Raw genomic sequence first — 56,602 nt, 5'->3', positions numbered from 1 at the left:
GGTGCGCAGGCTCTGGATCAAGCCTTTCTTCTCATAGAAATGCAGCGCCGAGACCGCCATGCCGCTGCGCTTTGCCACGTCGCCGACCGCCAGTTCCTGCATCGCTTGACCTCAACCCCGCTTGAGGTCGCATGCTGCCGTCCCCGCCGATGCCGCGCAAGCCGCGAATCGACCGGTAACTCTTTTCAATGTGGTCCCGCATGAACACCTCGAACACCAACGCCCTACCCCGCGACGATGCGTCCGCTGCGCCTGAGTCGATCCTTGGCCCGCGCTATCGCGCCACCACCATCGGCATGGTCGCGCTGGTGTCGCTGACCGCGTTCGAAGCGCTGGCCGTGGCGGCCGCGATGCCGACGGTGGCCGCCGCGCTCGATGGCTTGTCGCTGTATGCGCTGGCCTTCGGCGGCACCCTGGCCACCAGTGTGGTCGGCATGACGGTGGCCGGGCGCTGGAGCGACCGCCGCGGCCCGGCTGGCGCGCTGTGGAGAGGCCTGGCCTGCTTCGTTGCCGGCCTGTTGCTGGCTGGACTGGCCAAGACGATGCCGATGCTGATTGTGGGCCGCCTGGTCCAGGGCCTGGGCGCCGGCGCGCTGTCGGTGGCGCTGTACGTGCTGGTCGGACGGCAGTATCCGGAGGCTTTGCGACCGCGCATCTTCGCCGCGTTCTCGGCCGGCTGGGTGGTGCCGTCGCTGGTCGGCCCGGCCTTGAGCGGCCTGGTGGTCGAACACCTGGGTTGGCGCTGGGTGTTCCTGGCCGTGCCCGTCTTGGCGGCGCCGGCGGCGTGGTTGCTGCGACCTGCACTGGCCTCGCTGACTCTGCCGCCGGCACCGAACAAGCCGGGCCAGTCCGCGCATTGGGCGATCGGCGCAGCGGTGGGTGTATGCGCGCTGTACCTGGGCGCGCACCAGCAAGGCCCCGGCGCGGCGCTGACCGTGCTGCCGGCACTGGCGTTGCTGCTGGCCAGCACCTGGCGCCTGCTGCCGCGCGGCACGCTGCGCGGTGTGCGTGGCTTGCCCAGCGTGATCGGTCTGCGCGGCATGGCCGCGGCTGCGTTCTTCGGCAGCGAAGCGTTCCTGCCGCTGGTGCTCTCGCGCGAACACGGCCTGTCGCCCAGTTGGGCCGGCGCGGCGCTGAGCGTGGGCGCGCTGGGCTGGTTCTTCGGCTCCTGGTACCAAGGCCATCGGCCGGCCGGCGCAGACCGGCAGGCCATCGTGCGTCGCGGTTGCGCCTTGCTGGGGCTGGGCGTGGCGGCGACCGCCACGGTGATGTGGCCGGCGATGCCCGTGGCTGTGCCGGTGATCGGCTGGGCCTGCACCGGGCTGGGCATGGGCCTGCTCTACGCCAGCCTGTCGCTGCTGACGCTCTCGCTGTCGCCGCCGGCCGAACAGGGCCGCAACAGCGCCGCCCTGCAGCTGTGCGAAGCGGTCGCGGTGGCCACGGCGCTGGCGGTCGGCGGCTCGCTGTTCGCGCTGCTGCTGACGCGGGCGGCGCTGTTGGCCTACGCGGCGCCGTTTGCGATCTCGCTGCTGTGTGCGTCGGTGGCGGCGTGGCTGGCGCGGCGCACCGCCAGCGCATGAAACGCCTTCAGCGCTGGCGCGCACTCCAGCCCTGGATGATCGCAGCGATGGCCTGCAGGCCATCGGTCAACGCGGCGGGACCCGGCTGCAGGATCAGCGGCGATTTGATCTCGTGCAGCTCGCCATCGCGCACCGCCGGGATCGCGTCCCAACCCGGTCGCGCCGCGACCTGTTCGGGGCGGAAGCGCTTGCCGCACCACGAACCCAGGATGATATCCGGCGCTCGCGCGATCACCGGTGCGCCATCGGCCAGGATGCGGCCCTTGGCCAGCGGCTCGCACGACAGCTCGGGGAAGATGTCATCGCCACCAGCAATGCCAATCAGCTCGGCCACCCACTGGATGCCGGTGATGATCGGCGTGTCCCACTCTTCGAAGTAGACCTTCGGCCGGTGCGGCAATCGTGCTGCTGCGCTGCGCACGGCGTCGAGGCTGCGTTCGAGTGCATCGGCATACGCCTCGGCCTGCGCCGCGCAACCGACCAGCGCGCCCAGACGCCGCACGTACTCGAGGATGCCGGCAACGCTGCGATGGTTGGCGATCCACACTTCCACGCCGGCCTTGACCAGCGCGGCGGCGATGTCGGCTTGGATGTCGGAGAAGCCGATCGCCAGGTCCGGCTTGAGCGCCAGGATCTGGTCGATCTTCGCGCTGGTGAACGCGGCAACTTTGGGTTTCTCGCGGCGCGCCTGCGGCGGACGCACGGTGAAGCCGCTGATGCCGACGATGCGGTCCTGCTGGCCCAGCGCGTAGAGCGTCTCGCAAGGTTCTTCCGTCAGGCAGACGATGCGCCGCGGGCTCATCGCCTCAGAGCGCCATGCGGAAGTACACGACCCGCTCGGTTTCCTCGAACCCGCATGCGGCATGCACGCGCTGCGCGTCCAGGTTGTCCAGCGTCGCGTCCGAAGCCAACTCGGTGCAGCCCTGCGCGCGGGTCCAGTCGCGCACCGCGGCCAGCAACGCGCGGCCGATGCCACGCCCGCGCCAGGCCTCGCTCACATACCAGCCTTCCAGGAACCCCACCGGCGAGGAATCGGTGCCGTTGACGTAGTCCTGGCGCAGCGTGGCTTCGGCGAAACCCACCGCCGCGCCGTCGGCGAAGGCGATGAAGTTGCCCGCGTCCGAACGCTGCAGCGCCTCGGCCACGTTGCCCACGGCATCGGTTTCATCGGGCCACAGCGCGCGGCGCAGCTGCACCCACGCGCGCAGGTCGCCGGCGCTGGCGGCGCGGATCGAGAAGGCGTCGTTCAAGGCAGTGGGAACAACGATTCGTCGACGAACACCGCCGGCACTTCCCACGGATGGGCCGCGTTGATCGCCTGCAGCACGCGCTGCAGTCGCGCCGCATCGCGGCTGATGCTGCATTCCAGGCGCACGGTCGGGTCGGCGGTCAGCGCACCGGCGCTGCCGACGGTTGGCGTGGCCTGCGGGCCGGGACGGAACTGCTCGATGCCCGGCGCCGAGGTCCACATCACTTCGCGGTAGTGGCCGATGGCCAGGTCATCGACCGCGACGATCGCGGCCTTGACCGCCTCCACGTCGGCCGGCGGCACGAACACGGTGATGCGGTAGACCGGCAGCAGCTGCAGCGCCGCACTCACGGAAACAGCATCCGCTTGGACCAGCTGCCGTCGACCGCACGCTCGTAGCGCCAGCGCGCATGCAGGCGGAACTTGGCGCCATACCAGAACTCGAAACTTTCCGGCACCACGCGAAAGCCGGTCCAGCCATCCGGGCGCGGCACGTCACCACCTTCGAACTCGGTCTCGACCTGGCGCAGGCGATCGTTGAAATCCGCCTCGCTTTCCAGCGTATGCGACTGGGCCGAGGCCCAGGCACCGAGCTGGCTTTCGCGCGCACGCGTGGCGAAGTACGCATCAGCCTCTTCATCGGCGACCAGCTGCACCGCGCCTTCGATGCGCACCTGGATGCCGGCCTCGCGCAGGGTGCGCCACAACAGCAGCAACGCCGCGCGCGGGTTGGCCTGCAGCTCGCGCCCCTTCTGGCTGTCCAGGTGGCTGTAGAAGACGAAGCCGCGCGCGTCGTGTGCCTTGAGCAGCACCGTGCGCACCGACGGATGGCCGTCCAGGGTCGCGGTGGCCACGCTCATCGCGTTGTATTCGGGCTCGTCCTTGCTCTGGCGGGCCTCCTGGTAGAGGTCGGTGAAGGTGGACAGCGCTTCGGCGTAAAGGTCGACGTCGGTGGTCATCTTGAAAGCACGGGCGGCCCGGAGGCGGTGCGCTATTGTCGCCCGATGGGCACACCCACGCACGATTCCCCGCACGGCTTCCCGCAAGCGCTGGTCGACGAGGCGCTGGCCAGCATCCGCGCCCTGCCGCAGGCGATCCCGGTCTGGGGCCTGTCGGCGCTGCAGGGCACCGGCAAATCCACCTTCGCCGGTCAGCTGGCCAAAACCGCCGAAGCCGCCGGGCTGCGCACCGCGGTGCTGTCGCTGGACGATTTCTACCTGACCCGCGCCGAGCGGCAGACGCTGGCGCGCGAGCTGCACCCGCTGCTGGCAACCCGCGGCCCGCCCGGCACCCACGACCTGCCGCTGGCCCTGCACACGCTGCAGGCGCTGCGCGAGGGCCGCCCGGTGAAGCTGCCGCGCTTCGACAAGCTGGCCGACGACCGCGCGCCGGAGTCGCAGTGGCCCACGCTGGACGCGCCGGCGCAACTGGTGATCTTCGAAGGCTGGTGCCTGGGCACGCCGGCGCAGGAACTGGCCGCGCTGGTGGCGCCGATCAACGCGCTGGAGCGCGACGAGGACCGAGAAGGGCTGTGGCGCAGCACCTGTAACGCCGCGCTGGCGCGCGATTACCCGGCGCTGTGGAACACCTGCGACACGCTGTGGTTCCTGCAGCCGCCGGGTTTCGACAACGTGGTGGACTGGCGCTGGCAGGCCGAGGAACAGCTCAAGTCCGCTCATCCCGACCAGCGCGGCATGAGCCGGCCGCAGCTGGAGCGCTTCGTCCAGCACTACGAGCGGGTCAGCCGGCAGGCGCTGCGCACGCTGCCGCAACGGGCCGACCGGGTGATCGCTGTGGATGCGCAGCGGCGCGTGCTGGGCGGCTGACACGGTTTCGACTGCAACTGCCTTGGCGGCGCATCGGCGTGCGCCGCTATCATTCGTGGCGATGAATCCCGCCCCCAATCTCGTGATGGTCGGCCCCATGGGCGCCGGCAAGACCTCCATCGGCCGCCGCATCGCCGAGCGCTTCAGCCTGGTCTTCGCCGACGTGGACCACGCGGTGGTCGAGGCCTGCGGGACCAGCATTCCCAGCATCTTCGAGCAGGTCGGCGAAACCGGTTTTCGCGCCCATGAAAGCGCCGCCCTGGCCACCCTCCTCGCCGGCGAAGGCCAGGTGGTGGCCAGCGGCGGCGGCGCGGTGCTGCGCGAGGAAAACCGCGCCCTGATGCGCGAACGCGGCTTCGTCGTCTACCTGCGCGTGGACGTGGAAACCCAGCTCAAGCGCGTGGCCCGCGACCGCAACCGTCCCCTGCTCAACACCGGCGATCGCCGTGAGGTCTTGACCGAATTGATCCGTCTCCGTGAACCGCTGTACCTGGAAGTGGCCGACCTGGTCCTGGAAGCCGACCGCCTGACCCCGGGCGAAGCCACGGCCGCGCTGGTCGGCCGGCTGGCGCGCGAATGGCAGCGCAACGGAGCCAACGCCGCATGAGCCAGGCAATGCAGACCGTCCACGTCGGCGGCGATGTCCCTTACGAAATCCGCATCGGCGCCGGCCTGATCGGCGATGGCGCAGCGCTGGCCGCGCACGTGCGCGGCCGCCATGTGCTGCTGGTCAGCGATTCGCATGTGGCACCGCTCTACGCCGATGCGCTGGAAAAGGCGCTGACCGAGGCAAAGCCGGGGTTGAAGCTCGCGCGCTTCGTGCTGCCGGCCGGCGAGGAATCCAAGACGCTGGAACACTTCAGCGGCGCGATCGATGCGCTGGCCGCGCTGGGCGCCACGCGCGATGCCTGCGTGTTCGCGCTGGGCGGCGGCGTGGTCGGCGACCTGGCCGGGTTTGCCGCCGCCTGCTGGATGCGCGGCGTGGACGTGGTGCAGGTGCCGACCACACTGCTGTCAATGGTCGATTCATCGGTGGGCGGCAAGACCGCGGTGGACATCCCGCAGGGCAAGAACCTGGTCGGCGCGTTCCATCCGCCGCGCGCGGTGTTCGCCGATACCGCCGCGCTCACCACCCTGCCGCCGCGCGAAATCCGCGCTGGCCTGGCAGAGGTGATCAAGTACGGCGCGCTGGGCGACCCGCTGTTCTTCGAGTGGCTCGAGACCCAGCAGCAGCCCTTGCTGGCCGGCGATGCGCACGCATTGACCACGGCGATCGCGCGCAGCTGCGAGGCCAAGGCCGCGATCGTGGCGCGCGACCCGCTGGAAAAGGGCGAGCGCGCCCTGCTCAACCTGGGCCACACCTTCGGCCATGCCATCGAGACCGAACAGGGCTACGGCGGCGTGGCCAACGACAATCTCAATCATGGCGAAGCGGTGTCCGTGGGCATGGTCCTGGCGGCGCGCCTGTCCGCGCGCCTGGGCCTGAGCGCGGCCGAAGACACCGAGCGCCTGATCGCGCTGCTGGCTGGCTACGGCTTGCCCACGCAGATTCCCGCCGGCTTGTCGCCCGATGCGCTGCTGGGCCGCATGCGTCTGGACAAGAAGAACATCGCCGGCCGCCTGCGCCTGGTGCTGTGGCGAGGCATCGGCCAGGCCGAAGTGGTGCCCGACGTGGATGAAGCGCAGGTGCTGCCGGTCCTGGCCGGAATGCCCTGAGCCCAACGCCTGCACGCGGCTGGCGCATCGGGCTGGGATAAACTCGCGCCCATGCGCCTTTTCCTCCAGCAGCATCCGACCGCGGGCGAATCCGCCCGTTACCTGCAGTTGACCCTGCAGCCCGACCTGTTCGGCGGCTGGGAGCTGCTGCGCGAAAGCGGCCAGATCGGCGGCCGCGGCCAGCTGCGCCGCGAGCAGTACCTGGCCCAGCCCGAGGCAACCGCTGCGTTCGAAAAGCTGCGCGATGCCCACCTCAAGCGCGGCTTCCAGGTGATGTTCGTGCACGGCGCCGACGCCCCGCGATGAAGGCTGCGCGCTTTCCCTTTTCCTTTCGTTGACTTCGCCATGACCCCGCTCAAGAACGACCGCCTGCTGCGCGCCCTGCGCCGCCAGCCCACCGACCGTACGCCCGTGTGGCTGATGCGCCAGGCCGGCCGCTACCTGCCGGAATACCGCGCCACGCGCGCCAAGGCCGGCAGCTTTCTGGGCATGGCCAAGAATCCCGAGATCGCCTGCGAGGTGACGCTGCAACCGCTGGCGCGCTTCCCGCTGGACGCGGCCATCCTGTTCTCCGACATCCTGACCATCCCCGACGCGATGGGCCTGGAGCTGTACTTCGTCGAAGGCGAAGGCCCCAAGTTCCGCCACACCGTGCGCAGCGCCGCCGACGCGGCCAAGCTGGGCGTGCCGGACATGGAAACCGAGCTGCGCTACGTGATGGACGCGGTGCGCGTGATCCGCCGCGAGCTGGACGGCAGCGTGCCGCTGATCGGCTTCTCCGGCAGCCCGTGGACGCTGGCCTGCTACATGGTGGAAGGCGGTGGCAGCAAGGATTTCGCCCGCATCAAGGCGATGGCGCTCAACGACCCGGCCACGCTGCACGCGCTGCTCAAGGTCAACACCGATGCAGTGATCGCCTACCTTTCGGCCCAGCGCGCAGCCGGTGCACAGGCGCTACAGGTGTTCGATACGTGGGGCGGCGTGCTGAGCCCGGCGATGTACCGCGAGTTCTCGCTGCCTTACCTGCAGCGCATCGCTGCCGAGCTGGATCGCGGCCAGGGCGAGGAACGCGCGCCGCTGATCCTGTTCGGAAAGGGCAACGCCGCACACCTGGAAGCGCTGGCCGCCACCGGCACCGACGCGGTCGGCGTGGACTGGCTGGTTGAGCTGTCCGATGCCGCGTGCCGCACCGGCGGCAAGGTCGCGCTGCAGGGCAACCTCGACCCGGCCGTGCTGTACGGCGCACCCGAAGCGATCGATGCGCAGGTCAAGAACGTGCTGGACAGCTACGCCTGCGGCAACGGCGGCAGCCGCGACGGCCACATCTTCAACCTCGGCCACGGCATGTCACCGGACATGAATCCCGAGCACGTCGCCGCGCTGGTCGAATCGGTGCATCGCCACAGCGCGCGATGAAAAGCGGGCGGCGCAGACGCGCCGCCACATCGGCGTGAACTAGCGCGCCTGCGACGCTTGGCGCTCCTGCTGCGCTGTTTCCTGCTGGGCCGGCATCGCTAGCAGCTGCGCGCTGGTCTCGCGCGCCGGCGGCGCCGGCTGGGCCAGGTCCACACTCGTGCGCTGGCCGGGCTGGTTGCCTGCCAGCCACAAGGTCTGATCCTGCACGACCACATGCTGCAGGCGGGCCGCGGTGATGCCTTCGTGGCGTGCCAGGAGCGTGGCCTGATGAAGATGGTCATCGCCGACCTGGCTTGGCGCACGGTCGCGGATGGCCGCATATAACGCGTGATCCGGATGGCCCTGCTCGTCCAACGCCAGCGGCGACGGCACGTAGCCGGCACGGTCGGTGGCCGCGCGCAGCGCCGCGTTGGTCTGCGGATCTCGTCCGGTCTCCACCTGCCCCGGCAGCGGCGACAGCGTCAGCGGGCGATCGCGCGCTTCCTCGCCCGACCGCAGCGCCACGGTGTGCAACGTGATGGGCAGGCTGGCGAGCGTGGTGGGATTGCGGATCAAGTCGGTGGCGAAGGCTTCGGGCGTGCGGCCAGCGGGTTCGGACAGCAGACGGATCACGTCGTTGCTGCCGGTGCGCGCGATGTTCTGGTTGGCACGCGCAGTCTGCGCCTGCAGCTGCGTCATCTCCTGCTCGCTGAAACGCAGCGTGGCCGGTTCGCCCGCCTTGAATGGCGCGCTGCCATCGCGACCGTACAAGGCGTTGAGCGTTTGCGCATCGCTGGCGTCGGGCGTCAGCGTGTAGCGATAGGTACGCTCACCCGGCGTGCCGTCGGCGGCGATGGCCTGGTCGACCTTCAGGCTAACGTCGTGCTCGCGATACCGCAGCGTGCGCGAAATCTCGGCGCTGCCGTCGCCATGCACCGTGCGCACCGCTTGGCCGCTGTTGGCGCCTGTAGACAGCGTCGTGCTGTGCGATCCCAAGCCCAGTTCGACCTGGCCCTCGGAGCGCATGTCCAGCGTGGTGACGGTCGAGACCTGCGACAGGCCCGGCGCGTCGCGCTCAGGCATGGTGCCGGTGCGCATGAAGTCATCGTAGGCCTGGCGGCCATGCGGATTGGACAGGTCGAATTCGGCCGTGTGCAGCGTGCCGCCCTTGAGCTGGTCCTCGCGGCCCAGCATGGCGCTGGCCGGGCCCGCCTTCAGCCCGATGCCGTGGTACGCGTCGACCGCTTCGCGTGGACCTGCGGTCACGCGCACGCGCTGTTGGTCCAGCGCCTCGATCGCCACTTCCACACCCTGCTCCTGACTGACGCGGTCGCGCGTGGACAGCTGGCGCAGTTGCGTCGTCATCTCGACGCTGCCGGTATGCGCGGCGTCCATCGTGATGCGGGTGCCGACCGGCATCGTGGCGGGCTCGAACGGATTGATCGCACGCAGCTCGGTCGCGTTGGCCGCGCTTTCAGGCACCGCCACTTCAAACCGCGCGGTACCGCCCTGCTCGACGCGCACGCCGCCGCCGAAGCCACGCACCGCAGCGTTGGCTTCGACGAAGCCGGCCGCGCTGCCTTCCAGCGTGTAATGCACCTGGCCATCGGCGCGGGTGACGGCGCCTTCGATCTTGGCGTCGAGACCCGCCTTGAGGTGTTCGCCCCCGACACTCACATTGGCTTCGGCCCGCGCACCGTGTTCGGTCAGCCCGCCATCGAGCTTGCCGCTGAGCGGTGAGGAAGGCGTATCGGCACGCTCGCCGGACGCGCGCGGCGTGGAGGAATCATCCATGACGAAAAACTCTGCGGGGGATCAGGGTCCCGATGCTAACAAGCGCCGCGATAACCTCTTGTCGACACGCGCCCGAACTGTGGTGGGTTGCTCATCCGCCCACGCTCATTGACGCGCCGCGCGTGCAGCCGCCATCGCCTCGGCCAGCAGCTCACCGGTCACCGGCTTGCGCAGGAAGCCGTCGAAGCCGGCCGCACGCGCCAGCGGCTCGGCCTGCGCATCGGCACGCGCGGTCACTGCCAGCAGCGGCAAGGTCAGGCCTTGGTTGCGCAGCTGCGTGGCCAGCGCCAGGCCATCCATGCCGGGCAGGTCCAGATCCAGTAGCGCGATATCGAACGGCTGCAACGCGGCCTCCGTCAGCGCCGCCAGGCCATGCGGCACGGCGTGCACGCGGTGCCCGCGCGCCTGCAGCAGGCCGGTCACGACCTCGGCGATGGTGCTGTCGTCTTCCACCAGCAGCACCGACAGCGGCGCGACCTCGCCGGCCGGGGTCATCACGGCCGCAGGTGCCACGCGCCCGCTGACCGCGGGCAACGGCAGCGAGACCAGGAAGCGCGTGCCCTGCCCCGGCGTGCTTTCCACCGTGATCGTGCCGTCCATCGCCACCGCCAGCTCCTGGCAGATCGCCAGCCCCAGGCCGCTGCCGCCGTAGCGCGCCGCGGTGCGTGCGCCTTCGGCCTGTTCGAAGCGCTGGAACAACCGCGCCTGCTGCTCGGCATTCATGCCCGGGCCGGTGTCGCTGACGATCAGGGTCACGCCCTCGCCGGCCATCGGCAGCACCCGCAGGCGCACGGCGCCGTGCTCGGTGAACTTGACCGCGTTGCCCAGCAGGTTGAGCAGGATCTGGCGCACGCGCTGCGGATCGCCGCGCAGGGTCTGCGGCACGGCGTCGGCGACTGTGCAGGAGAACGCCAGGCCGCGCTGCTCGGCATTCGGGGCGACCAACGCGACCACACCGTCGAGCAGCTCGCGCAGGTCGAAATCCTGCGCATCCAGTTCCAGCCGACCGGCCTCGATGCGGGCCAGGTCCAGCGCGTCGTTGACCAGCCGCAGCAGGTGGGTACCCGCCTTCTGGATCGAGCTGGTGTAGCCGCGCTGGCGTTCGTCCAGCACGGTGCCCAGCAGCAGTTCGCTCATGCCCAGCACGCCGGTCATCGGCGTGCGCACCTCATGGCCGAGCGTGGCCAGGAAATGGGTCTTGGCCAGCGAGGCCTGCTCGGCCAGCTCGCGCTTGTGCTGGGCCAGGTTCCACGCACTGCGTCGACGCAGGCGTTCGCGATACGCCCATGCGCACAGCAGCACCAGCAGCACGCCCGCCAGCAGCAGTGCCGCCATGCCCCAGGCGCTGCGCCACCATGGCGGCGCCACGCTGAAAGCCACCGTATGCACCCGCGATGCATTGCCGCCCGCATCGAACCCCTGCAGCGCCAGCGTGTACTTGCCCGGCGGCAGCGCCGACAGCACGCGATCGCCGCTGGCGCCCTGCGCCACCCAATCCGGATCGAGTCCCGACAACCGCGAGCGATAGCGGTTGCCGGCAGGATCGTCGAATGACAGCAGCCGCATGCCGACGCGCAGTTCGCGATCCTTCGCCTGCAGGCGCACCGCATCGATCGGCAACGGCACGACCGCGCCGTCACGCACGACCGTTGGCGGCTGCAGCAGGAGCGCCGGCGTGTTCGGCGCACGATCAGGCAGCTGGGCATCGACCAGCACCAGCGCGCCATCGCTCGTAGTCGCCGCCAGCACGCCATCGCCCAGCGCGTACAGGCACTTCTCCAGGAATTCCTGGCTGCTCAGGCCATCGCGCATGCCGAAGTTGCGCACCAGGCCGGTGTCTGGCTCCACGCGCAGCAGGCCGCGCTGCGTGGCCAGCCACAGCCGACCCTGCGCATCGCGCTGCAGGCCATTAGTGGGGATGCCGGGCAAGCCGGCGCTGATGGACTGTCGCCGCTGCCACGCGCCTTCGCGCAGGTCCCAGCGCTCCAACAGGCCAACGCGATACAGCCACAGCTGGCGGTCGCCGACCGGCACGAACCCGGACACGTCATCGCCGTCGAACACCGGCTGCGGCACCAGCGCGCGCGCCTTGGGATCCCAGCGCAACAGGCCGCCGCCACTGGCCACCCAAGGCTCGCCATCGGGGCCCAGGCGCAGCTGCTGGAAGGCAAGATCATCGCCCGTTACCGGATTGCGCTGGATCTCGTCCAGCACCGCGCCGGTGGCGCCATCGCGACGCTGGACCATGCCGCTTACGCCGACCCACACATCGCGGCGCGCGTCTTCGAGCAGGGCTTCGGGCGCCATGCCCTGGCCCTTGATGCGCTCGATCTTCCAACGCTGGTGCGCGCCGGTGGCCATGTCGAAACGCACCAGATGCCCGGGAACGTGACCCAGCCAGACCTGGCCGCGGCTATCCTGCAGGCCGCTCGTGGCGGTCAGACCTTTCAGTTCCGGGTCGCGCAGCGTGGTGACGCTGAGGTCACCGGTGCGGCTGTCGAACTGCTCCAGCGTGCCGGAGGCATCGATCTGCCACAGCTTGCGTTGCGCTCCGGGAGCCACGTTGCAGTACGCGCTGACCGACATCGACTTGGTCGGTGGCACCACCGCCAGGCGCCGCCAATCCGGTCGTAGATAGGCCAGGCCCTGGCCCATCACCGAGACCCACAGGCCATCGCCCGGCACCTGCTGGAAGCCGAGCAAATAGCGATTGGCGAACAGGCCGTCACGGTCCTGCACCGGCTGCGGCACACCCGTGCGCTGGGTCAGCCAGAGCCCGGTCGGCGTGCCGAGCCAGTATTCGCCCTGCCCGGCCGGTGCGACGGCGGTCAACTGATTGGCGCCCTCGAACATCGCGCGCCACGGCGGCGTGCGCCATTGGCCGTTCGCGCCGAGCACGCGCGGACCGTCGCCGCCGCCGAGCCACAGCTCATTGCCCACGCGCGCCAGCAGCAGCACGCCCTCGGCATAGCGCGCGTCGGCCGTTGGCTGGTGGACCCGGCCGTTCTCAACGTACGCCAGTCCCTCGCTGGTGCCCACCCACAACCGCCCCTGCGCATCGCTGGCCAGGGTCTGCACCGCATCGGAGGGCAGCGCGCCGGCCGTGCTCTCGCGATCGAAGCGGGTCAGCGTGCCGTCGACCGCGATGCGATACAGGCCGCCGCCATTGGTGCCGAACCACACCTCATCGCCAATGCCGCCGATCGCGTAGACGTCCTCGCTAAGCATCTGCGGATGCTCGGCCTGCCTGTAATGCGTGAAGCGCTTGCGCTGCGCATCAAGCATGCTCAAGCCCGAGCTCGCCACCCAGATCCGATCCTGCGCATCGATATACATGGCTTGCAGCAAGTTGCCGCCAAGCGAAGCCGCATCGTGCGGATCGTGCTGCCAGACGGTGAACTCGGTGCCGTCATAGCGTGCCAGGCCATCGAAGGTCGCAGCCCACAGATACCCCTGGCGATCAGTGGCCAAGGCGGTGACCGTCGCCGATGGCAAGCCATCGACCACCGTGCTCAATCGGAACACCGGCCGCTGCGGTATCTGCGCCTGCACGGCCGCGCCGCACAGGGCCAACACCAGCAAGCCGGCACGCATCGCTGCACGCCACCCATCCATGCGTCGTCTTTCGTCCTTGTGGTTCCCCATGGACATCCTCGCAACGCTGGCCGACCCGCGCAAGCTGCGCGCCTGTGATCAAACAACGTGCAGCCGCTGCGACGTAGGCCGCAGCGGCGCTCTATCAGCTCAGACTTCGATCCGCTGCCTGGCCATCGCGCGCGCCGCCGCGATGGCCTCCACCAGCATGTCGCCGGTGACAGGTTTGCGCAGGAAGCCATCGAAGCCCGCCGCGCGCGCCTGCGCCTCGGCATCGGCATCGGCGCGCGCGGTCACCGCCAGCAGCGCCGGCGAGAACCCCTGATTGCGCAGCTGCCGAGCGAGCGCCAGGCCGTCCATGCCCGGCAGATCCAGATCCAGCAAGGCGATGTCGAAACCGCCGACGGCCACTTCGGTCAGCGCCGCCAGGCCATGGCCGACCGCCTGCACGCGATGCCCGCGCGCGCGCAGCAGGCCGGTAATGACTTCGGCGATGGTGGGATCGTCCTCGACCAGCAACACCGACAGCGGCTGGCTTTCGTGCTTCGCCGCGACCGCCAGCGGCGCACCGGCTTCGGCCGCGGGCAGCGGCAGTTCCACTAGGAAACGCGTGCCCTTGCCCGGCGTGCTCTCCACGCTGATACGGCCGCCCATCGCGCCGGCCAGCTCCTGGCTGATCGCCAGGCCCAGCCCGCTGCCGCCGTAGCGCGCGGACGTACGCACACCATCGGCCTGCTCGAAGCGCTGGAAGAGCCGCTTCATCTGCTCGGCGCCGATGCCTGGACCGCTGTCGCTGACGATGAGGCGGATGCCGCCGCTTTCCAGTGGCAAGGCCTGCAGGCGCACCCAGCCCTGCTCGGTGAACTTGACCGCGTTGTTCAACAGGTTGAGCAGGATCTGGCGGACGCGCACCGGATCGCCACGCAGCGCCACCGGCAGGCCCGGCGCGACGTTGCTGCTGAAGATCAGGCCGCGCTTTTCCGCCATCGGCGCAACCAGCGCGGACACGCCATCGAGCAGTTCGCGCAGATCGAAATCCTGCTGATCCAGTTCAAGTCGGCCCGCCTCGATGCGCGCCAGGTCCAGCGCGTCGTTGACCAGCCGCAGCAGGTGCGTGCCGGCGTTCTGGATCGAGCGCGTATAGCCGTGCTGGCGCGCGTCCAGATTCGTGGAAAGCAACAGTTCGCTCATGCCCAGCACACCGGTCATCGGCGTGCGCACCTCATGGCCGAGCGTGGCCAGGAAGTGGGTCTTGGCCTGCGATGCCTGTTCGGCGACTTCGCGCTTGTGCTGGGCCAGCTGCCAGGCGCTGCGACGACGCACGCGCTGGCGATAGAGGTACAGCGCCCAGCTGATCAGCAGCAGCGACAGGCCGATCAACAGCGCCATGCCCCATGCACTTCGCCACCACGGCGGCAGCACACGAAACTTCAGCGTGCGCACCGGCGACCACACGCTGTCGCTGCTGCGTCCCTGGATTTCCAGTGTGTAACGCCCCGCCGGCAGGCGCGAGAAGATGCGCTCACCCTGCAGCCCCACTTCCACCCAGTCCGGGTCGTAGCCACTAAGCCGGAACCGATAGCCGTTGTCATCGGCGCCGGAAAACGACAACAGCCGCGCAACGATATGCAGATCGCGATCCTCGCTGCCGATCACCGGCTCGGCCACATGGGTCAGGTCCAGGCCTTCATCGCCGCGACGTACGCCGACGAATTCGATTTGCAGGGCAGGCTTACTGGTCGAAGGTTTGAACTCGCGGGGATCAAAGAGCACCAGCCCGTCTGGCGTGGCTGCCGAGACCTGGCCGGTGGTGGCCTGGACGAGAGAAAGACCTTTGATCTCAGGATTCGGCAAGCCATCACGCGTGCCGTATTGACGGATATGCCCGGTAGCCGGATCCACCCGAATCAAACCACGTGCAGAGGTGGACCAGATTACGCCGCCATCATCCACAACCATCCCAGTGGGAGTGATCGAAGGAAAATCCTGCGCCTCGCCAATCTTGCTCAACGCCTTGAGCTGCGTTCCGTCCCATCGGTATTTTTCCAAACCGCCAACGCTTCCAGTCCAGAGACTTTCTCGATCAGCGAAGTCCATCGCATACATCGGAAGTCTCGGGCTGCCCCGCAATGGTTTCACCGTGTGCGCGACGTCATCCCACACCAATAGGCCGTCGTCTGACGTCATCCACAAGCGATTATCAGGACCGCATTGCATGTCGTGAACGAAAGTGATGTTTGGAACAGCAATATCGGAAGCGCTCAACGACTCCACAACACGCCCATCAAGGTGCCTCGCCTGCAACCCGGACACGCGCGAGTAGACCCAAAGTGTCTTGTCGCAAACCCTGAGGATGTCCAGATTCCCCCGCATTGATGCGTCGGCCTCGTCCTTAGAGGTCCATTTGCGCACTTGGTGCCTGGCCGGATCGTACCGCTGCAACTGATCTGCCAGACCGATCCAGACAGCACCATCAGGAGCCTCCACCAAAGCACCGGGCCATGCGACCGAGTCAATCACGCGAAGATGATGCTCGATGCGCCCTGTCGCAGGATCGAGCCAATCCAGCGCACCGCGCGTGCCTGCCAACCAGAGCCCACCGTTTTTCGCCTGCGCAGTTGCCAGGACGTAAGGGTTGTACATCGTCGCCGGGTTTTCACTGTCGTTGGTCAAGACAGAGAACTGCCGCCAGTTCGCGGGCAAGTGCCAGACACCGGCATTGATACTCGCGAACCAAAGCCCGCCGTCCCGGTCTTCGTAACCCAGCGCCCAGCTGGGCTTAACGATACCGCGCGCAGAGACGCTGTAGAGCGGCACATTCTGAATACCCGCTTTGTCGTGGTATCCCATGCCGGATGCGGTATCGAGCCAGTAGGTCCCTTCTCGGTCATGCAGCAAGGTCTGCAACACCGGCACATCGGAAATCTTGCCCCAGGGATTGCGGGTGATCTTGCCGTCAGGCGTGCGCAGGGCGACGCCGCGGTTAGCGGCAATCCAGAGGCTCCCATCAGGCTCGGGCTTCAGCCGGTTGATGAAACCAGAGGGAAGCGCATGATCGGGAACTCGTTCGAAATCCTGGCCGGTCCAGCGCGCGAGCCCCATTTCCGTCCCGACCCAGAGGCTTCCGTCGGTTGTAACCGCCATGTGGATTACGCCACCTTCGGGGAGGCTGCGTGAGTTTTTCGGCTTGTGGACGTATTGCCGGAAGCTGCCATCGGGCAGACGCCTCGTGAGTCCTCCGCCGGAAGTTCCGAACCACAAACTCCCGTCCGGAGTTGCCGTGATGCACCAGACGGTATTGCTGCCCAGCTCGGGGGTATTAGCGCGGTCATAGAAAGTGAATTGACGCCTGTCAGGGTCGAGGACACCGATGCCCGCATATTCAGTGCCGATCCAAAGACGATTGTCTTTATCGAAATAAAGTGCCCAGACAAGGTTGTCGCGCAACCCATCCTCCATACGCCAGATACGGAAGCCACGACCGTCATATCGCGCCAAGCCATCCTGGCTGGCCATCCACAGATAGCCGAGCTTGTCTTCCGCGAAATCGTTGACCCGTCCACTGGGCAACCCATCGGCCACGCCCATCTGGCGGGGTTGCGGGGTCAGGGGCACTGCGGCGAAGGCGCATCCGGCCCAGGCCAGCAGGCCGCACAGAAACAGTCGTCTTGCCCACATCCGCTGGTGCCCTCGTGGCGTTGCGCGTATCCCGCTGCGGTCCGGGCGGGGCGAGCCGCCGGTGCGCAGCGGACATCGTGCAAGCAAGCAGCGGGCGATGGCAACCGTTGCGGGACTGGAACAAACCGACAAGTTCCCTTTGCGTCATTCCATCGACTGCAATGGATTGTTCTCGCCAGCCACAACGCCGCGCAACGGGCAGCTGTCTAGAATCGTCGCCATGAGCCAGCCACCCGCCCGATTCCGCCACGTCTTCCGCGCCTGCCTGCTGGCCGCGGCCCTGCTGGCCGGCCCCGCGTCGGCCGCCTCGGCGACCTACCAGCTCGACCCGGTGCATACCCGCGTGCTGTTCGCCATTTCCCATGCCGGCTTTTCGCAGGCGATGGGCACGGTCTCGGGCAGCACCGGCCTGCTGCAGTTCGACCCGGACGACTGGAGCCAGTCGCGGGTCGAGGTCACGGTGCCGCTGGACCGCGCCGACCTGGGCGATCCGGCCTGGAACAAGGCCGTGGCCGCCGGCAACCTGCTCGACAGCAAGGACCATAGCCAAGCCACGTTCGTGTCCACGCGCGTGGTCGGGATCGATGCGACCCACGCGCACGTGATCGGCAACCTGACCCTGCACGGCGTCACCCGCGAGGTCACGCTGGAGGTGACCTTCAACCAGCTCAAGCGCCATCCGCTACCGCCGTTCCGGCGCACGGCAGGGTTTTCGGCCACGACCACCATCAGCCGCGCCGACTTCGGCATCACCGCGTGGAAGTCGGTGATCGGCGACGCGGTGCAGCTGACCATCCAGGCCGAAGCCACGCGCTCGGGCCAGGACTTCGACGCGCCCAACACACCCGTGCAAGACGGCGCCGCGCCCGCAAGCGACCCTGCGCCCTCCCTGCCCGCCAACCCGCCACAGGACACCACGCCATGACCCAACCCAACGCCGAGCGCTGGGGCGCCGTCAGCCAGTCGCTGCACTGGATCATCGTGCTGCTGATCTTCGCGCTGGCCGTGGTCGGCCTGACCATGGGCGACCTGCCCAAGACGCCGAAGTATTTCTGGGTCTACACCGCGCACAAGTCGGTCGGCATCACGGTGCTGGCGCTGGTGATCGTGCGCCTGGCCTGGCGCCTGTACGCCGGCGCGCCCCGGCCAGTGCCGAACACGCCGGGCTGGCAGCATGCGATCGCCTCGTTCACCCACGTGCTGCTGTACGGGCTGATGTTCGCCATGCCACTGTCAGGCTGGCTGTACGACTCGGCCAGCGGGCTGCGCCCGTTCAAGTTCTTCGGGCTGTTCAACATGCCCAAGCTGGTGGCGCCCGATGAAGGCCTGCGCCACCTGGCCCACACCGCGCATGAGTGGGGCCTGTACGTGCTGATCGTGCTGGTGGCGATGCACGCTGGCGCCGCGTTCTACCACCATCTGTTCCAGGGCGATGCCACCCTCGCCCGCATGCTGCCGCGCGGCTGGCTGCGCGTGCCCGCTCCTGCTTCGCAACCCAAGGATTCCTGATCATGCCCAGCAAGTTCCTTTCGCCCGTCCTCACTGCTGCCGCGCTGGTGGCCATGTTCTCGACGACGGCTTCGGCGGCGACGGCCACCAACTTCGTGCAGGCGCCGGGCTCGACCCTGGTGTTCGCCACCAGCTACGACGGCGAAACCTTCACCGGCAAGTTCGGCAAGTTCGACACCAAGGTCAGCTTCGACCCGATGCGTCCGGACCTGAGCACGATCGACGTCACCATCGGTCTGGCGGGCACCGCGACAGGCAATGGCGACCGCGATTCGACCCTGGCGGGCGAGGACTTCTTCAACGTCGGCAAGTTCGCCCAAGCCACCTACAAGGCCAAGGGCTTCAAGCCGCTGGGCGGCAACCGCTACAGCACCGATGGCACGCTGACCCTGCGCGGGGTGTCCAAGCCGGTGACGCTGACCTTTCAGTGGACGCCCGGCGCGCAGCCGACGCTGACCGGCAAGGCCACGCTCAAGCGCCTGGATTTCGGCGTGGGCGGCGGCGACTGGAAGGACACCAGCACCATCCCCGATGCCGTCGCGGTCAGCACCAAGGTCGTGCTCAAGCCGGCCAATTGAGCCCGCACGTCGCGCCACCGAAAACGCCAGGCTTTTGCCTGGCGTTTTTTGTTTGGATGATCCGCCCAGCGTCGTGCGCGTCGCTCGCCGGTCAGCGCGCAAGTTCAGCCGGCCATGAACGCCTGCACGCGCGCCAGGTCGAACGGCCAGTCCAGCTCGCGCCCATCGCGCGCGTCATGCAGCACCGGCACGCGAATGCCGTAGCGCGCCTCCAGCGCGTCGTCGGCATCGATGTAGACGCTGTCGAAATCGGGGAAACGGGCCGCGGCCAGGATCGCCAGCGCGGTATCGCACAGCCAGCAGTCGTCGCGTTGGTAGAGCAGATAGGCGGGCATCGCAGGCGGCGCGCTCAGGCAGGAGACGGGCAACGTGGTACCCCAAGCCGGGCCGGCGCGTCGAGCCCTGCCGCGTACGTTCACAGCCTTGGCGATCAAGTCATATGCTGAAAATCGAAATTAAAGCGCAGATCCGGCGCCTACAATGGCGCCAAGTCGCCCCAGCGCAGAATAATTTCGATTTTATGGACATCGCCGTCGCCGGCACCCTCGCCAGCCGGATCCACCAACAGCTGCGGCACGACATCGTGCGCGGGCGGCTGCGCGCGGCGTCCAAGCTCAAGCTGTCCGAGCTGCAGCAGCGCTACCAGATCGGGTTGGCGCCGTTGCGCGAGGCGCTGGCGCGGCTGTGCGGCGAGCAGCTGGTGGTCAGCGCCGACCAGCGCGGCTTCTGGGTCGCGCCGCTGTCGCTACAGGAGCTGGACGACATCGCCAAGGTGCGCGTGCTGGTGGTCAACGAGGCGATGAACGATTCCATCGTCCACGGCGACGCTGTGTGGGAAGCGCAGGTGACCCAGTCGCTCGATGCGCTGGCGGCGATCGAACGCGACCTCTCCGGCAGCAGCACCCAACCGCCGGGCGACGTGCTGGATGAACTGGAAGCGCGCAATTTCGCCTTTCATCGTGCGCTGCTCGGCGCATGCCGCTCGCCGTGGCTGCTGCGCCTGCAGGACATGTTCTATCACCAGGCCGAGCGCTATCGGTACGCCGCGTTGCCGCGCTCGCGCGACAAGCGCTTTTCGCTGGACGAACACCTGGCGATTGCCGATGCGGCGCTCCAGCGCAACGTGATCAAGGCCTGCCGCCTGCACGACGAACACATGGCGCGCACCCACGACAGCGTGCGCGCCGCGCTGGCGCAGCACCTGCAGACCGACGCTGTCGCCCCCAGTACACGCACGCGGCGCTGAGCCAGCGCGCGCATTTCCATCTCAACGCAGTTCTCTCGGATTTCCCAACGTGGCCGTCAGCACCTTCGACCTCTTCAAGATCGGCATCGGGCCGAGTTCCTCCCATACCGTCGGGCCGATGCGCGCGGCCGAGCGCTTCGTGCATCGCTGGCTGCTGGATCCGGGCCAGCTGGCCAACACCGTGCGCCTGCGCGCGGAGGTGTTCGGCTCGCTCGCCCTGACCGGGCGCGGCCACGGCACCGACAAAGCCGTGCTATTGGGCCTGGAAGGTCATCGCCCCAACCTGATCGACCCGGACATCATCCCGGCCACGCTGGCGCGCATCCGCGGCGACAAGCAGATCCTGCTGATGGGCACGCACGCCATCGCCTTCGACGAGAAACGCGACCTGGTGATGAACAAGCGCCAGAAGCTGCCCTTCCACACCAACGGCATGCGCTTCACCGCGTTCGATGCGGCCGACAATGTGATCGCCACGCGCGATTACTACTCGGTCGGCGGCGGCTTCGTGGTCAATGCCGATGAGGCAGCGGAAGACCGCATCGTCGCCGATGAGACGCCGTTGCCCTACCCGTTCAACAGCGGCGATGAGCTGATCGCGCGCAGCAACGAGAGCGGCCTGAGCATCGCCCAGCTGATGTTCGAAAACGAAAAATCCTGGCGCAGCGAGGACGACATCCGCGACGGCCTGCGCGAGATCTGGAGCGCGATGCAGGCCTGCGTAGCGCGCGGCATCCGCGAGGAAGGCACCCTACCCGGTGGCCTGCACGTGGGCCGGCGCGCGCCGGCGCTGTATCGCGAGCTGTCGTCCAAGCCCGAAGCGGCGATGCGCGATCCGTTGACCACGCTGGACTGGGTCAACCTGTACGCGCTGGCGGTCAATGAGGAAAACGCTGCTGGCGGCCGCGTGGTCACCGCGCCCACCAACGGCGCGGCCGGGATCATGCCCTCGGTGCTGCACTACTTCGACCGGTTCTGCCCGGGCGCCAACGAGCAGCGCATCTTCGACTTCCTGCTGACCGCAGCGGCGGTGGGCATCCTCTACAAGGAAAACGCCAGCATCTCCGGCGCCGAAGTCGGCTGCCAGGGTGAGGTGGGCGTGGCCTGCTCGATGGCGGCCGCCGGCCTGACCGCCGCGCTGGGCGGCAACACCAGCCAGATCGAGAACGCCGCCGAGATCGGCATGGAGCACAACCTGGGCCTGACCTGCGATCCGATCGGCGGGCTGGTGCAGATTCCCTGCATCGAGCGCAACGCGATGGGTTCTGTGAAGGCCATCAACGCCAGTCGCATGGCGATGCGCGGCGACGGCAAGCACAAGGTCTCCCTGGACAAGGTGATCCGCACGATGCGTGACACCGGCCGCGATATGCGCGACAAATACAAGGAAACCAGCCGGGGAGGGCTGGCGGTCAACGTCATCGAATGCTGAGCGCGCTTTAGCCCAGCCATCGGCGGCCGTTAACCGGATCAGGGGAAAACGGCGGCGGCGATGGCACTTCACGCTTCACCAGCACACAGGCAGGTCCGCGGCAGCCACTGGCTGCTGCGGGCGCTGCTGTGGACGGCCGCCGCGCTGAGCCTGCCGGCGCAGGCGCTGGAGCCGGACAAGCGATTCCAGGATTACGTCACCACCAACTGGTCGCTGGAACAGGGCCTGCCGCAGCTCAGCGTCACCGCGCTCGCCCAGGACGCCACCGGTTACGTGTGGATGGGCACGCAGGCCGGACTGGCACGCTTCGACGGTACCCAGTTCACCACCTTCGATGGTCACGCCTGGCCGGGCCTGAACAGCGGCGACATCCGCGCCCTGCTGCCCGAGCCCGATGGCCGGCTGTGGATCGGCACCGGGCTGGGCCTGGCCGTGCGCGAGCACGCCACCTTCCGCCAGCTCGATCCACTGCCCGCGCCGGATGGCCCGTTCGAAGTCACTGGCCTGACCCACGACGCCAAGGGCCGGGTACTGGTCGCCTCCAGCCAGGGCGTGTACGTCGTGGATGGCGATCACCTGACCCGCCTGCCGCAGCTGGAGAAACCCGCCACCGCGCTGCTCAACGAGGCGTCATCGCTGTGGGTCGGCGGCATCGGCCGCGTCCAGGAGCTGGCCGCCGACGGCAAGATCCGCGAGCTGCCCCTGCCCGACCCGGCCACCACCGCCACCGTGCACGTGCTGTTGCGCGCGCAGGAGCATCTGTGGGCCGGCACCAGCGTTGGCCTGTACGTGCTGCGCGACGGCCGCTGGCAGCTCTACAGCGGCGATCCGCTGCTGGCGCGCGCGCCGGTGGAAGCGATGCTGCTGGATCGCGACGACAACCTCTGGATCGCCGCTGCCGATCACCTGCTGCGCCTGCGCGACGGCCAGGTCACCGAGCGCGTCACCGGCGATCCGAAGCTGGCCACGCGCAGCCTGATGGAAGACCGCGAGGGCGACCTGTGGCTGGGCACGGTGGTGTCAGGCGCGACCCGCGTGTGGAACGGCGGCACGCGCCGCTACTCGACCAGCGACGGCCTGGCCGATCCGCTGCTGTGGGCCGTAGGCCAGGGCAACCGCGGCCAGATCTGGGTCGCCAGCAACGACGGCGTGGCGCTGTTCGACCATGGCCGCTTCAGCACACTGATCCCCGGCCGGCAGCTGCCGCATCCGGCGGCGTATTCGCTGCTGATTGAACAGGAACAGGCCTGGATCGGCACCCGCGCCGGCGTGGCGGTCATGCACATGGGCAAGGTCGAGCGGCCGGCGGTGCTGGCGCCGATGGACGGCAGCCAGATCAACGGCATCGTGCGCGATCCCAAGGGCCCGCTCTGGTTCGCCACCACCAACGGGCTGTTCCGCCTGCAGGGCGAGGTGCTCACCCGCTACGGAATCGATGAGGGCCTGGCCGATCCGCGCGTGCGGGTGCTGGCCATCACCCACACGGGCCGGCTGCTGGTGGGCACCTATACCGGCCTGTACGAATGGCGCAACGAACGCCTGATGCCGCTCGGCCGCGACCGCGGCTTCCCGGCCGACACCCACGTCACCGCCATCCATGAACTGGCCGATGGCCAGTTGCTGGTCGGCAACCTGTCGCGCGAGACTTTGCTGCTGTTCGACGGCCAGCGCTGGACCGAGCTGGGCCAGGATCGCGGCCTGCCGGCCAACCCGGTGTTCGTGATGGCGGCCGATGCGCACGGCCAGCTGTGGGTCGGCGGGCTCCGCGGCATCTACCGCTTTCCGCTGACCGATATCTCCAAGGTCGAAGGCTCGGCCACGGCGCAACTCAGCGTGCAGCAGCTGCTCAACGAACGCGGCGACCGCCACGGTGGGCAGAAGGGCGACTGCTGCAACGGCGCCGGCAACGCGCGCGGCTTCCTGCAGGACGGCGCGTTCTGGCTGCCGACCCGCGATGGCCTGGTGGCGATGGACACCGAGCGCGACCACGGCAACCCCCTGCCGCCGACGCCGCTGGTCGAACGCGTGCAGGTGCAGGGCCAGTGGCGCGACGTGGAAGCCGGCGGCGACTGGACCCTGCCCGCGCAGGCACGCGACCTGCGCTTCGAGTTCACCGCACTGACTTTCCAGGCGCCCGAACACACCGACATCCGCTACCGCCTGCGCGGCTACGACGCCAACTGGCTGACGCTGGAGAACATCAACCAGCGCAGCGTCAACTACACCAACCTGCCCGCCGGCAAATACACCTTCGAAGTGATCGGCGTGAACAACAGCGGCGTGCAGAGCGCCAAGCCGGCGCAGCTGGCGTTCGAGATCCATCCGTTCTTCTACGAGCAGTGGTGGTTCCGCCTCGCCGCCGGGCTGGCCGTGCTGCTCCTGATCGCGCTGGGCTACGGCTGGCTCTCGCGCCGCTATGCGCGCCAGCGTGCGGAGCTGGAAGCGCTGGTGCAGCAGCGCACGCGCGACCTGCGCGACGCCAACGAGCGGCTCGAAGCGCTCACCGTCACCGACCCGCTGACCGGCCTGCACAACCGCCGCTACCTGGGCCGGCAGATCCCGCTGGACCTGGCCTTCTACGACCGCGACATCGGCGTGGACATGCAACGCGACGCGCTGATGTTCGGCCTGCTGGACCTGGATCACTTCAAGCGCATCAATGACACCTTCGGCCATGACGCCGGCGACCGCGTGTTGCAGCAGGTGGCGCAGTGCCTGCGCGAGCTCACCCGCAAGGGCGACTACGTGGTGCGTTGGGGCGGCGAGGAATTCCTGCTGGTGTTCCGGCCGATGCCGCGCGCGCAGCTGCATGCACTGGGCGACCGCGTGTGCCGGACCATCGCGCAGAAGCCCTTCGACCTGGGCAACGGCCAGGCGATGCAGGTCACCGTGTCACTGGGCCTGATGGAATACCCGCCCTTCCCCGATGCGCCACAGCTATTGGGCTGGGAGCAGATGGTGGCGTTGGCCGACCGCGCGCTCTACCACGTCAAGGCCAACGGCCGGAACGGCTGGGCCGCGTACCGGCGCGCGCCCGGGGCCACCCTGGCTCAAGTGCAGGCCACCGATGGCCAGCCCGCGCAGCTCATCGAGGCCGGGCTGCTGGTGATGGTCGGCTCCGAGGCGCACGTGCCGGCGATGCCGGCGCCGTTGTAGCGCTTACTGCGACAGCACGAATACCCCGCGCTGCTGGCGTTTGGCCTGGCGCTTGGCGCTGGCCGCCAGTGATGCGATTTCCTCGGCGCTGGTGAACTGACCCGGCAGCGGGTGCACCACGCCGATGGCCAGCGTGGTCAGCGCGAACGTCGCGTAGCGGCCGCTGCGGTCTTCGCCTTCCAGCACCCCGCGCGCGACGTCCTCCGGATCGAACAGGGCCATTGCCGCGGCGTTGAACTCGGCCACGACGCGCTCGCAGCGCGCCTGCCAGTCTTCGCTCTGCAGCAGCACCACGAAATCATCGCCGCCAACATGGCCGACGAAATCCCAACGCGGGTCCGCATGCCGCGCCAGCGTGGTGGCCACCAGCTGGATCATGCGGTCGCCGCGGAAGTAACCGTACTGGTCGTTGAACGGCTTGAAGCTGTTGAGGTCGCAGTACGCGGCGGCGAATTCCTGCTTGCCTTCCAGCAGCCGGCCGATGTGCTCGGTAATCGGGATGTTGCCCGGCAACAGCGTCAGCGGGTTGGCGTAGCGCGCCGCCTCGATGCGCAGTTCGGTGACCCGGCGCACCAGGGCTTCGGACGCGCCCACGCCGCGATAGCGACCGCCCTCGACGATGATGAAACCGTCGGACAGATAGCGCTGGTCTTCGCCCAGCAGGATCTCGGACATCGCATCGATGCTCTGGCCGACATCGCACACCACCGGCGCGGTATGCATGTGCAGCGTGCACGGCTTGCGCCCGCTCAGCTCACGGGCGAACGGCATCGCCATGCGCTCGTTGAACACGCGCCGGTTGAGCAGGCCCAACGGCACGCCGTGGCCATCGACCACCGGTAGCGCGGGCAGCTGCGGATTGTTGCGGAACAGCTGCTCGGCATCGGTGTTGGAGGCGTCGTCGCGCAGGCACGGCGCCTCGATCATCAGGTGCTCGGCAGTGATCCGGCGGAAGCTGTTGGGCCGTGCGCTGCGCGGCATCACCGGCAGCTTGCCGCCTTCGGTGCGGAAGGCCTCGCTGCTGGCCTGCAGTGCGATCTGCGCGTTCGGGCGGCCCAGCAGATAACCCTGCGCATAAGGAATGCCGAGGTCCTGCACGATGCGCAGGTCCTGGCCGTCCTCCACGCCTTCGGCCACCAGCTCGGTGCCCAGGCTCTCGGCCACCTGCACCAGCGCCTTGACGATGCTCAGGCGCCCGCCGCTTTCGGCGATGCGATGGACCAGGTAGCGATCGAGCTTGACGAACTCCGGCGCCAGCTCGTGCCACAGCTCGAAGTTGGAATGCCCGTTGCCGAAATCATCCAACGCGATGCGCACGCCCGCCGCACGCAGGAAGCCCAGCGCATGCGCCAGCCGGCCCGAGTCCTCGACGATGTCGCGCTCGGTGATCTCGATGACGAAGCGGCGCAGGTCGTGGCCGGAGGACTGCAGGCTTTCCAGCACCTGCTGCGGCCGGCGCGGGTTCTGCAGCACCGCGTGCACGCTCAGGTTGACGAACAGCAGCCCGCCGCTGGCGAAGTCGAAGCTCGAGGTCGCGCTGCGCACCGCCAGCGTTTCCAGTTCGCCCAGGCGGCCCAGGTCGCGTGCCGCGTCCAGCAGCGCCAGCGGCGACTGGCCATCGTGCGGGCGCATCAAGGCTTCGTGCGCGACCACGCGCTGGGTATCCAGGCGCACGATCGGCTGGAACACCATGCCGAAGTCGGTACCGGCCAGTTCGTATGGACCGGCGCCCATGGCCATCGACGTGTCCCTCATGGCGACACCGGCAGCTGGACAGCGCGGCAGGAAAATCGAGCAAAGCCGCGCGCAGGCAGGCGCGGCGACAGCGTAGGCACGTACATCAAGGATCCCGTCAGGTGGAGTCACGCGCCGACCTGGCCGGGGGATGTTTCAGGCCTGGGGGCATCCCGCCCCCCGCAATGCAATCCTTTGCGATGGCGCCATTGGACGTGACGAACATGACGCCACCAAGACAGCCTGACCGACGCGTCACCCCGCCTTGCCGGCGTGGTCGATAGGCTGGCGGCCTTGCCCCACAGGAACCGCCCGTGCGCCCCCTCTTCACCGCCCTCCTGTTGGCCCTGAGCCTGCCCGTCGCCGCTGCCGAACAACCGGCCTACGGCCCGCGCCTGGAAGGCTTCGACTATCCGCATCCGGTGAAGACCTACGCCTTCCAGTCGCAGCAGCAGGCGCTGGAGATGGCCTACATGGATATCGCGCCGACCGGCAAGGCCAATGGCCAGACCGCGGTGCTACTGCACGGCAAGAACTTCTGCGGCGCCACCTGGGAAGCCACCATCGTGGCGCTGGCCAAGGCCGGCTATCGCGTGATCGCGCCGGACCAGGTGGGCTTCTGCAAATCGTCCAAGCCGCAGCACTACCAGTTCTCGCTGGCCGGGCTGGCCGACAACACCCATGCGCTGCTGGAAAGCCTGGGCATCGACAAGGCGGTGATCGTCGGCCACTCGATGGGTGGCATGCTGGCGATCCGCTACGCGCTGATGTTCCCGCAGGACGTGCAACACCTGGCGCTGGTCGACCCGATCGGCCTGGAAGACTGGAAAGCCGTGGGCGTGCCCTACCAGACCGTCGACCAGTGGCATGCGGGCGAGCTGAAAACCAGCTTCGACAGCATCAAGCAGTACCAGATGGACGTGTACTACGCCGGCACCTGGAAGCCGGAATTCGAACGCTGGGCACGTATGCAGGCGGGCCTGTATGCCGGCGCCGGCAAGGACATCAACGCCTGGGACCAGGCGCTGACCTACGACATGGTCTACAACCAGCCGGTGGTCTACGAACTGCCCAAGCTGGCCGTACCGACGACGCTGTTCATCGGCCTCAAGGACCGCACCGCGATCGGCAAGGGCAAGGCGCCGCCGGCGGTCCGCGCCACGCTGGGCAACTATCCGGTGCTGGGCAAGCAGGCCGCCAAGGCCATCCCCAACGCGACGCTGGTGGAATTCGCCGAGCTGGGCCATTCGCCGCAGGTGCAGGACCCGGCGCGCTTCAACGCCGCGCTGCTCAAGGCCTTGGCCACGCCCTGAGTTGACCCGCAGCGCAAGGACATCGGACGTGTTGCCACGCGCCGATGTCACCCAACATCACGTTTTTCAGGCGACGTCACACTTTCCCCTGCGTTCTTGGCACGCACCCTGCGCAACGGTATGGCGGGCTTCCGCGACGCCAGGGGGAACACCAGCCATGTATTCGGATTCACTGACCGCCGCATGCTTCTGCTGCGACCAGACGCTGCACTTCGCACCCGATGCCGACCAAGGTCAGGTCATCGAGCGCTATGGCATCGTCGTGTGCACGCCCTGTTTCCAGTCCAGCGCCGCGGGCTGGAAGCCCAAGCACGAACCCAAGTTGCTGCTGCAGCTGCAGCAGAGCCGCATCGCACCGCCGGTGCGTAACCCGCAGGGGCTGTTGCCGCGAGACTGAACAGGGAACTTGCGAATTCCCTACATCCTCAGAATCATTGCGTAACGGTCGCTGCCTTATTTTCCTGCACTGGATCACATCGGAGAGCTGCGCGAATGCTTCCCCTCGCCCGCCTATATGGCCAGCTTGCAGGGCTGCCGATCGAGATCCTGCATGCCGCCCTGGCCGAATATTCCTGCCAGGACCTGCAGACCCTGGTGTACGCCACCCACGCGCCCGAAGCGGCGGTGGAAGCGGCCGACATCATCCTGGCCTTCCGCATGAGCAACCTGCCGCAGGCCGCGCAGCTGGTGCACCGCGAGGACATCGTCGATGCGTTGGGCGTGGACATGCTGATGTCCATCCTCAAGCGCCAGGCTGACGTGACGCTGCACGCGTTTTCCTCGCTCAATGGCGACCTTGAGCCCGTCGGTGCCCTGGCCCGTGAACTGCTGCAGACCCGCGTCTCGCTGTCGCTGGAGCTGACCCAGCAAGCCCACCAGATGCTGGACGGCCAGCGGCCGGAATAAGCCCAGCGCGTCACTTCATGCGTCAAGCGGGCAGCCGCTCGCTGAGAGGCGCGTGGCCTTCAACGCTGGATCGCATCGAAGGCCACGCTGCCTTGAGGCCGCGCGCACGACATCCGACGTTTGCGCCCCGGCTTAGGCAGCGTGCGCTGCCGTGCCCAGTGCCACCGCGAGCACATCGTCCAGCAGCGCCGCGGCGGTGACTTCCGCACCTGCGCCCGGGCCCTGGACCAGCAGCGGCTGGTCGGGATAGCGGTCGCAGTGGATCGCCACGCGGTTGTCGGTGCCGGCGCCGCCGCACAGGGCGTGGTCGGCCGGCAGCGCGCGCAGGCCCACGCTCGCGCCAGCGGCGTCGAAGCGCCCGACCAGGCGCAGCTGCGCGCCGTCGCGACGCGCGGCCTCCAGCTGCTCCTGCAGCGGCGCGTCGAGCACGCTGAGCAGATCGTCGATCTGTGCATCGCTCGCATTGGCCAGCACCTGCGGCACCAGCGATTCCACGCGCACGTCATAGCTCTGCAGCGGCAGCCCGGCGGCGCGCGCCATGATCAGCAGCTTGCGGCGCACGTCTTCGCCGGACAGATCGATGCGCGGGTCCGGCTCGGTATAGCCGGCCGCGCGCGCCTGGCGCACATAGCTGGAAAACGCCTGCTCCCCATCGAAGTGATTGAACAGCCATGCCAGCGAACCCGACAGCACGCCTTCCACCGAGGTGATGCGATCGCCGCCGGCCACCAGCGCCCGCAGGCTGCGCAGCAGCGGCAAGCCGGCGCCGACCGTGGCGCTGTCGCCGTAGATCGCGCCGCCGTCGCGCGCGGCCTGTTCGATCGCCTGCGCACGCACCAGGTCCGCGCCACAGCCCAGCTTGTTGGCGGTGACCACGTGCACGCCGCGCGCCAGCCATTCGGCATGGCGCAGGGCGATGGCATCGCTGGCGGTGGCGTCGATGACGATGTCGCCGGCATCCAGCGCGTCGGCCTCGGCCCACGGCGGCACGATGCGGGTGTTGGCCGCCGCCTCGCGCAACTGCTGCAGGCTGGCTTCCAGCGTGTCGCTGCCTTCGATCACTTCACGCGAATTGGCGATCCAGGCGAACGCAGGCAGCGCGATACCGCGCGCCTGCAGGCGCCGGTAACGCGCCACCAGCGCGCTGCCGACCACGCCGGTGCCCAGCAGGGCCAGGCGCGGCGCGCGGCGCGCGTTGAGCCGGACGACCGCGCTCATGCGTCGACCGTTTTCCGCTTGGCCTGGGCCACCACCGCCTGCGCGCGCACCAGCGCGGCCTGCAGGTCGGCGACCAGGTCCTCGGTCAGCTCGATGCCGACCGACAGGCGCAGCAGGCCGTCGGAAATGCCGGCCTTGGCGCGCGCTTCCGGCGTCATCGCTGCGTGGGTCATGGTGGCCGGGTGCGCGACCAGGCTTTCCACGCCGCCCAGCGATTCGGCCAGGGTGAAGTACTTCAGGCCATCGACGAAGGCGCGCACGGCCGCTTCGCCGCCGTCCAGTTCAAACGAGATCATCGCGCCGAAGCCTTTCTGCTGGCGCGCGGCGATCGCGTGGCCCGGATGCGAAGCCAGGCCCGGGTAATAGACCTGGGCCACGGCGTCGTGCGCGTCGAGCAGGTCGACGATGGCGGTGGCGTTTTCCTGGTGCACGCGCAGGCGCGCATCCAGCGTGCGCAGGCCGCGCAGGGTGAGGAATGCATCGAACGGCGAGCCGGTCAGGCCCAGCGCGTTGGCCCACCAGGTCAACTGCTGGTGCAGCTCGGCATCGCGCGCGATCACCGCGCCACCGACCACGTCGCTGTGGCCGTTGACGTACTTGGTGGTCGAGTGCAGGACTAGGTCGGCACCGAATTCGATCGGACGCTGCAGCGCCGGCGACAGGAAGGTGTTGTCCACCACCACTAGCGCGCCGGCCTTGTGCGCCGCGTCGATGACGAAGCGCAGATCAGTGATGCGCAGCAGCGGGTTGGACGGGGTTTCGATCAGCACCAGCTTGGGCGACTGCGCCAGCGCATCGGCCAGCGAGCGCGGGTCGGTCAGGTCCGCGGTGATCAGCTCGAAGTGGCCCTTGTTGGCCAGCGCGTTGAACAGGCGCCAGCTGCCGCCGTACGCATCGTGCGGCACCACCAGCTTCTCGCCCGGCTGCAGCAGCGCGTTGAGCACCAGGTTGATCGCGCCCATGCCGGTGGCGGTGATCACGCCGCCGGCGCCGCCTTCCAGTTCGGCCAGCGCTTCGCCCAGCAGGTCGCGCGTAGGGTTGCCGCTACGGGTGTAGTCGTACTGGCGCTTGTTGTTGAAGCCGTCGAAGGAGAAATTGGACGACAGCACGATCGGCGGCGTGACCGCGCCATAGGCGGTGTCGCGATCGATGCCCGCGCGCACGGCGGCGGTGGCGGCGCTGCAGGGGATGTTCTCGTTGGCGGAATGGCTCATGGGGTGTCTCCGGTGGGGCGAAGGGCGGTGGCGAGGATCGCGTCGATGCGATCGGTTTCTTTCAGGAAGGCGTCGTGGCCATAAGGCGAGCGCAGCACGCGAAGGTGGCCGTTGGGACCGAGCCCTTCGACCAGCGTGACCAGGTCGGCCAGCGGCACCAGGCGGTCGCCTTCGACGGCGACCACGGTGGTGGGTACGGCGATCGTGGCCGGGTCGATGCGATGCAGGTCGATGGACTCGGACAGGCGCAGGAAGGCGTTGACCGGCGTACGCGCCACGTACTGCGCGCCGGCGGCGTCAAGGTAATCCTCGGCGGCCACACGCACGCGGCCGTTGACCAGCTCCGGCGCGGTGTCGAAGCGCTCGCCGAATTCCTCCGGCGTGCGGTAGCTGAGCATCGCGAACTGCCGTGCCAGCGACAGGCCCTGCTGGTCGGCACACTGCATCTGGCCCAGCGCGACCGCGTGGCGCTGCAGCGCGCGCCAGGCCGAGGCGAAGGGATGCGGGCGATGCGCGCCGCTGACTGCGATCAGGCGCTCGATGCGCTGCGGATGGCGCGCGGCCAGGTGCTGGCCAACCAGCGCGCCGTAGGAATAGCCAACGAAGGCGCGCAGCGCGGCAATCTCCAGCGCGTCGAGCAACGCGACGATGGCATCGGCCTGGTCGGCCGGATCAATCGGCGCGTCCAGAAGGCCATCGGCGCCGATGAAATCGAAGGAGAGGATGCGCACGCGCGCCGGGTCCAGCGTGCGGCCCGCGCGGACCAGGTCGTTGGCCCAGCCGCTCTCGGGGAACTGCGCGCTGGCCGCCACGTGGCGATGCGCGGAAATGCCGCCGGCCACGAACACCACCGGCGCGTCGGCCGGGCCCTGCAGTTCATAGCGCAGCGTCAGCGTGCGCGCGCCGGCATGACGCAACGCCAGGGCCACCGGCAGCTCACCGCGGATCGCGGGCGCAGCGGCGGCGGGCGTACAGCACGCATCGGCTTCGACGTATTCGGGGATGTGGGCGGTGACTGTATTCACGAGGCTCATGGCGGATCCGGGAGGAACGGCCATCGAGCTTTCGCGGGAAGCTCGCGTTCGTCGTGCCAAGGACAGAAAACAACACTGCCGTTGCAACGTACGAACCATCTTTCGGTCTAAACGCGTCAGGCGTCGCCGCAGGATTTGGCACCTACACGACACGCTGGATTGCGTCGCTGGCTGCCCCGGCTTCAAAGGGCCTGTCCCTCTGCCGGTCTCGATGGTGGAGCAAGGTTGCCAGCCCGGGCCAGGCATGTCAATCGCTTTATCAAGATGGAGAGATGGTCACCCCTGCAACCGTTGCCACGCCTGCCACATCGCCCACTCGGCCGTGACGCGGCTCGGCCATAATCGGGCGTAATGACCCGTTCCCTCCTGCTCTGCGCCGCCCTTGCCACCGTGCTCCTGGCCGGCTGCGCCACCACTGTCCCGCCCGCGGCCGTCACGGCGCCCGACACCGTGACGGCCGCGCCGCCGCCCGATGCGGTGGTCAAGGAGGCCTGGATCTCGACCGGCGATGTGCAGGAGGAACTGGATTCGCTGGCCGTCTGGCCGACCGAGGACGGCGGCGCCTGGGTGATCGCCACGGCCAAGTCCAACAACCAGCTGATGGTCTTCGACGCCGATAGCGGCCAGCGCCTGCGCACCGTCGGCGGGGCCGGCGATGGCCCGGGCCAGTTCAAGCGACCCAACGGCGTCGCGGTGTGGGGCGACCTGGTGTTCGTGGTCGAACGCGACAACCACCGCGTGCAGGTACTGCAGCTGCCGGACTTTAGCCCCCGCGGTTTCATCGGCGCCGATACGCTCAAGGTGCCCTACGGCCTGTGGCTGCAGGAAACCGCGCCGGATGAGCTGGAGCTGCTGGTCACCGACAGCTTCATGACCGACTTCCGCACCGGCGTGCTGCCGCCGCGCGCGCAGATGGATCAGCGCGTACACCGCTTCCGCGTGGCCCTGAACGGCGACGGGCCGGTCACGGGCACGGATTTGGGCAGCTTCGGCGACACCGGCGATGCGGGGATGCTGCGCATGGTCGAGTCCATCGCCGGCGATCCGGCCCACGACCGCCTGCTGATTGCCGACGAGGACGCGCGCGTCGGCTCGACCCTGCGCGACTACACGCTGGACGGTGCTTTTCGCGGAACCAGCCTGCCGCGCTTTGCCGCCGATGCCGAAGGCGTGGCGCTGTGGGACTGCGACGTGGATGGCGGCTGGTGGATCGCCGTGGACCAGACCAGCCCGACCCTGTTTCGCCTCTACGACCGCGCCAGCCTGACGCCGGCCGGCACCTTTAGCGGCGAGGTGGTGGCGCAGACCGATGGCGAGGCGCTGTACGCCGCCGGCACGCCGCGCTTCCCCGATGGCGCGCTGTTCGTCCAGCACGACAACCGCGCCGTGGCAGCCTTCGACCTGCGCGACATCGCCCGCGCCTTGCGCCTGCGCGGCAGCTGCCTGCCGTGAGGCCGCGCCTGGCCTGCGCGCTTGGCCTGGCGCTGCTGGCCACGCTCTCCAGCGCGCAGGCCGGCCGGTTCTACAAATGGACTGATGCCAAGGGCGTGGCCCACTACACCGGCACACCGCCGGCGCAGGACCCTGCGCCTAACGCGCGCGTCGACGTCCTGCATTTCCAGAACACCCCGACCAGCCTGGTCAAGCTGCGCCTGGAACAGACGCCCACCCGCTACCAGGCCTGGGTCGACAACCTGCTGCCCGGCCCGGTCCAGGTGGAGCTGTCCTTCGCCAGCCAGCGCGGGGTGATCGCCTCGCCCAGCCTGCCCACGCGCAAGGTGATTCCCGCCAACGGCAAGGTGCTGGTATCGACCCTGATCCTGGCCGATCCGCAGGCCGGCAGTGAAGTACGCCTGAAGCTGCAGGCCCAACCCGGCGACCCGCAGGCCAAGCCGCTTGGGGTGATGTACCAGCTTCCATTCGCCGCGCCAGTGCGCGTGGACCAGGGACCGGGCGGGCATTTCAGCCACGACGATGCGCAGAACTTCGACGCCATCGATTTCGCCCTGCCCGAAGGCACGCCGGTGCTGGCCGCGCGCGATGGCGTGGTGATGCAGGTCGAAGGCGATTTCGAGCAGGCCGGCTTGGACAAGGAGAAGTTCGGCGGGCGCAGCAACTTCATCCGGGTCCTGCACGGCGACGGGACCATGGCGCTGTACGCGCACCTGCAACCCGAGGGCGTGCTGGTGCGCGCCGGGCAGTCGGTCAGCGCCGGGCAGCGGATCGGGCTGTCGGGCAACACCGGCTTTTCGACCGCGCCGCACCTGCACTTCGTGGTGCAGGTCAATGCGGGGATGCGGCTGGTCTCGGTGCCGTTCGAGATGCGCGGGCCGCTGGGCGAACTGCGTTTTCCGCACTAGGAACGAGGGCGTGTCGACACATCGCGGCCGGTGACATCGTTCAGCGTCCGTTGACGGCAAAATTTATTACACAAGTGTAATATTAGCTTGTGAACAGATTCGATCCCCCGCCCAGCCGCTTCGACGCGACCGAACTGGGCCTGCAGGCCACCTGCCGCAAGCACGCCAGCTTCCCCAAGCCGGCGGCCACGGTGGTGCGCATGGTCAAGCTGTTGCACAAGCTCACCGTCGATCACGGAAACGAGCTGCTGCGCGCACACGGCCTGAGCTATCCCGAATACAACGTGCTGATGATGATCGACGCCAGCCCCGACGGTGCGCTCAATCCTTCGCTCATCGCCGATGCGGCCGGCGAGAAGTCGGCCAACGTCACCCGCCTGACCAACCAGCTGGTCGACAAGGGCCTGATCGCGCGCCAGCCCAGCGCGCACGACCGGCGCATGTCGCTGCTGCGCCTGACTGCGCAAGGCGAGGCGCTGATCGCCGCGTTCCTGCCCGACGTCAGCGACCAGCTGCTGGCCTACACGCGCCACCTGGATGCCGGCGAACAGGCCCAGCTGCAGCAGCTGATGGCCAAGCTGCTGCGCGGCGTGGAAGACGCGCTGTGAACGCACCGGTCGCCCCCACCGACGCGCCGCGCACGCCGTGGACCACGCAAGTGCGCGAAGCCCTGCGCGGCGAAGGCGCGGCCTGGATGTTCGTGTTCAAGGTGCTGCTGTCGATCTATCTCGCCGGCATGATCGCCATGCGCATGGGCTTCTCTTCGCCCAGCACCGCGATGATCACGGTGATCGTGGTGATGAACCGGCAGAGCGGCATGGTCCTGGCCAAGGCGTTCTATCGCGCGCTCGGCACCATCGTCGGCAGCATCGCGGCGGTGTGCATCACCGCGCTCTTTCCGCAACAGCCGGTGCTGTTCCTGCTGGCGCTCTCGATTTGGGTCGGGCTGTGCGCCGGCGGCGCGCTGATGTTCCGCAATTTCCGCTCGTACGGGTTCGTGCTGTCGGGCTACACCGTGGCGATCATCGCCTTGCCCGCGGTCAACGAACCGACGCAGGTGTTCATCCTTGCCACCGCACGCCTGACCGAAGTGCTGCTGGGCCTGCTGGTGAGCGCGGTGGTGTTCGACGTGGTGTTCCCCGCGCGCCTGCGCAACAGCCTGCGCACGGCGGCCAACAGCCTGATGACCAGCTTCCTGGACTTCGTCCGCGACGGCACGCGCGGCGCGCTGCCGCGCGAGAAGATGGAACAGGCGCACCTGCGCTTCGTGCGTGAGTCGATGGCGCTGGAAGACCTGCGCTCGTCGGTGGTGTTCGAAGATCCCGAAGCCCGCGTGCGCAGCCGCCGCATGCGCCTGCTCAACCAGCGCTTCATGGCCGCGTCCACACGCTTCCAGTCGCTGCATCACCTGATCAACCGGCTGCTGCGCAGCGATCCCAACGATGCCGTCGCCGGTGCGCTGATGCAGCTGTACCGGCCGCTGGGCGAAGCGCTGGCCGCGCGCCGGGTAGGCGACCACCAGGACATCACCACGCGCCTGGATGACGTGCTGGCCGTGCAGCCCACCCGTGCATCCGCACTGCGCGCTTCATTGCCGGCACCACGCCTGGATGACTTCGATACCGGCGCGTCGCTGCTGTTGCGCTTCACCGAAGAACTGCGCGACATGACCCACACCGCCGCGGCCATGCAGCAACCCGGCATCGGCGGCCAGCTGGCACGCGCCAGTGAGCAGGTGCGCTTCCGCTACGCGACCGATCGGGTCTCGGTTGCGATCACCATTGGTCGCAGCTTCCTGGTCTCGCTGCTGCTGGGCCTGGCCTGGATGCAGAGCGGCTGGGCCAGCGGCGCCGGCGCGATGGCCAACGTGATCGCCTTCACCGCGATCCTGGCCGCCGGCCCCAATCCGAACATCACCGCCGCGCAGATCACCAAGGGTTTTTCGATCGGCCTGCTGATGGCCTTCGTCTGCGTCACCCTGGTGATGCCGCGCATCGATTCCTACGGGATGCTGGTGCTGGGAACGGCGCCGTTCCTGATGCTGGCCGTGTACCTGTCCACGCGCCCTGCGTTGTTCGGCATGAGCCTGGGCATGTGCCTGGGCACGCTGGTGCCGCTGAGCCTGGGACTGGCGCCGAGTTTCGATGTGGCCAGCTTCCTCAACAACGGCGTGGCGTTCCTGATGGGCGCGGTGCTGGCGATGGTCGCTTTCCAGGTGATCCCGTCGGTAATCGGCACGCAGTACCAGCGCCGTCGCCTGCTGACGGAGCTGCGCCATCAGGTCACGCTCGCCGCGCGCGCGCCGCTGGATGGCCTGGCGCCGCGCTTCGAGAGCGTCAGCCGCGACCTGTTCCTGCAGGTGGTCACCCACACCCAGCCCGGCAGCGCCGAATCGCGCACCCTGCTGGCCTGGGCGCTGGCCGTGCACGAGACCGGCCGCACCCTGATCGAGCTGCGCCACGACAGCATCGACGCCGCCGTGCCGCGCGCGATCGAAGCGCATATCGACGCAGCCGTCTCGGCGATCGCACGCCTGTACGACCACCTCTCGCCCGCCGATCACCAGGCCGCGCTGTCGCATCTGGATGCGGCGCTGGCCGACACCGTTGTCGAAGGCGTCGTGCCGCCGTCGCTGCAACCGGTTCGCCAGCACCTGCACCTGCTGCGCAGCGCGCTGCGCGATGCCGATTCGGTCCTGGCCGGTGCGGCCGGCGGCCATCCCGATACCACCACGGAGGCGCCCCATGCTGCCGTCTGAAATTTCCATCGGCGGCGTGTACGTGCCGGGCCTGCTGGTCCTGGCAATCGCGCTGTTCGTCCTGTTCTGGATCCTCGACGGCATCGCCGGCCGCATCGGCCTGTACCGCCACGCCTGGCATCCGCCCCTGTTCCGCCTGGCCCTGTATGTCTGCGTGTTCGGACTGCTCGGCCTGGCCCTGCTCAACTGACGAATCCATATGAACACCCAATCCCTGATCCGTACCGCCCTGACCGTGATCGTGGTGCTGGCCGCGGCCCTCATCGGCCACGCGCTGTGGAAGCACTACATGTATTCGCCGTGGACGCGCGATGGCCGCGTGCGCGCCGAGATCGTGCGCGTGGCGCCGGATGTCTCCGGTCTGGTCGCCGAGGTCGACGTGCATGACAACCAGCTGGTGAAGGCCGGCGACGTGCTGTTCCGCATCGACCCGCGCCGCTTCGAACTGGCCCTGGCCCAGGCCGATGCCGACCTCGGCGCCGCCCAGGCCGCCGCGCGCGCCGCCGGTGCCAGCATCTCCGCCGCCAGCGCCGGCACCGCCGCCAGCCAGGCCGATTACGAAAAGTACGAAGCCCAGTCCGAGCGCCGCCAGAAGGCGGCCGCGGTGATCTCCGCCGAAGACCGCGCCGACGCCGTGGCCACCGCGCGCGCCGCGCAGGCCGCCGTCGCCCAGTCGCGCGCCAACCGCAACGCCGCCACCGCCTCGCAGGCCCAGGCCCTGGCCGCGGTCGAGCAAGCACAGGCCGCCGTCGACCTGGCCCAGCTCAACCTGGAACGCGCCACCGTGCGCGCCACCGCGCCGGGCTACATCACCAATCTCGATGTCCGCATCGGCGACTACGCCAGCGCCGGCAGCGCGCGCATGGCGCTGGTGCGCAGCGACAGCCTGTGGGTGTATGGCTACTTCGAGGAAACCAAGCTGCCGCTGATCCGTGCCGGCGATGTCGCCGACGTGCGCCTGATGAGCGGCGGCCACGCACTCAAGGGCACAGTCGAAGGCATCGCGCGCGGCATCACCGACGCCGACAACCCCACCAGCAGCGGCGACCTGCTGGCCGATGTGAGCCCGACCTTCAACTGGATCCGCCTGGCCCAGCGCGTGCCGGTGCGCGTGCGCATCGATCCAGCCAGCATCCCCAAGGACATGGTGCTGGCCGCCGGCATGACTGCCTCGGTCACCGTGCATCCGGCACAGCGCGACTGAGCATTTGCGGGCGCCGCTTCAGCGGCGATGAGGCTTTCTTCAAATTGTTTCGGAGAGCCCCATCGCTGCTGAAACGGTTCGCACAAGCATCAACAGCTCACCGCAATCGCAGGCATAAAAAAGCCCCGCAACCGCGGGGCTTCTTCCTTCACCGCAGGCTGAAACTCAGCCCTTGGTGTAGTCGCGGCTCGGCGAGCCGGTGTAGATCTGGCGCGGACGGCCGATGCGGGCATCGGGATCGACCTGCTGTTCCAGCCAATGCGCGACCCAACCCGGCGTACGGCCGATGGCGAACATGACGGTGAACATTTCGGTCGGGATCTTAAGCGCCTTGTAGATGATGCCGCTGTAGAAGTCGACGTTCGGATAGAGCTTGCGCTCCACGAAGTAGTCGTCCTGCAGCGCGGCTTCTTCCAGCTTCATCGCCACTTCCAGCAGCGGATCGTTGACGCCCAGTTCGCCCAGGACCTTGTGGGTCATCTCGCGGATGATCTTGGCGCGCGGATCGAAGTTCTTGTACACGCGATGGCCGAAGCCCATCAGGCGGAACGGGTCGTTCTTGTCCTTGGCGCGCTCGACGGCCTTGGCCACGTTCTTCGCATCGCCGATCTCGGCCAGCTGCTTGAGCACGGCTTCGTTGGCGCCGCCGTGTGCCGGGCCCCATAGCGCGGTGATACCGGCTGCGACCGAGGCGTACGGGTTGGCACCGGTGGAACCCACCAAGCGCACGGTCGAGGTCGACGCGTTCTGCTCGTGGTCGGCGTGCAGGATGAAGAGCAGGTCCATCGCCTTGGCGACCACCGGGCTCAGCTCCAGGTCTTCGCTCGGCACTTCGAACATCATGTGCAGGAAGCGCTCGACGTAGCTCAGGTTGTTGCGCGGATAGCGGATCGGCTGGCCGGCGGTGTAGCGGTGCGCGGCAGCGGCCAGGGTCGGCATCTTGGCGATCAGGCGGATCGCGGCGAGGCGGCGCTGTTCCGGATCGTTGAGGTCCAGGGTGTCGTGGTAGAACGCCGAGAGCGAGGCGACCGACGCGGCCAGCATGGCCATCGGGTGCGCGTCGTGACGGAAGCCCTGCAGGAAGCTCTTGAGCGACTCATGCATCATCGTGTGATGCGTGACTTCGTGTTCGAACTTGCTCAGCTCGTCCGAGCTGGGCAGCTCGCCGTTCATCAGCAGGTACGACACTTCGGTGAAGCTCGACTTGGCGGCCAGCTGGTCGATGGGATAGCCGCGATACAGCAGCACGCCCTTGTCGCCATCGATGTAGGTGATGGCCGATTTGCAGCTGGCGGTGGCGCCAAAACCGGGGTCGTAGGTGAAGAGACCCGTTTCCTTGGTCAGCTTGGAGATGTCGACGCAGTCGTTGCCAAGCGTGGGTTTCAGTACAGGCAGGGCCACCGATTTTTCACCGGCGGTCAGCGTGACCTGGTCAAGTTCGGACACAGTGCACTCCTTCGTGGGGAAGCGCCAAAGCCTGTCGGCCGTGGCGCAGGACAGGATCCGCAGCAAAAGGCGCTACGGAGTCCGAGGATTATCGCATACGGCCGCGGATCGATGCCTGTTTTGAATGGATTGCGTCAGATGAAAGGACGCGTTTTCGGCTGACACCTGCGTCAGTCGCGCGCATACGAAAACGGCCGCGTCCCGAAGGACGCAGCCGTTGTTCGAACATGCGGAACGAATCGTTCGATCAGCGCGCGTAGCGCTTCTGGAACTTGTCGATGCGGCCGCCGGTGTCCATGACCTTGTGCTTGCCCGTGTAGAACGGGTGCGAAGCGGACGACACTTCAACCTTGACCAGCGGGTATTCGTTGCCGTCTTCCCACTTCACGGTTTCCTTGCTGGCAAGGGTCGAGCGGGTCAGGATCTTGAAATCGGAAGTGACATCGTGGAAGACGACGTCACGGTACTGCGGATGGATGTCGGCTTTCATGCGGCACCAATGAATAGTGAAAATTTGAGCCGGGCATTCTAGCGGCCCGATTCACCTCGTGCAAGGGGGCTCAGCAGGCCGCCAGCGCGGCCTGCACCAGCGCCTCGAACCGGGCCTGGTCGTAACCCAGCAACAGCCGGGCATTGTCCGGGCGACCGGTCTGGCGATTCCAGTCGGTGATCGTCGCGCCACGCGTCAGGGTGCCGGCCAGCTCGACCGCGAACGGGCGCGATTCCAGCCGGGTGGCGCCGTCCGGATGCAGGGCATAGGCCATCGCCAGCGCATCGGCGCTGTGCCAGCGGTCGCCGCGGCGGTCGGCCGACCACAGCCGGGTCTGGCGCGAGATCTGGTCGTAGAACGCCGCCCGTGGCGACGGTGCGGTCAGCCATTGCTCGACATCGGCATGCGGCAGGCCGTGAGCCATCGTCGCTTCCCAGTCGGCCACGTCGAACTGCGGGAAGGCCTCGAACACCAGATGCGCCGCTTCCGGGTCGAAGGCCACGTTGAACTCGGCTGCCGGGGTCAGGTTGCCGTGGGCGGAAACCGCGCCGCCCATCACCACCAGCCGCTTCACCCGCTGCGGCAGCGTCGGATCGAGCTTCAGCGCGACGGCGACATTGGTCAGCGGACCCAGGGTGACCAGAAGCAGCTGGCCTGCGTATTTGTGCGACAGGCGCAGGATCGCCAGCGCCGCGTGTTCGGCCTGCACGCCGTGGGCAGCCGGCGCATAGCCGACATCGCCGAAACCATCCTGGCCGTGCACGTCGGCCGCATCCGGCGAGGGATGCAGCAGCGGGCCGGGACAGCCGGCGTAGACCGGCACGTCGCTGCGGCCGGCGACTTCGCACAGCTTCAGCGCGTTGCGCACGGTGTGGTCCAGGCCGACATTGCCGGCGGCGATGGTCAGGCCGACCACCGCATGCGCGGTGTCGTTGAAGGCCATTAGCAGGGCGAGCGCGTCATCCACGCCCGGGTCGGTATCGATCAACAGCGGAGTTTTTTCAGTCATTCCCCATTATGGCCCGCGCCATGTTGCTGCTTCCAACGCGTCCATCACGCGCCTGCTCGCGGGCAAAAAATTGGCCGCCATTTCGGCAGCCACGGGGGGATGGGCGGTCGTTTGACCCAGGGGATTGGCCCGACACCCATCGGGTTCAACGCAGGCGGCGATCATGCCAGGCCACGCTCACGCGCTGGCGTAGCGTGCGGCGCCGCCGATCCAGCGCTCGGTAATGCGCTCGGCCAACGCGGGCGAAGTCGCCAGGAGCGTTTCGGCCAGGTCATGCACCTGCGGCAACAGGCCAGCATCGCGCGCCAGGTCGGCGACGCGGAACGCCGCCAGGCCGGTCTGTCGCGTGCCGAGCAGTTCGCCCGGGCCGCGCAATTCCAGGTCTTTCTCCGCGATGACGAAGCCATCGTTGGTTTGCCGCATCGTGTCCAGGCGCTCGCGCGCCATCTGCGACAGCGGCGCCTGGTACAGCAGCACGCACGACGAAGCCGCCGCGCCGCGCCCTACCCGCCCGCGCAGCTGGTGCAACTGGGCCAGGCCGAGGCGCTCGGCGTTCTCGACCACCATCAGCGAGGCATTGGGCACGTCGACACCGACTTCGATCACCGTCGTGGCGACCAGCAGGTCGCTTTCGCCCTGCTTGAAGGCCCGCATCACCGCCTGCTTTTCTGCTGGCTTCATGCGCCCGTGCACCAGCGCCACGCGCGCGTGCGGCAGCACTTCGGTGAGCTGTTCGAAGGTGGTCTGCGCGGCCTGGGCTTCGATGCGCATCGCAGGGCCACCGCGCGGTGCGGGCGCCGCCTTGGGGTCGTCCTCGGCTTCTTCGATCAGGGTGCAGACCCAGTACACCTGCCGGCCTTCGGCGCAGGCGGCGCGGATGCGCTCGATCAGTTCGGGCCGGCGCTCGGCGTTGAGCGCAATCGTCTGCACCGGCGTGCGGCCCGGCGGCAGTTCATCGATCGCCGAGACATCCAGGTCGGCGTACGAGGCCATCGCCAGCGTGCGGGGAATCGGCGTGGCCGTCATCACCAGCTGATGCGGCACGCGACTGGCCCCATCGCGATCCTGCGAACCCTTGTCGCGCAGCGCCAGGCGCTGGTGCACGCCGAACCGATGCTGCTCGTCCACGATCGCCAGCGCCAGATCGTGGAAGGCGACCGACTCCTGCATCAGCGCATGGGTGCCGACCACGACCTGTGCGTGCCCGTTGGCAACCTCTTCCAGCACCTTGGTGCGCGCCTTGCCGGTGACCTTGCCGGCCAGCCAGGCCACGCGCACGCCCAGCGGCTCGAGCCAGCCGCGCAGGTTGGCTAGATGCTGCTCGGCCAGCAGTTCGGTCGGCGCGGCCAACGCGACCTGCTTGCCCTTCTCGACCGCCAGCATCGCCGCCAGCGCGGCCACCACGGTCTTGCCGCTGCCCACGTCGCCCTGCACCAGCCGCAGCATCGGTCGCGGCTGCGCGAGGTCGCTACGGATCTGGGCGAGCACCTTCTGCTGCGCGCCAGTGAGCTTGAACGGCAACGCCTTGAGCAGCTTGTTCACCAGCACACCCTTGCCTGCCAGCGCGTGCGCGCCGTGCTGCTGCAGGGCGATGCGTTGGCGACGCAGGCTCAGGTGATGCGCGAGCAATTCCTCCAGCGCTAGCCGACGCTGCGCCGGATGCGTGCCGGCCGAGAGCGCAGCCACATCGGCGTCGCGCGCCGGGCGATGCATGGTGATCAGCGCTTCGCGCAGGGTCGGTAGGCGCAGTTCGCGCAGCAGGTGCTCGGGCAGCAGTTCCAGCGCGACCTGGTCGGGCAAGCGATCCAGCGCCTGGGCGATCAGCTTGCGCATCGTCGCCGGGCCGACGCCTTCGATCTGCGGATACACCGGTTCCAGCGTGTCGCCCAGCGGCGATTCGCCTTCGATGCCGATCAGCTTGTAGCTAGGATGGACGATCTCCAGCCCCTGCTGCCCCGGACGCGGCGTGCCATACACGCGGATGCGCTGGCCAATGGCGAACTGCCCGACCTGCGCGGCACGAAAATGGAAGAAGCGCAGCACCAGCGTGCCGTAGGAGTCATCGCCAATCGCAACGCGCAACACCGGGCGATAGCGGAACCCGCGTTCGACCGCTTCGATCGTGCCTTCCACTTGCGCGGCGACGCCGGGCTGCAGGCGCGCGATCGGGGTCAGCGAAGTACGGTCTTCGTAGCGCAGCGGTAGCTGCAACCACAGGTCCTGCAGCGTCAGCAGGCCGCGCGCCGCAAGCTTCTCGGCCACCTTCGGGCCGGCGCCACTCAAGCCGACGATGGGTCGGTTGAAGGCGGGTTCCAGGCTGCGGGCGGCGGACGGCATCGCATAAGGATGCCGGCCGCCACCTGCGATTACCACTTCAATCCATCGCGCGCGGCTGTCGGAAAACGCCGCGCGCGATACGGCGCGATCAGCCGCCGAGCACCATCACCGCGTCGACTTCGAACAGCGCCGCCTTGGGCAGGCCGGAGACTTCGATGGTGGAACGGGCCGGGAACGGCGCGACGAAGTATTCCTGCATGACCGCGTTGACCGCGGCGAACTGCGACAGGTCGGTCAGGTACAGGCCCAGGCGCACGATGTCGCCCAGCGAGCCGCCAGCGGCTTCGGCCACGGCCTTGAGGTTGTCGAACGAACGACGCGCCTGCGCACTGATGTCGCCTTCGACCAGATTGCCGGTAGCCGGGTCCAGCGGGATCTGGCCGGAGAAGTACACGGTGTTGCCGGCGCGCACGGCCTGCGAATACGGGCCGATCGCGGCCGGAGCCTGGTCGGTGTGGATGATCTGCTTGGTCATGCGGGCGGGCCTTGTGTAATGAACTCAGGCTCGCATTGTAGGCGCTGCGCGGTGACAGGCTCCACGCGACGCGCCCTGGCGCGGCGGCAGAACCTGATGTTTTACGTGCGCCGCACGCCCAGCACCGACTGCAGGCGGCGCACGCGGCGCATCACCTCGGCCAGGTGGCTGCGGTCGCGCACCTGGATGTTGAAGCGCATCACCGCCGCGTTGATGTCGCGCTCCAGGTATTCCACGCGCTCGATGTTGGACTGGCTCTGCGCGACCGCCGCAGCGACCTGCGCCAGGGCACCGGTGCGGTTTTCGACCTCGATAAGCAGGCTGGCGTCGTAATCGCCACTGACATTGGAATCCCAGTCGATCGGCACCCAGCGATCCGGCGACTTGCGGAACTCGGCGACGTTGGGGCAATCGAGCCGGTGCACCACGATGCCCTTGCCGGCGGTGTGGAAGCCCATGATCTCGTCGCCGGGGATCGGCTGGCAGCAGTTGGCGAAGCTGATCACGCCACGCTCGCCGCCGGTGATCAGGATCTTCTCGATCGAATGCTTGGAGTGGCCGCCGCTACGCAACTCGGCGAAGGCCATCATCGCCTGCGCCGCCTGCGCCGGCATCCAGTTGCCCAGCGCCACGTCTTCCAGCAGGGCTTCCAGGCGCGGGTATTTGTGTTCGGTGAGGAAGGCCTCCAGGCGCTGCGCCGGCAGGCGGTCGAGCGAGCTGTCGAGGTCTTCCAGCGCGCGATCGAGCATGCGATGGCCCAGCTGCACGGCATCTTCGTGGCCGAGCTGCTTGAGCTGGTGGCGGATCGCGGTGCGCGCCTTGCTGGTGACCACGAACTCCAGCCACTGCGGCTTGGGCGCGGCCGACTTGGCGGTGATGATCTCCACGCTCTGGCCGCTGGCGAGCTTGGTGCGCAGCGGTACCAGCTTCTTGTCCACGCGCGAGGCCACCGCCTGGTTGCCCACGTCGGTGTGCACGGCGTAAGCGAAATCCAGCGCGGTCGAGTTGCGCGGCAGCGAGAGGATCTTGCCCTTGGGCGTGAACAGGTAGACCTCGTCCGGGAACAGGTCGACCTTGACGTTGTCCAGGAATTCCAGCGACGAGCCGGCCGAGCGCTGGTTCTCGATCAGTTCGGAAATCCACGCATGGGCGCGGCTCTGCGCGCTGCTCGGCATCTGCTGGCCGAATTTGTAGGTCCAGTGCGCGGCGATGCCGCGTTCGGCGACCAGGTCCATTTCCTCGGTGCGGATCTGCACCTCGATCGGCGACCCGTAAGGACCGAACAGCACCGTGTGCAGCGACTGGTAACCGTTGGCCTTGGGGATCGCGATGAAATCGCGGAAGCGCCCGTCCAGCGGCTTGTACTGCGCGTGCGCGGCACCGAGCGCGTGGTACGCATCGGGCACCGACGCGACGACCACGCGGAAGCCGAACACATCCATCACCTGGTCGAAGCTTTTCCCTTCGCTGCGCATCTTGGTGTAGATGCTCCAGGCAGTCTTGACCCGGCTCACCAGCCGGTTGGCGATGCCTTCGCGCGTCATCCGCTGCGACAGATCGGTTTCGATCTGGGCGAGCGCCTCGCGGCGCATCACCGGCTGGCTCTGGATGTGTTTTCGGATCACCGCATGGCGCCACGGATACATCGCGGCAAAGCTCAGGTCCTGCAGCTCGGACTTGACCAGGCTCATGCCCAATCGCTGTGCGATCGGCGCATAGATGTCCAGCGTCTCGCGCGCGATGCGGCTGCGCGCTTCCGAACTCTGCGCGCCAAGCGTGCGCATGTTGTGCAGGCGATCGGCCAGCTTGATCATGATCACGCGCAGGTCGCGCGACATGGCCAGCAGCATCTTGCGGAAGGATTCGGCGGCGGCTTCCTTGCGATCGCGGAACTTCAGCTTGTCCAGCTTGGTGACGCCATCGACCAGTTCGGCCACGGCTTCGCCGAAGGCGCTGGCGATTTCCTCGCGGGTCAGCGGCGTGTCTTCGATGGTGTCGTGCAGGACCGCGGCGATCAGCGTCTCCACGTCCATGCCCAGCTCGGCCAGCACCTGCGCCACGGCCACCGGATGGGTGATGTAGGGCTCGCCCGACTTGCGGGTCTGGCCTTCGTGCGCGGCGGCGCCGACTTCCCACGCGCGGCGCAGCAACGGCAGCTGGTCATCGGGCAGGTAGCTGGCAGCGGCCTCGAAACGGCGGACGTACTCCGGTACGTCGTCGTCCTCTGGCAGCTGGGGTCGGATGGCCTTGCTGGAACGCCCTGAGTTCATTGCACAAAGCCTATGCCAGCGACGCCATCGCGGCAATGCACCATGTGCGGGAAATCACGCGTTCGGGATGGTGCAAGTCCCGGCCAGCGGCAGGAACCGCTGCCAGCACGCGCGCCACCGCGTGGCCGCAGCCCTGAAATGCCGACGGCCCGCACAAGGCGGGCCGTCGGGTGGAGCAAGCAGGTCGATCTTGCGATCGATCAGTCGTCGCCCTTGGACATGTCGTCGTCGGCGACCACTTCGGCGGCGGCCCACTCCAGCGCTTCGCGCTCGGCGCGCTCACGCTCGGCCTTCTCGACGCGGTCGATCAGCTCGTTGTCGACCTTGCGCGCGGCGATTTCACGCAGCGCCAGCACGGTCGGCTTGTCTTCGGTCTCGTTGTCGATGGTGGCCTCGACGCCGTTGGCTAGCTGGCGGGCGCGCTTGGCGGCCATCATGACCAGCTCGAAACGGTTGTCGACGACTTCCAGGCAATCTTCTACGGTGATGCGGGCCATGTGGGCTCCAGGCGGACTGCCACCGGCAAGGTGGGCCGCGCGAATAGCGGAAAGGGACCGCGGATTCTAGGGGCGCCCGCCCCGGATTGCAATGCAATCCTTCAAAATCAGGCAGTTAAGCCAGATCCCAGCCCAAGAATCGGCTCAACGCCGCGGCAGATGGCGCGGGACCCGCGCCTGCAGCAGCGCGATCAGCTTCGGGTCCATGAAGTCGTAGTCGTCCGGAATGTCCAGGCAGGCCACGCGCACGCCGTCCAGATGCGGACGGAATTTCTGCGATAGCCGCGAACGCTGCGCTTTCTCCATGACCAGGACCAGATCGGCCCAGGCCAGCAGTTCGGGCGTCAGCGGGTCTCGGCGTCGTGGTTCAGGCCGGCCGAGGCCGCTTCGATTCCGGGCCAGTCGGCGAAGACCTGCTCGGCGGTCGGGCTGCGCAGCCGGTTCTGGCTGCAGACGAACAGGACGTTCAAGCAGTGCGCGCGTCAGTCCGCCAACAGGGCGTCGATCAGGCCGCCGTGCTCGGCCTTCTGCTGCTCACGGCGCAGACGGCTGGCGGTAAAGATCGCGCACATTTCGTCGACGGCCTGGTCGAAGACCTCGTTGACGATCACGTAATCGAACTCGTCGTAGTGCGACATCTCCTCGCGCGCAGCCGACAGGCGCTGGGCGATGACCGCCTCGCTGTCCTGGCCACGCTTGCGCATGCGCTGCTCCAGCGCGTCGCGCGAAGGCGGCAGGATGAAGACGCTGACCGCGTCCGGCACCTTCTCGCGCACCTGGCGTGCGCCCTGCCAATCGATCTCCAGCAGCACGTCCTGTCCAGCCGCCAGCTGCGGCTCGACCGACTGGCGGGCACTGCCCTTCCAGTCGCCGTGGACGCGGGCGTATTCGAAGAAATCGCCGGCGTCGATCATCGACTGGAACTCGTCGGCGCTGACGAAGTGATAGTGCTGGGCATGGCGCTCGCCCGGCCGCGCGGCGCGCGAGGTGAACGAGATCGACAGGCTGATGCGCGGGTCGCGCGCCAGCGTGGCGTTGACGATGCTGCTCTTTCCGGCGCCCGAAGGGGCCGCGACGATATAGAGGGTGCCGCGCATGGCAGTGGTGGCCTTGGCATCGCCGGCGAAGCGGCGGTTGCGTCAAAAGGCGGGCAAGTCTAGCAAAGCCGCGCCGGGCCGCCAGCGGCGCCCGCCCATGCTCATTCCAGGTTCTGGACCTGCTCGCGGATCTGGTCGATCAGCACCTTCAGCTCCACGGCGATGCTGGTGGTGCGCACGTCCACCGACTTGGAGCCCAGGGTATTGGCCTCGCGGTTGAACTCCTGCAGCAGGAAGTCCAGGCGACGGCCCACGGCCACGTCCTGCTTGAGCACGCGGCGGATCTCCTTGATGTGGCTGCCCAGGCGATCCAGCTCCTCGTCCACATCAAGCTTCTGCAGCGACAGCACCAGCTCCTGCTCCAGGCGCCCGGGATCGGCCGGCTGGGCCAGGTCGGCCAGGCGCGCTTCCAGCTTCTGGCGCTGGCCGTCGCGGATCAGCGGAATCAGCTCGCGGGCCTCAGCCGCGCGGACCTCGATGCCGTCCACGCGCTCGGCGATGGCTTCGGCCAGCTTGCTGCCTTCGCGCTCGCGGGCGGCGATGAACTGGTCCAGCAGCGTCTCCAGCAGCACCAGCGCCTCGGCCTGCAGCACCTCGGGATCGATGTCGCGGCTGCGCAGCACGCCGGGGTACTGCAGCAGTTCGGTGAAGCTGGTCTGCAGGCCGGGGAAGCGCGAGAGCAGCTGCGCCTTGGTCCGCGACAGCTCATCGACCACGTCCTCGTTCAGATGCAGGCCGCTTTCGCCATCGGCCGCCCGCAGGCGCAGCACCAGGTCCAGCTTGCCGCGGCCGACGCGGGACGAGACGCGCTCGCGCAGGGCCGGTTCCAGCGCACGCAACTCGTCCGGCAGGCGCAGGCCCAATTCCAGGAAGCGGTGGTTGACCGCGCGCAGTTCGGCGCTGAGCGCGCCGCCCTCGATCGGGCGCTCGACGGTGGCGTAGGCGGTCATGCTGCGGATCACGGCGGGCGGCTTCCAGGGCTGTAAAGAGGCGCCGATGGTACCCTAGCGCACCGCGCGGCCTGCTCGAACGCACCGCTGCGACTCACTTCTCCAAAGCGATCCTCCATGACCTTTTCCCGTCCCAGCGGTCGCGCTGCCGACCAGCTTCGCCCCGTGTCGATCCAGCGCGGTTTCACCAAGCATGCGGAGGGCTCGGTGCTGGTGTCCTTCGGCGAGACCCGCGTGCTGTGCACCGCCAGCGTGGAGAACCGCGTGCCGGGCTTCCTGCGCGGCAAGGGCGAGGGTTGGGTGACGGCCGAGTACGGCATGCTGCCGCGCTCCACCCACACCCGCAGCGATCGCGAGGCCGCGCGCGGCAAGCAGGGCGGCCGCACGCTGGAAATCCAGCGCCTGATCGGCCGGTCCTTGCGCGCCTGCGTGGACCGCGGCGCGCTGGGCGAGCGCACCATCACCCTGGACTGCGACGTGCTGCAGGCTGACGGCGGCACCCGCACCGCCGCCATTACCGGCGCCTACGTGGCGTTGGCCGATGCGATCAGCGGCCTGAAGGCCCGCCGCGAGATCAAGCGCGACCCGATCTTCGGCGCGATCGCCGCGGTGTCGGTGGGCATCTACAAGGGCGTGCCGGTGCTGGACCTGGACTACGCCGAAGACAGCGACTGCGACACCGACATGAACGTGGTCATGAACGACGGCGGCGGCTTCATCGAGGTGCAGGGCACGGCCGAGGGCCACGCCTTCCGCCGCGAGGAAATGGACGCGCTGCTGGGCCTGGCCCAGGCCGGCATCGACCAGCTCGTGCAGGCACAGCGCGACGCGCTGGCTGGCTGAGCGGAGCCAACAGCGATGAAGCGCACGCTCGCCCTGGTGACGGTGCTGGTCGACGACTACGACCGCGCCATCGCCCACTACACCGGCGACCTGGGCTTTGCCCTGCTCGAAGACACCGACCTGGGCGGCGGCAAGCGCTGGGTGCGCGTGGCCCCGCACACCGACGACGCCACCGCGTTGCTGCTGGCGCGCGCCAGCAATGACGCCCAGCGCGCGCGCATCGGCGACCAGACCGGCGGGCGCGTGGGCTTCTTCCTGCACACCGATGACTTCGCGCGCGATCATGCGGCGATGACCGCGCGCGGCGTGCAGTTCCTCGAAGCGCCGCGCTACGAGTCCTACGCCACCGTCGCCGTGTTCCGCGACGCCTACGGCAACCAGTGGGATCTGCTGGAGCCCAAGGCATGAAACGTCTCGTCCTGGCCAGCGGCAACGCCGGCAAGCTGGCTGAATTCAACGCGATGCTCGCGCACCTGCCGTACGAGATCGTCCCGCAAAAAGCATTGGGCGTCGAAGACGTGCCCGAGACCGGCACCACCTTCGTCGAGAACGCGCTGATCAAGGCGCGCCACGCCTGCACGGTGACTGGCCTGCCGGCGCTGGCCGATGATTCGGGCCTGATCGTCGACGCACTCGGCGGCGCGCCCGGCCTGTACAGCGCGCGCTATGCAGGCGAACCCAGCAACGCGGCGGCCAACAACGCCAAGCTGCTCGACGCGATGCGCGACATCCCTGACGGCCAGCGGCGCGCGCGCTTTTACGCGGTGATCGTGCTGCTGCGCCACCCGGAAGATCCGCAGCCGCTGATCGCCGAAGGCGCGTGGGAAGGCGAAGTGATTCGCGAGCTGCGTGGCACCGGCGGCTTCGGCTACAACCCGCTGTTCCTGGATCCGGACTACGGCCTGACCGCGGCGGAAATGGACGACGCGCTGAAAAACAAACTCAGCCATCGCGGCCGCGCGCTGGCCGTGCTCAACCAGCAGCTGACCGCGCTGTTCGCCGGCACCTGAGAATCCAGCCATGACGGCGTTGCCGTCTTCCGCCATGTCCGTCGCCCTGATCCCGCCCCCACTCTCGCTGTACGTCCACCTGCCCTGGTGCGTGCGCAAATGCCCGTACTGCGATTTCAACTCGCATGAGGGCAAGGGCGCGCTGCCGTTCGATGATTACGTCGATGCGCTGATCCGCGACCTGGAGCAGGACCTGCCACTGGTGTGGGGGCGCAGCGTGCACAGCGTGTTCTTCGGCGGCGGCACGCCGAGCCTGTTCCCGGCCGAACAGATCGATCGCTTCCTGCAGGCGGCCAGCGCGCGGCTGCGTTTCGTGCCCGAGTGCGAGATCACCCTGGAAACCAACCCGGGCACGGCCGAGCACGGGCGCTTCGATGCGTATCGCGCCGCGGGCGTGAACCGGCTGAGCTTCGGCATCCAGAGTTTCGACGACGGCTGCCTCAAGCGGCTGGGCCGCATCCACGACAGCGCCCAGGCCGAAGGCGCCGTGAAGCTGGCCCAGGACGCCGGCTTCGACAACCTCAACCTGGACCTGATGTACGCCCTGCCCGGCCAGTCGCTGGAGATGGCGCTGTCCGACCTGGAGCGCGCCTTCGCCCTGCAGCCGGCGCACCTGTCGCATTACCAGCTCACCCTGGAACCCAACACCGTGTTCTTCGCCCGGCCGCCCAAGGGCATCCCCGAGGAAGACGACGCCTGGGACATGCAGGAGGCCTGCCAGGCGCGCATCGCGCAGGCAGGTTTTAGCCATTACGAAGTCAGCGCCTATGCGCAGCCGGACCGGCAGTGCGCGCACAACCTCAACTACTGGCGCTACGGCGATTACCTGGGGATCGGCGCCGGCGCGCACGGCAAGATCACCTCCGGCGGCGAACAGACCATCCTGCGCCGCTGGAAGACCAAGCATCCGACCAGCTACCTGGCCAGCGCCGGCACCGCGGCCAGCCTCGGCGGCGATGACCTGATCGCACCGGAACGCCGGCCGTTCGAATACATGCTCAACCTGCTGCGCCTGCGCGAAGGGTTTGCGCTGCGCGATTTCCAGGTGCGCACCGGCCTGCCGGCCGCGCAGCTGGCGCCGGCCCTGGCCGAAGCGGCGCAACGCGGCTGGCTGGAAGTGACCGATACGCACGTGACCCCCACCGCGCTGGGGCTGCGTTTTGCCAACGACGTCATGGAACTGTTCCTCGACGCCTGAAATTTCCGCTACGCCTGGCCACGGAAGGCGCGGTTGACAGGTGTGTTAAAAATCCGTGGCACAGCGCACGGCCCAAACGGAACCCAATGGCTGCTTCAGGGGTTGCTTCGACCATCTTTCAATCGCACGACACGCTCGCCGGGTCGACCCTTCCCGTGCGCGTGCGGCGCATTCTGGATGTGCTGCTGACCCAGCTGCAGCCGGAGCTGGCCACGCGCCTGGACGCCACCGCCGACGCGCTGGAGCAGGAGCTGTTCACCCAGGCCGAGCGTGCCCGCAGCAACGAGCTGCAGGGCACCCACATGGCCAACCTGCAGCTCCTGCGCAAGCACCGAGCACGGTTGTTGCCGCAGATGGCCGCCGCGCTGGAAAGCGAGCTGGCCAACCTGCGCACGCCGCGCGAGGCGCCGGAGGAGCCAGCCGAGATCCCCTCGATGCTGACCCTGGTGGCCGATGACGACATCGACCAGGACATCGTCCTACAGGAAATCGCCCGCCGGCACGAAAACCGCCACCACGAGGCCCTGACCCTGTTGTCCCAGCGCATGGGCGTGCTGGCCGGCAGCCCGGCGTTGGAAGAAGCCCAACAGCCGCTCTCGCCGCAGTCGCTGTGTCGCGCCCTGCGCGCAGCCGCGGCCGAGCTGGACGTGGACCTGCCGACCCAGCTGCAGTTCTACCGCCTGTTCGAACAGCACGGCATGGCCAGCTACGGCGATCTGCTGGACGCGCTGAGCGAACTGCTCGGCCAGCAGGGCGTGCTGCCGGGCCTGGTGTTCGCCCCGCAACGCGCACGCACGCCGTCGGGCCGGGTGCCGGTCACCCGCGACACCCAGTCGCCGGAAGTCCCGGCGGTCAAGACGCCGACCAAGGTCGCCGCGCCGCCGCCGATGCCCGGCGCGGGCGAAGTGCCCAGCTGGGCCAAGCCGCCGGCATCGACCCGGCCCGCGCCGAGCGCTTCGACCTTCGCCTCGCTGCAGCGCTTGCTCTCGGCCGGGCATGCCCGCGCCAGCGCCACGCCACAGGTCCGCACCGACGCCATGCCCGGCTGGCTGGCCGGCGCGGGCGCGGGAACGCCGAGTCCGGGCGGATCACCGGGCGCGACGCCTTCCAGCGGAATGCCCGCCACGCCCGGCGCCCGCACCGCGGCCAGCCCCGCAACCGCCCGCAGCCCGGGCGCCCAACCCGGCGTCGCCCTGCCCACCGGCAAATTGCTGAGCACGCTGCAGACCCTGCAGCTGCAGGTCGCCCAGGGCCAGGCGCCGCAAGCGCCGACCTCGCTGGGCGAGATCCGCGAACGCACCCTGGCCGGCCTGCGCCGCGCCCACGGCCCGGATGCCGAGCTGGCGCGCGAGGATGCCGACACCTTCGAACTGCTCGACCTGCTCTATCACGAGATCGGCCGCGAGGTCCGCAAGGGCCCGGCCGCCGATTTGCTCGGCCAGCTGCAGGTGCCGATCGTCCAGGCCGCACTGAACGACCGCGAGTTCTTTCTGCGCCCGCAGCACCCGGCGCGCGAACTGCTCAACGCCGTGGCCGAGTCCGGTGCCAACTGGCTGGGCGAGGACGAGGTCGATCCGGTCCTGCTGCAGAAGCTCAAGGCCGCCGTCACCAAGGTGCTGGCCGAGTACACCGGCGACGAATCGGTGTTCGAACACGCGCACCGCGAAGTGCAGGACCACTTCCAGGTCGCCGCGCGCAAGGCCGAGGTCGCCGAACGCCGCCACGTGGAAGCCGCCCGCGGCCGCGACCGGCTGGAACTGGCCAAGCGCGGCGCCGCCGAGCTGATCGAAGGCGCGCTGGACGGCCGCCAGCCGGCGCCGTTCGTGCAGGCGCTGCTGACCCAGGCCTGGGCCGACGTGCTCACCCTGACCCGCCTGCGCAACGGCGAGGAATCTTCCGAGTGGCAGGAAGTAGCCGGCATCACCGCGCATATCGCCCAGTCCATCGGCGGCCCGGGCGCAAAGCCCGAGCCTGAGCTCGCCCCGCGCATCGAACGTGCCCTGGTCCACGTCGGCTACCACGGTGACGAAGCGGCGGTGATCGCCCAGCGCCTGTCCGGCGCCGACAGCGAGCCACCGGGCAGCGCCGACCTGGCCGCGCGCATGCAGGCCCGCGCCAAGACTGCCGCGGCCGAAGCACCGGTCAAGGTTGTGCTGCCGCCGCGCAGCGCCGCCGAGCAGGCCAGCTACGACATCCTGCGCAAGCAGCCGTTCGGCACCTGGTTCGAGTTCGTCCACAACCAGCAGGGCGACGTGCGCCGGCTTCGCCTGTCCTGGTTCAACCCGACCAGCGACCACGCGCTGTTCGTGAACCAGCGCGGGCAGAAAGTCGGCGACCACACCCTGGACAGCGTGGCGCGGCTGATGGCGCGCGAGCAGGCGCGCATCCTGACCGAAGACCGCGGCAGCCTGATCGACCGCGCCTGGCAGGCCACCGTCGGCAAGCTGCGCGAAATGGCCGGAGTCGAGGAATGAGCATCACCGAAGCCCGCCGCGCCCAGCGTCGCAATCCCAACGGCGCCATCGTCGTCAGCGACGTGATGACCGGCCACATGATCGGCCGCATCGGCAACATCTCCGAGGCCGGCATGCTGCTGGTGGCCAGCGAGCCGATGCGCGAGGACGCGCTGTACCAGCTGCAGTTCACCCTGCCCGGCAGCACCGCCGCGCGCGAAGCCACCATCGACGTCGGCGCCCACCTGCTGTGGACCGGCGCTGCCCACACGCCCGGCCAATCGCTGTGTGGCCTGCGCTTCCTGACCCTGTCGCCGGCGCATCTGGCGGCATTGCGGGACTGGGTGGGGCGCTGAACTCCAGCTTGATTGCAAAATCGTTGTAGTGCCTGCCCCTTCGCGCATGACGCGAAAGGGAGGCTCAGACATCCAAGGCGCGTAAAATCGCAGGCTCACCCGCACCACGAGTCTTCGCCATGTCGCTCCTGCCCGATCCCGCCCCGCTCTACGCCGCCCACCTGGCCACGCTGAAGGCGCGTGCGGACGAAGCCTTGGCCCGTGGCGGGCTGGATCACCTGGTGATTCCCAGCGGGCGCCTGCATTACCAGGCGTCCGACGACCTGGGCTATCCGTTCTACGTGAACCCGCAGTTCAAGGCCTGGCTGCCGCTGACGCGCGTGCCGGACAGCTGGATCGTGTACACGCCGGGCCAGCGGCCGCAGCTGATCTTCCTGCAGCCGCGCGACTACTGGCACGTGGTGCCGGCCACGCCGGAAGGCTGGTGGGTGGAGCACTTCGACCTGCACATCATCCGCACGCCGGATGAGGCCATCGCCCTGCTGCCCAAGCCCGCGCGCCTGTGCGCGATCCTGGGCGAGGCGCACAGCACGCTGGGCGAATACGCGCCCAACAACCCCGAAGCCGTGGTCGATTACCTGGCCTATCACCGCTCGTACAAGACGCCGTACGAAATCGCGCTGATGCGCCAGGCGCAGACGCTGGCGGTGCGCGGCCATCGCGCGGCAGAACGCGCCTTCCGCGCCGGGGCCAGCGAGTTCGACATCCACATGGCCTATTGCGCCGCCGTCGGCCAGGACGCCAGCGAACTGCCCTACGGCAACATCATCGGCCTCAACGAGCACGCCGCCGTGCTGCACTACACCGAGCTGGGCCGCACCGCGCCCGCGGTGTCGCGCAGTTTCCTGATCGATGCCGGCGCCAGCGCCGCCGGTTACGCCAGCGACATCACCCGCACCTACGCGGCCGATGCCGGCAGCGAGTTCCAGGCGATGATCGAGGCGGTCGATACCGCGCAGATCAAGATGGGCGCGGCGGTCGCGCCAGGCGTGGACTACAAGCAGCTGCACATCGACGCGCACCTGTCGCTGATGGGCATCCTCAAGGACTTCGGCGTGATCAAGGTCTCGCCGGAAGCCGCGCTGGCCAGCGGCGTGTCGGCGGCGTTCTTCCCGCATGGCCTGGGCCATCCGCTCGGCCTGCAGGTGCACGACGTGGCCGGCTTCGCCCAGTCCGACCGCGGCGGCCGCATCCCGCGTCCGGAAGGCCATCCCTACCTGCGCATGACCCGCGCGCTGGAGCCCGGCATGGTGGTGACGATCGAACCCGGCCTGTACTTCATCGACATGCTGCTGGACGACGCCAGGGCCGCCGGCCACGGCGACGCGATCGACTGGGACCGCGTGGCGCACTTCAAACCCTTCGGCGGCATCCGCATCGAGGACAACCTGCTGTGCACTGACAGTGGTGGGGACAACCTGACGCGACCTGCTTTCGCCGCGAACTAAACAGCAAATGTGTGGGAGCCGCTTCAGCGGCGATGGGGCTTCATCGGGAAAGCCTCATCGCCGCTGAAGTGGCTCCCACAAAAGCTTGTCGAGCAGCGCTCAGCTCGCGCTTGCCATCACCGCTTCGATCTCGTCGGCGCTGCGCGCCAGTGCGCCGGTCAGCACTTCGTGACCGGTGGCGGTGATCACCACGTTGTCTTCGGTGCGGATGCCGATGCCGCGCCACTTG

51 protein-coding genes, 1 pseudogene and 1 riboswitch (2 of these 53 only partly in view) are annotated in these 56,602 nt (G+C 68.4%); of the genes and pseudogenes, 28 read left to right on the top strand and 24 right to left on the bottom strand.

The window, feature by feature from the left end:
* A protein-coding gene (gene soxR, locus BMZ17_RS10905) for a redox-sensitive transcriptional activator SoxR (protein ID WP_093138602.1) crosses the window boundary here: on the bottom strand, positions 1-102 show its 5' end (the start). 333 nt of this gene lie to the left of the window's left edge; the window shows 102 of its 435 coding nt (coding positions 1-102); the start codon lies at positions 100-102; its stop codon lies beyond the left edge, outside the window.
* Between the two features lie 98 nt (positions 103-200).
* Between soxR and BMZ17_RS10900 the strand changes: the two genes are divergently transcribed.
* On the top strand, positions 201-1,580 hold the full coding sequence (locus tag BMZ17_RS10900; protein ID WP_093138601.1) for an MFS transporter: 1,380 nt from the start codon (positions 201-203) through the stop codon (positions 1,578-1,580).
* Positions 1,581-1,587: 7 nt separating this feature from the next.
* Here BMZ17_RS10900 and BMZ17_RS10895 read toward each other — a convergent pair whose 3' ends face one another.
* The 4 genes from BMZ17_RS10895 to pdxH are packed head-to-tail and all read right to left on the bottom strand — an operon-like array spanning position 1,588 to position 3,788.
* On the bottom strand, positions 1,588-2,382 hold the full coding sequence (locus tag BMZ17_RS10895; RefSeq protein ID WP_093138600.1) for an ABC transporter substrate-binding protein: 795 nt from the start codon (positions 2,380-2,382) through the stop codon (positions 1,588-1,590).
* Positions 2,383-2,386: 4 nt separating this feature from the next.
* Entirely contained in the window at positions 2,387-2,830 is a 444-nt protein-coding gene (gene aac(6'), locus BMZ17_RS10890) for an aminoglycoside 6'-N-acetyltransferase (RefSeq protein ID WP_254775280.1), read from the bottom strand.
* Positions 2,827-3,180, bottom strand: coding sequence for a YqfO family protein (locus BMZ17_RS10885; RefSeq protein WP_254775279.1), 354 nt, complete (start codon positions 3,178-3,180; stop codon positions 2,827-2,829). The genes aac(6') and BMZ17_RS10885 overlap by 4 nt, the downstream gene beginning before the upstream one ends.
* Positions 3,177-3,788 carry a pyridoxamine 5'-phosphate oxidase gene (pdxH, locus tag BMZ17_RS10880; protein ID WP_093138598.1) on the bottom strand — a complete coding sequence of 204 codons (612 nt, stop codon included), beginning with the start codon at positions 3,786-3,788 and terminating at the stop codon, positions 3,177-3,179. The genes BMZ17_RS10885 and pdxH overlap by 4 nt, the downstream gene beginning before the upstream one ends.
* Before the next feature lie 45 nt (positions 3,789-3,833).
* Here pdxH and BMZ17_RS10875 point away from each other — a divergent pair, with 45 nt between their 5' ends.
* From BMZ17_RS10875 to hemE, 5 genes are all read left to right on the top strand, one after another.
* A complete protein-coding gene (locus tag BMZ17_RS10875) occupies positions 3,834-4,655 on the top strand; it encodes a kinase (protein ID WP_093138597.1) in 822 nt (273 codons plus the stop codon).
* A 61-nt stretch (positions 4,656-4,716) separates the two neighbouring features.
* Positions 4,717-5,262, top strand: a complete 546-nt coding sequence (locus tag BMZ17_RS10870) for a shikimate kinase (RefSeq protein WP_093138596.1) — start codon at positions 4,717-4,719, stop codon at positions 5,260-5,262.
* A complete protein-coding gene (aroB, locus tag BMZ17_RS10865; RefSeq protein WP_093138595.1) occupies positions 5,259-6,371 on the top strand; it encodes a 3-dehydroquinate synthase in 1,113 nt (370 codons plus the stop codon). The genes BMZ17_RS10870 and aroB overlap by 4 nt, the downstream gene beginning before the upstream one ends.
* Before the next feature lie 51 nt (positions 6,372-6,422).
* On the top strand, positions 6,423-6,677 hold the full coding sequence (locus BMZ17_RS10860) for a WGR domain-containing protein (protein ID WP_093138594.1): 255 nt from the start codon (positions 6,423-6,425) through the stop codon (positions 6,675-6,677).
* A gap of 39 nt (positions 6,678-6,716) precedes the next feature.
* Positions 6,717-7,787, top strand: coding sequence for a uroporphyrinogen decarboxylase (hemE, locus tag BMZ17_RS10855; protein WP_093138593.1), 1,071 nt, complete (start codon positions 6,717-6,719; stop codon positions 7,785-7,787).
* 39 nt (positions 7,788-7,826) lie between these two features.
* Here the strand turns inward: hemE and BMZ17_RS10850 are convergent, their stop codons facing one another.
* The 3 genes from BMZ17_RS10850 to BMZ17_RS10840 form a co-directional block, all read right to left on the bottom strand.
* A complete protein-coding gene (locus tag BMZ17_RS10850; protein ID WP_093138592.1) occupies positions 7,827-9,560 on the bottom strand; it encodes a hypothetical protein in 1,734 nt (577 codons plus the stop codon).
* 105 nt (positions 9,561-9,665) lie between these two features.
* On the bottom strand, positions 9,666-13,154 hold the full coding sequence (locus BMZ17_RS10845) for a sensor histidine kinase (RefSeq protein ID WP_093138591.1): 3,489 nt from the start codon (positions 13,152-13,154) through the stop codon (positions 9,666-9,668).
* A gap of 150 nt (positions 13,155-13,304) precedes the next feature.
* A complete protein-coding gene (locus tag BMZ17_RS10840; protein WP_093138590.1) occupies positions 13,305-16,832 on the bottom strand; it encodes a hybrid sensor histidine kinase/response regulator in 3,528 nt (1,175 codons plus the stop codon).
* A gap of 220 nt (positions 16,833-17,052) precedes the next feature.
* Between BMZ17_RS10840 and BMZ17_RS10835 the strand changes: the two genes are divergently transcribed.
* The 3 genes from BMZ17_RS10835 to BMZ17_RS10825 are packed head-to-tail and all read left to right on the top strand — an operon-like array spanning position 17,053 to position 18,919.
* On the top strand, positions 17,053-17,757 hold the full coding sequence (locus BMZ17_RS10835) for a YceI family protein (protein WP_093138589.1): 705 nt from the start codon (positions 17,053-17,055) through the stop codon (positions 17,755-17,757).
* A complete protein-coding gene (locus BMZ17_RS10830) occupies positions 17,754-18,341 on the top strand; it encodes a cytochrome b (protein ID WP_093138588.1) in 588 nt (195 codons plus the stop codon). The genes BMZ17_RS10835 and BMZ17_RS10830 overlap by 4 nt, the downstream gene beginning before the upstream one ends.
* 2 nt (positions 18,342-18,343) lie before the next feature.
* Complete coding sequence (locus BMZ17_RS10825; RefSeq protein ID WP_093138587.1) at positions 18,344-18,919, top strand: YceI family protein; 576 nt, start codon at positions 18,344-18,346, stop codon at positions 18,917-18,919.
* A gap of 104 nt (positions 18,920-19,023) precedes the next feature.
* On the opposite strand, the gene BMZ17_RS10820 is transcribed toward BMZ17_RS10825, so the two are convergent.
* Complete coding sequence (locus tag BMZ17_RS10820; RefSeq protein ID WP_093138586.1) at positions 19,024-19,254, bottom strand: glutaredoxin family protein; 231 nt, start codon at positions 19,252-19,254, stop codon at positions 19,024-19,026.
* Between the two features lie 185 nt (positions 19,255-19,439).
* On the opposite strand from BMZ17_RS10820, the gene BMZ17_RS10815 reads away from it, so the two are divergent.
* Genes BMZ17_RS10815 through BMZ17_RS10805 form a run of 3 tightly spaced genes read left to right on the top strand, consistent with a single transcriptional unit; the run spans position 19,440 to position 24,753 of the window.
* Positions 19,440-20,165 (top strand): GntR family transcriptional regulator, encoded by a 726-nt coding sequence (locus tag BMZ17_RS10815; protein WP_175485556.1) that lies wholly within the window; start codon positions 19,440-19,442, stop codon positions 20,163-20,165.
* Between the two features lie 49 nt (positions 20,166-20,214).
* Entirely contained in the window at positions 20,215-21,597 is a 1,383-nt protein-coding gene (locus tag BMZ17_RS10810) for an L-serine ammonia-lyase (RefSeq protein WP_093138584.1), read from the top strand.
* Between the two features lie 60 nt (positions 21,598-21,657).
* Entirely contained in the window at positions 21,658-24,753 is a 3,096-nt protein-coding gene (locus tag BMZ17_RS10805) for a ligand-binding sensor domain-containing diguanylate cyclase (protein ID WP_093138583.1), read from the top strand.
* A gap of 3 nt (positions 24,754-24,756) precedes the next feature.
* Here BMZ17_RS10805 and BMZ17_RS10800 read toward each other — a convergent pair whose 3' ends face one another.
* Positions 24,757-26,508, bottom strand: coding sequence for a GGDEF domain-containing protein (locus BMZ17_RS10800; protein WP_254775278.1), 1,752 nt, complete (start codon positions 26,506-26,508; stop codon positions 24,757-24,759).
* A 293-nt stretch (positions 26,509-26,801) separates the two neighbouring features.
* On the opposite strand from BMZ17_RS10800, the gene BMZ17_RS10795 reads away from it, so the two are divergent.
* The 3 genes from BMZ17_RS10795 (at position 26,802) to BMZ17_RS10785 (ending at position 28,706) form a co-directional block, all read left to right on the top strand.
* Positions 26,802-27,800 carry an alpha/beta fold hydrolase gene (locus BMZ17_RS10795; protein ID WP_093138582.1) on the top strand — a complete coding sequence of 333 codons (999 nt, stop codon included), beginning with the start codon at positions 26,802-26,804 and terminating at the stop codon, positions 27,798-27,800.
* A 157-nt stretch (positions 27,801-27,957) separates the two neighbouring features.
* Positions 27,958-28,197 carry a hypothetical protein gene (locus BMZ17_RS10790; RefSeq protein WP_093138581.1) on the top strand — a complete coding sequence of 80 codons (240 nt, stop codon included), beginning with the start codon at positions 27,958-27,960 and terminating at the stop codon, positions 28,195-28,197.
* Between the two features lie 95 nt (positions 28,198-28,292).
* Positions 28,293-28,706: a hypothetical protein gene (locus tag BMZ17_RS10785; protein ID WP_093138580.1), complete on the top strand. Its 414-nt coding sequence runs from the start codon at positions 28,293-28,295 to the stop codon at positions 28,704-28,706.
* Between the two features lie 132 nt (positions 28,707-28,838).
* On the opposite strand, the gene BMZ17_RS10780 is transcribed toward BMZ17_RS10785, so the two are convergent.
* From BMZ17_RS10780 to BMZ17_RS10770, 3 genes are read right to left on the bottom strand one after another with little or no spacing between them, the layout of a single operon-like run.
* Positions 28,839-29,924 carry a homoserine dehydrogenase family protein gene (locus BMZ17_RS10780; RefSeq protein WP_093138579.1) on the bottom strand — a complete coding sequence of 362 codons (1,086 nt, stop codon included), beginning with the start codon at positions 29,922-29,924 and terminating at the stop codon, positions 28,839-28,841.
* Positions 29,921-31,138: an O-succinylhomoserine (thiol)-lyase gene (locus BMZ17_RS10775; protein ID WP_093138578.1), complete on the bottom strand. Its 1,218-nt coding sequence runs from the start codon at positions 31,136-31,138 to the stop codon at positions 29,921-29,923. The genes BMZ17_RS10780 and BMZ17_RS10775 overlap by 4 nt, the downstream gene beginning before the upstream one ends.
* Positions 31,135-32,172, bottom strand: coding sequence for a homoserine O-succinyltransferase MetX (locus tag BMZ17_RS10770; protein ID WP_093138577.1), 1,038 nt, complete (start codon positions 32,170-32,172; stop codon positions 31,135-31,137). Before BMZ17_RS10770 ends, BMZ17_RS10775 begins: the two co-directional genes overlap by 4 nt.
* Before the next feature lie 92 nt (positions 32,173-32,264).
* Positions 32,265-32,390, bottom strand: a riboswitch (SAM riboswitch).
* A gap of 133 nt (positions 32,391-32,523) precedes the next feature.
* On the opposite strand from BMZ17_RS10770, the gene BMZ17_RS10765 reads away from it, so the two are divergent.
* The 6 genes from BMZ17_RS10765 (at position 32,524) to BMZ17_RS10740 (ending at position 38,494) form a co-directional block, all read left to right on the top strand.
* On the top strand, positions 32,524-33,624 hold the full coding sequence (locus tag BMZ17_RS10765; protein ID WP_093138576.1) for an NHL repeat-containing protein: 1,101 nt from the start codon (positions 32,524-32,526) through the stop codon (positions 33,622-33,624).
* Positions 33,621-34,532, top strand: a complete 912-nt coding sequence (locus tag BMZ17_RS10760) for a M23 family metallopeptidase (protein ID WP_254775277.1) — start codon at positions 33,621-33,623, stop codon at positions 34,530-34,532. Before BMZ17_RS10765 ends, BMZ17_RS10760 begins: the two co-directional genes overlap by 4 nt.
* Before the next feature lie 89 nt (positions 34,533-34,621).
* Positions 34,622-35,140, top strand: a complete 519-nt coding sequence (locus BMZ17_RS10755; RefSeq protein ID WP_254775276.1) for a MarR family winged helix-turn-helix transcriptional regulator — start codon at positions 34,622-34,624, stop codon at positions 35,138-35,140.
* Positions 35,137-37,290, top strand: a complete 2,154-nt coding sequence (locus BMZ17_RS10750; RefSeq protein ID WP_254775275.1) for an FUSC family protein — start codon at positions 35,137-35,139, stop codon at positions 37,288-37,290. Before BMZ17_RS10755 ends, BMZ17_RS10750 begins: the two co-directional genes overlap by 4 nt.
* Positions 37,277-37,480 (top strand): DUF1656 domain-containing protein, encoded by a 204-nt coding sequence (locus tag BMZ17_RS10745; protein WP_093138575.1) that lies wholly within the window; start codon positions 37,277-37,279, stop codon positions 37,478-37,480. Before BMZ17_RS10750 ends, BMZ17_RS10745 begins: the two co-directional genes overlap by 14 nt.
* 9 nt (positions 37,481-37,489) lie before the next feature.
* A complete protein-coding gene (locus BMZ17_RS10740; RefSeq protein ID WP_093138574.1) occupies positions 37,490-38,494 on the top strand; it encodes an HlyD family secretion protein in 1,005 nt (334 codons plus the stop codon).
* A 165-nt stretch (positions 38,495-38,659) separates the two neighbouring features.
* Here BMZ17_RS10740 and BMZ17_RS10735 read toward each other — a convergent pair whose 3' ends face one another.
* From BMZ17_RS10735 to BMZ17_RS10690, 10 genes and pseudogenes are all read right to left on the bottom strand, one after another.
* Complete coding sequence (locus BMZ17_RS10735) at positions 38,660-39,940, bottom strand: citrate synthase (protein ID WP_093138573.1); 1,281 nt, start codon at positions 39,938-39,940, stop codon at positions 38,660-38,662.
* A gap of 247 nt (positions 39,941-40,187) precedes the next feature.
* A complete protein-coding gene (locus BMZ17_RS10730) occupies positions 40,188-40,430 on the bottom strand; it encodes a type B 50S ribosomal protein L31 (RefSeq protein WP_093138572.1) in 243 nt (80 codons plus the stop codon).
* 70 nt (positions 40,431-40,500) lie between these two features.
* Complete coding sequence (locus BMZ17_RS10725) at positions 40,501-41,439, bottom strand: nucleoside hydrolase (RefSeq protein ID WP_093138571.1); 939 nt, start codon at positions 41,437-41,439, stop codon at positions 40,501-40,503.
* 177 nt (positions 41,440-41,616) lie between these two features.
* Positions 41,617-43,776 carry an ATP-dependent DNA helicase RecG gene (recG, locus tag BMZ17_RS10720; RefSeq protein ID WP_093138570.1) on the bottom strand — a complete coding sequence of 720 codons (2,160 nt, stop codon included), beginning with the start codon at positions 43,774-43,776 and terminating at the stop codon, positions 41,617-41,619.
* Positions 43,777-43,864: 88 nt separating this feature from the next.
* Entirely contained in the window at positions 43,865-44,251 is a 387-nt protein-coding gene (locus BMZ17_RS10715; protein ID WP_093138569.1) for a RidA family protein, read from the bottom strand.
* 101 nt (positions 44,252-44,352) lie between these two features.
* The gene (locus BMZ17_RS10710) at positions 44,353-46,521 is read right to left on the bottom strand and encodes a RelA/SpoT family protein (protein WP_093138568.1); all 2,169 of its coding nucleotides are present in this window, start codon (positions 46,519-46,521) and stop codon (positions 44,353-44,355) included.
* A 200-nt stretch (positions 46,522-46,721) separates the two neighbouring features.
* A complete protein-coding gene (gene rpoZ, locus BMZ17_RS10705; protein WP_093138567.1) occupies positions 46,722-47,018 on the bottom strand; it encodes a DNA-directed RNA polymerase subunit omega in 297 nt (98 codons plus the stop codon).
* Positions 47,019-47,162: 144 nt separating this feature from the next.
* A pseudogene (locus BMZ17_RS10700) lies at positions 47,163-47,488 on the bottom strand (low molecular weight protein tyrosine phosphatase family protein).
* 12 nt (positions 47,489-47,500) lie between these two features.
* Positions 47,501-48,115: a guanylate kinase gene (gene gmk / locus BMZ17_RS10695; protein WP_093138566.1), complete on the bottom strand. Its 615-nt coding sequence runs from the start codon at positions 48,113-48,115 to the stop codon at positions 47,501-47,503.
* A 101-nt stretch (positions 48,116-48,216) separates the two neighbouring features.
* The gene (locus BMZ17_RS10690) at positions 48,217-49,077 is read right to left on the bottom strand and encodes a YicC/YloC family endoribonuclease (RefSeq protein ID WP_093138565.1); all 861 of its coding nucleotides are present in this window, start codon (positions 49,075-49,077) and stop codon (positions 48,217-48,219) included.
* Between the two features lie 105 nt (positions 49,078-49,182).
* Between BMZ17_RS10690 and rph the strand changes: the two genes are divergently transcribed.
* From rph to pepQ, 7 genes are all read left to right on the top strand, one after another.
* A complete protein-coding gene (gene rph / locus BMZ17_RS10685; protein ID WP_093138564.1) occupies positions 49,183-49,908 on the top strand; it encodes a ribonuclease PH in 726 nt (241 codons plus the stop codon).
* Positions 49,909-49,923: 15 nt separating this feature from the next.
* Positions 49,924-50,316, top strand: a complete 393-nt coding sequence (locus BMZ17_RS10680; protein WP_093138563.1) for a VOC family protein — start codon at positions 49,924-49,926, stop codon at positions 50,314-50,316.
* Positions 50,313-50,918: an RdgB/HAM1 family non-canonical purine NTP pyrophosphatase gene (rdgB, locus tag BMZ17_RS10675; RefSeq protein ID WP_175485555.1), complete on the top strand. Its 606-nt coding sequence runs from the start codon at positions 50,313-50,315 to the stop codon at positions 50,916-50,918. The genes BMZ17_RS10680 and rdgB overlap by 4 nt, the downstream gene beginning before the upstream one ends.
* 34 nt (positions 50,919-50,952) lie before the next feature.
* Positions 50,953-52,116 carry a radical SAM family heme chaperone HemW gene (hemW, locus tag BMZ17_RS10670; protein WP_093138561.1) on the top strand — a complete coding sequence of 388 codons (1,164 nt, stop codon included), beginning with the start codon at positions 50,953-50,955 and terminating at the stop codon, positions 52,114-52,116.
* A gap of 86 nt (positions 52,117-52,202) precedes the next feature.
* A complete protein-coding gene (locus BMZ17_RS10665) occupies positions 52,203-54,590 on the top strand; it encodes a DUF1631 domain-containing protein (RefSeq protein ID WP_093138560.1) in 2,388 nt (795 codons plus the stop codon).
* Positions 54,587-54,925, top strand: a complete 339-nt coding sequence (locus BMZ17_RS10660; RefSeq protein WP_093138559.1) for a PilZ domain-containing protein — start codon at positions 54,587-54,589, stop codon at positions 54,923-54,925. The genes BMZ17_RS10665 and BMZ17_RS10660 overlap by 4 nt, the downstream gene beginning before the upstream one ends.
* Positions 54,926-55,053: 128 nt before the next feature.
* Positions 55,054-56,373: a Xaa-Pro dipeptidase gene (pepQ, locus tag BMZ17_RS10655; RefSeq protein ID WP_093139619.1), complete on the top strand. Its 1,320-nt coding sequence runs from the start codon at positions 55,054-55,056 to the stop codon at positions 56,371-56,373.
* A gap of 99 nt (positions 56,374-56,472) precedes the next feature.
* Here the strand turns inward: pepQ and BMZ17_RS10650 are convergent, their stop codons facing one another.
* Positions 56,473-56,602 carry the 3' end of an aminopeptidase P N-terminal domain-containing protein gene (locus tag BMZ17_RS10650; protein WP_093138558.1) on the bottom strand. It continues 1,199 nt past the right edge of the window, so 130 of the gene's 1,329 nt are visible here — the last part of the coding sequence; its start codon lies off the right edge, out of view — the gene reads right to left on this strand; the stop codon is at positions 56,473-56,475.

This window comes from Pseudoxanthomonas sp. GM95, from assembly GCF_900109775.1.
Taxonomy (GTDB): Bacteria; Pseudomonadota; Gammaproteobacteria; order Xanthomonadales; family Xanthomonadaceae; genus Pseudoxanthomonas_A.
The sequence above is the reverse complement of the archived record's forward strand: the minus strand, read 5'-3'. Positions and strand labels throughout refer to the sequence as shown.

What these genes read in the sequence shown, in the direction of transcription:
- BMZ17_RS10900 (WP_093138601.1), top strand. Translation starts at nt 201, where the DNA reads ATGAACACCTCGAACACCAACGCCCTACCCCGCGACGATGCGTCCGCT.
- BMZ17_RS10895 (WP_093138600.1), bottom strand. Translation starts at nt 2,382, where the DNA reads ATGAGCCCGCGGCGCATCGTCTGCCTGACGGAAGAACCTTGCGAGACG.
- pdxH (WP_093138598.1), bottom strand. Translation starts at nt 3,788, where the DNA reads ATGACCACCGACGTCGACCTTTACGCCGAAGCGCTGTCCACCTTCACC.
- BMZ17_RS10875 (WP_093138597.1), top strand. Translation starts at nt 3,834, where the DNA reads ATGGGCACACCCACGCACGATTCCCCGCACGGCTTCCCGCAAGCGCTG.
- BMZ17_RS10870 (WP_093138596.1), top strand. Translation starts at nt 4,717, where the DNA reads ATGAATCCCGCCCCCAATCTCGTGATGGTCGGCCCCATGGGCGCCGGC.
- aroB (WP_093138595.1), top strand. Translation starts at nt 5,259, where the DNA reads ATGAGCCAGGCAATGCAGACCGTCCACGTCGGCGGCGATGTCCCTTAC.
- BMZ17_RS10860 (WP_093138594.1), top strand. Translation starts at nt 6,423, where the DNA reads ATGCGCCTTTTCCTCCAGCAGCATCCGACCGCGGGCGAATCCGCCCGT.
- hemE (WP_093138593.1), top strand. Translation starts at nt 6,717, where the DNA reads ATGACCCCGCTCAAGAACGACCGCCTGCTGCGCGCCCTGCGCCGCCAG.
- BMZ17_RS10850 (WP_093138592.1), bottom strand. Translation starts at nt 9,560, where the DNA reads ATGGATGATTCCTCCACGCCGCGCGCGTCCGGCGAGCGTGCCGATACG.
- BMZ17_RS10845 (WP_093138591.1), bottom strand. Translation starts at nt 13,154, where the DNA reads ATGCGTGCCGGCTTGCTGGTGTTGGCCCTGTGCGGCGCGGCCGTGCAG.
- BMZ17_RS10840 (WP_093138590.1), bottom strand. Translation starts at nt 16,832, where the DNA reads ATGTGGGCAAGACGACTGTTTCTGTGCGGCCTGCTGGCCTGGGCCGGA.
- BMZ17_RS10835 (WP_093138589.1), top strand. Translation starts at nt 17,053, where the DNA reads ATGAGCCAGCCACCCGCCCGATTCCGCCACGTCTTCCGCGCCTGCCTG.
- BMZ17_RS10830 (WP_093138588.1), top strand. Translation starts at nt 17,754, where the DNA reads ATGACCCAACCCAACGCCGAGCGCTGGGGCGCCGTCAGCCAGTCGCTG.
- BMZ17_RS10825 (WP_093138587.1), top strand. Translation starts at nt 18,344, where the DNA reads ATGCCCAGCAAGTTCCTTTCGCCCGTCCTCACTGCTGCCGCGCTGGTG.
- BMZ17_RS10820 (WP_093138586.1), bottom strand. Translation starts at nt 19,254, where the DNA reads ATGCCCGCCTATCTGCTCTACCAACGCGACGACTGCTGGCTGTGCGAT.
- BMZ17_RS10815 (WP_175485556.1), top strand. Translation starts at nt 19,440, where the DNA reads ATGGACATCGCCGTCGCCGGCACCCTCGCCAGCCGGATCCACCAACAG.
- BMZ17_RS10805 (WP_093138583.1), top strand. Translation starts at nt 21,658, where the DNA reads ATGGCACTTCACGCTTCACCAGCACACAGGCAGGTCCGCGGCAGCCAC.
- BMZ17_RS10800 (WP_254775278.1), bottom strand. Translation starts at nt 26,508, where the DNA reads ATGAGGGACACGTCGATGGCCATGGGCGCCGGTCCATACGAACTGGCC.
- BMZ17_RS10790 (WP_093138581.1), top strand. Translation starts at nt 27,958, where the DNA reads ATGTATTCGGATTCACTGACCGCCGCATGCTTCTGCTGCGACCAGACG.
- BMZ17_RS10785 (WP_093138580.1), top strand. Translation starts at nt 28,293, where the DNA reads ATGCTTCCCCTCGCCCGCCTATATGGCCAGCTTGCAGGGCTGCCGATC.
- BMZ17_RS10780 (WP_093138579.1), bottom strand. Translation starts at nt 29,924, where the DNA reads ATGAGCGCGGTCGTCCGGCTCAACGCGCGCCGCGCGCCGCGCCTGGCC.
- BMZ17_RS10775 (WP_093138578.1), bottom strand. Translation starts at nt 31,138, where the DNA reads ATGAGCCATTCCGCCAACGAGAACATCCCCTGCAGCGCCGCCACCGCC.
- BMZ17_RS10770 (WP_093138577.1), bottom strand. Translation starts at nt 32,172, where the DNA reads ATGAGCCTCGTGAATACAGTCACCGCCCACATCCCCGAATACGTCGAA.
- BMZ17_RS10765 (WP_093138576.1), top strand. Translation starts at nt 32,524, where the DNA reads ATGACCCGTTCCCTCCTGCTCTGCGCCGCCCTTGCCACCGTGCTCCTG.
- BMZ17_RS10745 (WP_093138575.1), top strand. Translation starts at nt 37,277, where the DNA reads ATGCTGCCGTCTGAAATTTCCATCGGCGGCGTGTACGTGCCGGGCCTG.
- BMZ17_RS10740 (WP_093138574.1), top strand. Translation starts at nt 37,490, where the DNA reads ATGAACACCCAATCCCTGATCCGTACCGCCCTGACCGTGATCGTGGTG.
- BMZ17_RS10730 (WP_093138572.1), bottom strand. Translation starts at nt 40,430, where the DNA reads ATGAAAGCCGACATCCATCCGCAGTACCGTGACGTCGTCTTCCACGAT.
- BMZ17_RS10725 (WP_093138571.1), bottom strand. Translation starts at nt 41,439, where the DNA reads ATGACTGAAAAAACTCCGCTGTTGATCGATACCGACCCGGGCGTGGAT.
- recG (WP_093138570.1), bottom strand. Translation starts at nt 43,776, where the DNA reads ATGCCGTCCGCCGCCCGCAGCCTGGAACCCGCCTTCAACCGACCCATC.
- BMZ17_RS10715 (WP_093138569.1), bottom strand. Translation starts at nt 44,251, where the DNA reads ATGACCAAGCAGATCATCCACACCGACCAGGCTCCGGCCGCGATCGGC.
- BMZ17_RS10710 (WP_093138568.1), bottom strand. Translation starts at nt 46,521, where the DNA reads ATGAACTCAGGGCGTTCCAGCAAGGCCATCCGACCCCAGCTGCCAGAG.
- rpoZ (WP_093138567.1), bottom strand. Translation starts at nt 47,018, where the DNA reads ATGGCCCGCATCACCGTAGAAGATTGCCTGGAAGTCGTCGACAACCGT.
- gmk (WP_093138566.1), bottom strand. Translation starts at nt 48,115, where the DNA reads ATGCGCGGCACCCTCTATATCGTCGCGGCCCCTTCGGGCGCCGGAAAG.
- rph (WP_093138564.1), top strand. Translation starts at nt 49,183, where the DNA reads ATGACCTTTTCCCGTCCCAGCGGTCGCGCTGCCGACCAGCTTCGCCCC.
- BMZ17_RS10680 (WP_093138563.1), top strand. Translation starts at nt 49,924, where the DNA reads ATGAAGCGCACGCTCGCCCTGGTGACGGTGCTGGTCGACGACTACGAC.
- rdgB (WP_175485555.1), top strand. Translation starts at nt 50,313, where the DNA reads ATGAAACGTCTCGTCCTGGCCAGCGGCAACGCCGGCAAGCTGGCTGAA.
- hemW (WP_093138561.1), top strand. Translation starts at nt 50,953, where the DNA reads ATGTCCGTCGCCCTGATCCCGCCCCCACTCTCGCTGTACGTCCACCTG.
- BMZ17_RS10665 (WP_093138560.1), top strand. Translation starts at nt 52,203, where the DNA reads ATGGCTGCTTCAGGGGTTGCTTCGACCATCTTTCAATCGCACGACACG.
- BMZ17_RS10660 (WP_093138559.1), top strand. Translation starts at nt 54,587, where the DNA reads ATGAGCATCACCGAAGCCCGCCGCGCCCAGCGTCGCAATCCCAACGGC.